Consider the following 54,832-nt stretch of genomic DNA (forward strand, 5'->3'; position numbering starts at 1 on the left):
GCAATTCCCATTGTCTGGTCCTGCATCAAGATCCTCAGTGAGACGGTTTCAGGGTTGCCATTGAAGTTGTTCGAGGATCAGCCTGCCGGGCGGATTCTCGTGAAGGACAACAAGCGAGCGTTACGGATTTTGGCCAAGCCAAACCCGTACATGACGATGTTGAACTTCATCAAAGCAGCCGTAGTGAACATGGCCTTGCGTGGCAACGGGTACGCCCTTATCGAGCGAGCGGACAACGGGGAATTCATCGGCCTGGTGCCGGTCGGTGCCGATGCGGTCGAAATCGATACCGAGGACGATCTCCTGTACTGGGTGACCCTCAACGGGAAGCGCTTCCCCGTCTCGCCCGAGAACATGCTGCATTTCAAGTTGTTCAGCGCTGACGGCATCTGCGGGCTTTCACCGGTTGAATTTCACAAGGAAGCCATGGGCCTGGCCAAGGCGGCGCAGGACTGGTCGGCTCGCTTCATGCGCAAGGGCGGCTTCACCGGCGGCTACGTCATTTACGAAAACTTCCTCACGTCCGAGCAGCGCGACCAGGTGCTGAACAAGTTTCCGAAGATCCGCGACGGAGACGTCGAGGACATCGGGAAGATGGGGCTGCTCGAAGGCGGGCCGACCATCGTCCCTGCTGGTATGACCCAGAAGGACAGTCAGTTCATCGAATCCCAGCAGTTCCAGGAAGAAGCGCTCGCCGGCATCTGGGGCGTTCCGCTGTACCTGGCCAACCGCGCTGGGAAGACCTCAATCATGGGTTCGAATCTCGAGCAACAAACCAGCGGATTCATCACGTTCGGCTTGAGCCCCTACATCAAGGCTATCGAAGACGAGGTCAACGACAAGCTATTTGCAGGAACTGCCTTGTTCGTCGAGTTCGTCGTCGAGGGGCTGCTGCGCGCGGATAGCGCCGGCCGGGCCACTTATTACAAAGGCGCCCTTGGCGGATCCGGCGGCTCTGGTTGGATGACCATCAACGAGGTTCGCCGCAAAGAAAACCTTCCTCCGCTGGCTGGCGAAGAATACGACCGGGTCACCCGGTGGGAGATGCAGACCAATGTCAAAGCTTGAAGTCCCGTTTGAACTCAAGGCGGTTGACGACGCCGGAAACTTCGAAGGCTACGCCGCCGTGTTCAACAACGTCGACCTCGGCGACGACGTCATTCTGCCTGGCGCCTTCACCCGGGTTAAAACCACCCGCGGCGGCAAGCTGAAGCTCGCTCTCTACCACGACCTTACTCGACTTGTCGGTTCCGCTGATTACACGCAGGACGATCACGGGCTGCTGTTAAAGGGGCGCGTGAACTTGGCGGTGAGCTACGCCCGAGACGCTTATGAACTGATGAAGGCCGAGATCCTCGACAGCATGTCGATCGGCTTCAACACCATCAAAGCGGATTTCGAAGAGCGAGCCGGCCGCCGCGTCCGAATCATCAAGGAGGCCGAGCTTTGGGAGGCGTCCTTCGTTCCGTTCGGCATGAATCCGGCGGCTCAGGTCCTGACCGTTAAATCTGACATTCGACTTTTCGAGAACGCCCTGCGCGAACGCATGGGGCTTTCTCAGAAAGAGGCGGCAGCAGTCGCCTCACTCGGCTATCCCGCGCTACGCCGTGACGGCGGCAGCGAGGCCACGGCGATCGTGGAAGAGCTGAAAACACTCTCCAGCACTTTTGACCAATTTTTTAAGGTGTCGCCATGACCGATCCAATCCAAGAAGTAAAAGCCACGCTCGAAACCCAACTGAAGGAAGGTTTCAGTGGCCTGCAAAAGAAGTACGACGCGGTTGCAGACGAAATGCAGAAAGGCAACACCGTCACCACCGAGATGAAGTCTCAGATCGAAAAGCAGAAGGGCGAGATCGAGCGCGTCATCGAACAGGTCCAGAAGCTGGAAGAGAAGGGCATCAAGCTGCGCAGCCAGCCAGGCGAGGCCAAGAGCTTCATCGACCTGGTCAAAAACGACGATGCCTATAAATCGTTGCAGGCGAAGAGCGTTTCCCTGGCCGATATCGAAGTGACCAAGTCCGACATGGCCAGCATGAAGGAAATGAAGGTCACCAGCGCCGGCATCGTTGCGCCGAACTATGACCCGGTCATTCAGCCTGGTATCCGCCAGGAGCTGCGCATCCGCGATCTGTTGACCACCGTTCCGGTGTCCGGCCAGAACTACACCTACTTCAAAGAAAACCTGCACACCCGCGGCGCCGCACCAGTGGCGGAAGGTGGCCTGAAGCCAACCAGCAATGTGACCTTCACGACCCAGACCGACCGGGTCAAAAAGATCGCCGTCTGGATGCCCGTGACCGATGAGGCGCTGGACGATGTTCCCCAGCTGATGGCCTACCTGCAGGAGCTTCTGCGCTACGACCTCAAGCTCGAGGAAGAGCGTCAGATCCTGAAGGGCGACGGCACCGGTGAGAACCTGAACGGCCTGATGACCCAGGCCACCGTGTACAACGCGGAGCTGACCAAAGCTGGCGATACCGCCATCGATCTGGTACGCCGCGCGATCTACCAGGTTCGCAAGCAATCGATGCTGTCCGCAGACGGCATTGTGATGACCGAGCTCGATTGGATGAACATTGAGCTGCAGAAGGATGGCGAGAACCGCTACCTGTTCGCAAACCTGCAGGGTCTGGTCACACCGGTTCTCTGGGGGCGCCCGGTAGTTACCTCTGACAGTGTCGATGAGGGTGATGCCGACACTGGTGGCGAGTTCCTGGTGGCGAACTTCGCTCGCTCGTCGGTGCTGTTCGATCGCATGTCGTTCCTGTTCAAGATGGGCCTGATCAACGATCAGTTCATCAAGAACGAACGCGCGCTTCTGGTTGAAGAACGCCTCGGCCTGGGCGTGCGCCGTCGTGAAGGTTTGGTCAAAGGCCGCTTCACCGTCGCGGCCTAAACCCCGCAGCGTTCGATGGCCGGCCTTTGCCGGCCTTTTCGTTTCAAGAGGCAACATGAAAATCAAAGCATTGTGGGGATTCGCCGGTAACGCGACGTTGCTGGGTGCCGACTCGAGTTCGGTGAGGGCTGGCCAGGTGTTCGACGAAGTCGATGATGAATACGGCCATACCCTGATTGGCAAAGGGCTGGCGGAGGAAGTCGACGGTGATGGTAAAACCAAGACTTCCGCGCCCAAGAAATCGAAGGCAACGGCTCCGAAAGAGAACAAGTAAATGATCGATCTGGCACGCTTGAAGCTCCACTTGCGAATAGACGGCGACGACGAGGATTCGCTCATCACCGGTTACCTCGAGGCCGCAAAGGCGCACGTGGCGATTCACTGTGATCGCGAGCTCGTCGAATCGGCGCCGACCGGGCCTGAGCAAATGGCTTTCACCCCGGACGTCGAGCAGGCGGTACTGCTGCTCGTTGGTCACTGGTACGCCAACCGCGAGGCGGTGGTGATCGGCACTATCTCATCGGCTGTTCCGCTGGCCGTTGACCGACTTCTCTGGCCAAGGAAGCGTTTTTGATGAGAGCAGGCCCAATGCGTCACCGGTGCACCATGCTCAAGCCAGTGCTGACCAAAAACAAATCCGGCGGATTCGATACCAGTTGGGTTGAGGTCGGCAAGCTCTGGTGTGAGATCACCATGCCGACTGGGCGCATTGCGCCGGTGGCTGAGCAGCTGAAGGTCGTTGTTACCGCCGAGATCCGCGTCCGGCCAAGGGCCGATGCCGTCGCAGGAAATCGCATCGTGCACACGGCGAAAGGAATCACCACCACCTACCTGATCGGCGCCGCGCTGATCGACAACGATCACAGCATGCTCAGGCTGCTCTGCTCAAACGTCCCCAACCCTTGAGGGTGAATTTATGAAAGTCATTGCACTGGGTGCCTTGTCGGGCGCCACTGGCGATCGGGAAAAAGGCGAAGAGTTCGTGGTCGACGCCAAGCTTGGCGCCGACCTCGTTCAGCGCGGGCTGGTGAAGCCAGTGGCCGAAGCTGCTCCGGCAGATAAACCGGCCAAGGCCAAGGAGTAAACCATGGCCGCCCGACGGTCGCGCATGTCCGGCGATTTCAAGTTGCGCAAAACTTTGCGCAACATCCACGCCACGATGGATAACGAGTTGGTCGGCGTGATGCGTGGAGGTGCCGACCAGATCCTGGCTACGATGAGGCAACTCATCCCGAAGGACACCGGCGCCGCTGCCTCTGCGTTGAGGGTGTTCGTCTCCAAGAGCGGCCTGAACGCCGAGATCGGCATCCGGGGCAAGCGTGACACGCAGCGCTTCTTCTACCTGCGCTTCTTGGAGTACGGGACGAAGGGGTACAGCGGCACGCTATACCGTCGAGCAGACAGTAACGCCGTGGGCGGTGAGCACACCAACAACCGCGACAAGTCCAAGCTGTCCGGCCGACGCAACGCATTGCGCGCCCGCGACACGAAGAACAAGTCCGACGGCTCCACTTTCTACGGCAAGTATCCGGACATTCCAGCCCGGCCGGCACACCCATGGTTGCGACCCGCCAAGGACGTGAACCGCGAATTCGTGTTGGCCAACATACGCGCCGCGGTATCCAGGACGCTGCGCAAAGCCAGCATGGGAGCGGGCAATGAGTGATCCGTCTGTTGCTCTGCAGGAAGCGGTATTCGCCAGGCTTGAAGCTGAAGTTTCGTGCCCGGTCTACGACGGTGCGCCGATGGACACCGACATGCCGTATGTCTCGATCGACCGCGAGATCTCGACCAACACCTCTCCGATCGCCGGCCGCAAGCGCGAGCAACGTCTGATCTACCTCTCGGTCTGGTCGGACGCGCACGGCCAAGCCGAAGTCAAACGGATCATCGGCGAGGTCGTTTCAGCACTGGACGAGCGCCGCCTGCCTCTGGCGGTTGGCCGGGCAGTATCGGTCAGGGTTGAGCAAGCAGATGCGCAGCGTGACGCCGACGGCGTTACGTACCAGGGGTCGATCACGGTCCGCGTCATCACCACCCATTAAACCCAACACCGGCCGCACCGCGGCTTTATCCAATGTGCCTTTGGAGGATTACCCATGGCCGATGACAACCTCAACACAGCCGCCGGCTGCCGATTCTCGCTGGGCACCAAGTCCGGCGCCACGACCGAAACGGATTACAAAGCTGACACCTACGTCGAAGTGGGCGAGATCGAAGACCTCGGCGAGTTCGGCGACACCTTCAGTTCGGTGACCTTCACCTCGCTGCGCGACGGCCGGGTGCGCAAATACAAGGGCACCGCGGACGCCGGCGACATGACCCTGACCGTAGGTCTCGACAATGGCGACGCCGGCCAGGCTGCGCTGAAGGTGGCACACAAGGACCGCAGCAAGGGCGATTACAACATCAAGATCACCCTGAACGATGGCGACCCCGATGCAACGCCAGCGGTGTTGCCGACCACCTTCTACATGCGCGGCAAAGTCATGAATAACACCGTCGCCGCTGGCGCCGCTGACAACGTGGTTCGCCGCAACGTCACGATCGGCATCAACTCCGACATCCTCGAAATCCTTCCGGCCGCCGTTGCGCCGTAATCTGAGGGGCTTCGGCCCCGCTTCCCAAGGATCTGACGCATGAGCAAAACCCTCTACGGTACCGTTGAAGTCGAGCTGGATGGTGAGACCTACACACTGAAACCCACGCTCGAGGCCGTTCGCGCGATCGAGGCGCACTTCGGCGGACTGCGCGGCGCGTCCCAAGCAATCAACGCGCTGAGTGTTGACGGCTGCGCGGTGATCATCGCCGGCGGCGCTGGCTTGAAGGGCAAGGACGCTGAGGCTGTCGCCGAACAGGTCTGGCAGGCCGGCGTTCTGGAAGTATCTGTGCAGCTCAACGCTTACCTGGTGGCGCTGTACAACCCGCGCGGTACCGCTCCGGGAAAGACGAAGCCGGCGGCGGCGTAAGTGCTGTCGAGGATGGCAGCTACGTCGACCGGCTGTATGCAGTAGCCACTGGCTGGCTCGGCTGGTCGCCGGATCTGGCCTGGCGCACGCCCATGCCGGAGCTGTTCCTGGCCATGGACGCCAAACTCGAGTGGACGCAAATGACCAACCCCTTCGGCGGCAAGCCCGGTGGAAAGAAAGAGAAGCCGAAGCCATCGACCGTTGCGGCGAAGTTGCGACAGGCTCTGACGGGGCGGCTGGATAGATAATGTTCAAAGTCTGCACCCGAGCATTCAGTAATGATAAATTCCCCTTTTCTACAGGGAGTATCGTTTATGCGTGGCTGTCTTTATCTCGCTGTCTTCGCGCTGATTGCCGGATGTTCTGTCCCGCAGTCGAGTCAAACTCAACGTGTGCCGACGTCTTCTGGGAAAGTTGGATCACAGGAAGTTAGTTTGAATTTAGATCCTGCAGGTAAAGAGGTGAAGGCGCAACTCTTCAGTTCTGGCGAAGAGCTTTTGCGCGAGGTAGAAAAATTGGGCGGCGCAAGGGGAGAATACGAAACAGACTCAGCGTTTTATGGGCGGATGTCTAAGCTTGGCGATTTCTCAATAGCTTCGAAGGTGTCACCTGCCCAGATAAAGTTCAATGCGGCTTCTGGTGAATTCACGTTAGACGCCTCGATGCACAATGCTCAGGGCTTCGGTTTTAAAAGCAACCTCGATGCAGTGACAGCCTTAAAAACCGTCTACCCAGCGTTCATTGCTGGTGAGGATATTTACAACGGAGGTCAGTATTCGGGGCAAAATTCTTACGGTGCATCGGCACTTATAACGAAGAGGACGATTAACAGGTACTATCTTGTGTTTAGTCCTGTACCAAAGCCTCCGCTAAATACGCTGTTTTTCCACGTTAGATCTAGGCTGAATATTACCGGTGCGGAGATGGAGTCCGAACGCGAAAACATCCGTATAGTATTTACAGTCAAAGCAACACCAAGTTATTTGCAGGTTACAAAAAATTATCAGCAGCCAAAAATATCGGATCCGTTTGAGTCTGTGATAAATAACTATTTCTTTTCTGCGAAAGTGTATTGGGTGAAAGTAGTGAATATCAAAACTGGCCGAGTTTATAGCGACGAGGCTAAGTTGGGTATTGAAGTGATTTAAACAACATTTTTCTAAGCCCACTTCGGTGGGTTTTTTTATGCCTGGAGAAAAGCATGGCCGATAGCGACGTACACGGGATGCTCGTCCGCATCGAGGCGACTACAGCCCAGCTGCGTCAGGAAATGGCGCGCGCAGACTCCAGCGTTGCTCAGGCTTCGGGCAAGATCGACAAAAGTCTGGGTCGCATCGACGGGGCTTTCGATCGTGCTGGCGACCGCGCCCAAGATGCTGCTGGGCTAATCAAGAGCGCGCTTGCTGGCGCCATTGGCGCAGCATCTATCGGTAAGATAATCGAGGCTGCTGACTCCTACGGTCAGATGTCCGATCGCATCGGAATGGCTACTTCTAGCGTTAGCGAATACGACCTAGTGCAAGGCCGGCTTTTGGAGACGGCGAAGCGTACGTATCGCCCCCTTGCTGAAGCGCAGGAGTTGTACATCCGAACCTCTGACAGCCTGCGCTCGATGGGGATGAACACCAGCCAGGCGCTGGATGTGATGGACAGTTTCAGCTTCTTGCTGGTGACCAACTCCGCCACGGCAGACAAAGCCAGCTCAGCAATCGATGCGTATTCCAAGGCACTTCAGACTGGCAAAGTTGAAGCTGATGGCTGGCAGGCGATACTTGCGGCCATGCCGAGCGTGGTTGATACCATTGCCAAGTCCACCGGAAAGACAGCAGAAGAAATCCGCAGTCTCGGCGCGCAGGGCAAGTTGAGCCTCGATATCCTGACCGAGGGATTGCAAAAGTCTTCCGTGGCCAACGGGATTCTTGCTGACAGCATGAGCGTGGCGGTTCGCGATGCTGTGCAAAATCTTTCGAACGCTTTCACCGTGTACATCGGCCGCCTCAATGAAACGACTGATTTTGCCGGAACTCTCGCCAGCGGGATAAGCGCGCTCGGTGACAACTTCGAAACCCTCGCAGACGTCGCTATCATCTCGGCGATTGCGGCCCTCACTCGCTACGGGGTGAGTGCTGCAGATTCTGCAGCCGTTGCTGTTTACTCCGCTTTCAAAGACGCAGCTGCGAGAAAAGCCCAAGCCGCATCCGTGTTACTTGCTGCGCAGGCCGAGCAACAAAAAGCACAGACATCCGTATTTTTGGCTCAGAAAGAGGCAGTTGCTGCGCGCGGCACGGCAGTGCAAACGCAAATGTCGATACAGCTCGCGGAAGCGCGATTGGTTGAAGCTCGCGCTACATCCGCTGTCGCGGCCGCGCAAGCGGGCTTGAGCCGTACCACGGGTGTAATTATGGGTGTCCTCGGCGGACCCCTCGGTATTGCATCGCTGGCGATTGGTGCTGCCGCCGCGTTTCTCACGTTGCGCGACAACACCAGCTTTCTCGAAAAGAAGCTCGGAGATCTATCTAGCCCGATTGACAAGCTCATAGAGAAATTCAACGAGCTGGACCGTGCCTCACAATCGACCGCCCTTCGAGGGCTTAAGTCTGAGTTAGAGGATGCCAAGAAGGAACTGGCCGACGCGTCTGGTTCGATCGCATTTGAGTTTCAGAGCAATCTGACAAACGCAGGTCTTGCTGGCGCGTCCGGCTTCATGGCTGGCATCGCGCCTTTGCCGGCTGAGTTTCAGTCGGCCATGGAGATAATCAAAAAGGCTTCAGCTGACCAGGCGGCAGGCCAGATTGTTGACTGGAAGGCTGTCGCGGATCAGTTGCGCGTGATTCCTGGCATTACTGTTGAGATGGCCGACGCTCTGACAGATAGCGGCGGCGCGGCAACGGAAAAGGCGAAGACAGTTCAGCGCCTGAGTGAGGTAATTGCGCAGCTCACCGGCGAGACGGACGCCAATACCCGGGCGGAGCGTGAAAATGCTGCGGCCCGGGCTGGCGCAAACGAAGCCGGGCAAAAGTATCTGGACCAGTTGCTTAAGCAACTTGCATCGGCTCAGGACAAGACCAGCTTGGAAGCGGCAAATCGGTATATCGCCGAGAACAATCTGCTCACAAAGGAAATGGTCGTTGCCATCCGCTCAGCGGCAGCGGCGAAGGACGCCCAGAAAGCATCCGATGATGCCGCCGCCAAAGCCGCGCGGAAGAACGCTACCGAGGGTACCTCTGCCGCCAAGCAACAGCTCAAATCGTTCGAGTCTGCCGAAGAAGGCTACAAGCGCCAGATCGACCTGATCAACACCACCGGTGATAAGCAGAAGGACGCCACCGAGGCTCAGAAGCTTGCGTTCGAACTCCAGGAAGGAAAGCTGGGGAAGCTCAGCGAGGCGCAAAAAAAACGGCTGATGGGAATGGCCGCCGAGCTCGACGCGCTGAACAAGCTGAAGAAGGCCAACGAAGACGACCTGAAGCTGACGGCGTTCAAGAACGCGCAAGCGCTGACCACTCAAACGACAGGGGACGGTTTCGACCAGGAACTGGCCGGCGTCGGCATGGGCGACAAGGCGCGCGATCGGATGCGCGCGGACCTGGCCATGCGCCAGAAATACGCAGCCGACGTGGCTGCGCTCAATGAGCAACGCAACACCGGGCAGCTATTGCCGGAACTGTACGCCAAAGAAACGCAGGTGCTGCAGGATGAGCTGGACAAACGGCTGCTCGCTCAGGAAGCCTTCTATGCGGCTACCGATGAGCAGCAAGCCAATTGGATGAATGGCGTCAACGAGGCTTGGGCGAACTACGCGGACGCCGCCAGGGACTATTCGCAGATAGCTGCTGATGTGACCTCGACCGCGCTGAACACTGGCACCAGTGAGCTTGGCACCTTCTTCGCCGATGTGGCGAGCGGCGCCGAGGATGCCGGCGATGCGCTGGGGGATATGGTCGGCAACTTCGCGAAGTCGATGCTGAAGGCGCTGGGTGACATGGCGGCGCAGTGGCTGATCTACCAGGGCGTGCAAATGCTGGTCGGTAAAACCACGCAAGCAAGTGCCGCTGGCACGCTTGGCGCGAACGCTGCGGCCATGTCGTTGCAGGCAGGTCTGAATGCTTACGCCGCGACAGCCGCAATCCCGATCATCGGCCCGGCCGCTGCTCCGGCAGCGATGGCCACAGCCCTGAGCGTTACTGGACCGCTCGCGTCCGCCGTTGGCATGACCGCCATGGCTGGCGCTGGCTTCATGGAGGGCGGCTACACCGGCGACGGTCGGCGAGATGAGATCGCCGGTCCGGTGCACCGCGGCGAATACGTGTTCAATGCCGACGCGACGGCACGTATTGGCGTAGGGACGCTTGAAGCGCTGAGCAACGGGAAAGCTGCTTTGGTCGGGCAATCCGGTTCGAGCGCGGGTAGTGGTTCGCCCGCGTCGGCGCCGGCGCCGATCATCTTCAATGCGAACGTGACTGTTCAGGGCCAGCCAGGGATGAGCAACCAGGACGCGCAAATGCAGGGCGACTCAGTCGCTGCTGCGCTGGAATCACAAATGGGGCAATTCCTTGATCGGGAGATGCGCCAAGGCGGGCGCCTCTGGAGGCGGAGCTGATGGCCGAGGAATTTATCTACGATGTTGAAGTGGGCGCCGATGGCGACGTCTCCCAGCGAACCTGGGAAAACGAGTTTGGTGACGGTTACGTGCAGGCCGGCGGCATCGGCATCAACACGAAAAGTCAGGTTTGGAATCTCACGCACACCGGCTCGATGGAGCAGGGGGAGGAGCTGCCGCTGATCTGGGCTTTCCTCGATCGGCATGAAGGCTACAAGTCGTTCCTTTGGACGCCACCTGGTGGCGTCCGTGGGCGGTACCGGTGCAACGGATACAAGCCCCGCGCTGTTAGCCCCGGCCTATTTACCCTCACTTTTGCCTTCAAGCAGGTCTACACCCCCTGACTGAGAGCAATGACTGACCCCGCCCCGTGCGGGGTTTGTTGTTTCTGGAGTCCCATGAATTACAACGCCGATATTCAAAAGCTCGAGCCGGGCAACCAGATCCGGCTGTTCGAACTCGACGCTACACGCTTGGGCGCGAACCTCTGGCGGTTCCACGGCCATGCACAGGAAGGCGACATTGTCTGGCAGGGGCAGCTCTACTCGCCGCTGCAGATCACAGCGAAAGGATTCGACATCCGTGGGGACGGGCGGCCCGCGGCGCCGACGTTGCAAATTGCCAACGAGCTTGGCGGCGTGCGCGGCGCGATCACTGCGCTGTGCTTGCAGTTCCGCGACCTTGCCGGCGCGAAGTTCACGGTTATCGAGACCTTCCGCCATTACCTGGACGCGGCCAACTTCCCCGACGGAAACCCCACGGCAAGCAATCAGAGCCGGAAAAACATCTGGTACATCGAGCAGAAGACCGAGGAGACGCTCGACTCGCTGACGTTCTCGATGTCCAGTCCTACCGACATGGAAGGGCAGATGTTGCCGTCCCAGCAGATCACCAAGCTTTGCCGGTGGGCGTGCCGTGGTGGTTACCGTGGCGAGGCCTGCGCCTACACCGGTGCCGCGATGTTCACGAAGAAAAACGAACCCACCGACAACCCCGCGCTCGACCAGTGCGGTGGTTGGTGGAGTAGCTGCAAGCTGCGTGGCAACACGCGTCGCTTCGGCGGCTCCATGGGGGCAAGCCTTATCGCAAGTTCGAGGTAACCAATGCGCATCAATCAAAAGCTGCAGGACGAAATCCGCGCCCATGCGGAGCGCGCTTACCCGGGCGAGGCTTGCGGGCTGCTGGTGAAAACCTCGACCGGTCGCCAGTACGTGCCGTGCACGAATCGCGCGAAGTCGGAGCGCGAGAACTTTCAGATCGACGAGCGGGACCAAGCCGCCGCCGAGGACTTGGGCGAAGTGCTGGCGATCATCCATAGCCACCCGGACAAAGCGCCCGCGCCGAGCATGGCCGACCGGGTCAGCTGTGAGCTGCACGAACTGCCGTGGGGCATCGTCGGCTGGCCAGGCGGTGAGTTCGAATGGTTCAAGCCGTCAGGCTTCGAAGCGCCGCTGCTGGGCCGCGATTTCTCCCACGGCCTTCTGGACTGCTGGGGCGCCTGTCGCGATTGGTATGCGCGCGAGGGCGGATTGCAGCTTCCGAATTTCGAACGCCACGACCTTTGGTGGGAAGACGAGAACGGGCCGAGCCTGTACGAGGACAACTTCAAGGCCGCAGGCTTTTACGAAGTTGAAGAGGCGCGGCGCGGCGACATGCTGGTGCTCCAGGTGCCGACGATCGGGCGACCGTGTTTCCACCCAAACCATGCCGCCATCTATCTCGGTGACAACCCGCACTTTGCCAGCGAGCAAGCGCCGGCGCTCGGCGGGTCAGGCCCATTCATTTATCACCACATGCCTGGCCGGCTCTCCAGCCGAGAGGTTTACGGGTGGTCCATGGCCAACCGCGTAAAACTGATCCTGCGACACAGAGACTACCGACCATGACCATGACGACCATCAAGCTCGGCGGCGTTCTAGGCAAGCGCTTCGGCCGCGAGTACCGGCTGGACCTCTTTGGGTTCCGGGACGCGATGAGCGCGCTTTGCCAGATGAAGCCTGGCTTCGAGACGTTTCTGCGCACCGCCGAGGAGCGAGGGCTGGTGTTTGCCGTGTTCCTCGACGAACGAAACATTGGCGAAGAGGAGCTCGACTTGCGCGGTGCTGGCGCCAAAGTGATCCGCATCATGCCGATCATTCAGGGCAGCAAGTCGGCCGGAGTGTTCCAGACGATCTTGGGTGTGGCGCTGATCGTGGCCGGCCTGTTCACTGGCGGCACCACTTCGGCACTTGGCATGGGGCTGCTCGCCACCGGTGCTGCGGTTGGCTTGGGCGGCGTGGTGCAGATGCTGTCCCCGACCACCAAAGCCAACACCGCCGACAAGAACGAAGACGGCAACAATCCAAGCTATGGCTTCGGCTCAGCAGTGACCACGATCGCCCAGGGGAATCCTTATCCTCTGTTGTACGGCGAGCGTGAGATCGGCGGCGCCGTTGAGTCCGGGGGCATTTACACCCAGGACATTCTTTGAACTGTCATTCAGTTTTGTTCAGGGCGGTGTTGGCTTGGAAGATTGTGTCGAAGTCGAATTAGCCATCGCATCAGCCGGGCTTTCGGGTGTCTGTGCGGGTTTTGATATTGGCGTAGTGGATTTGACTACCCCTTTCCAGGGCTTTACGACTTTCTCGGCAAGTGATGATCTCGTTGTTACGGTCTCATTATTCTTGGAGTAAACAACCTCTTTTTCTCTTTCCTTGCGCAAACCTTCCTTTACAGAATGTGCCTGTTTTATTCCGGCCAACATTACTTTTGCTGTTTCTGGATTTGTGCAAATGCAGTGTACGTAGTCCAGTTCTTGCACCACCCAAACATCACTGCCGGCCAGTGGCTCCCCGTCTTTATCAGTGGGGTGGATAAAAAATTCTACCGTCATGGTGGCGACGCTCCTGTTCTTGGTCTGCCTGTATATCAAAGGGGCCGCTGAATCAAAAGCTGATTCGGACTTCACTTAATTCAAGCATCAAGTACCACTCAACCCGCTTCGGCGGGTTTTTGCATTATGGAGGGCGCATGAGCGCAGCAGCAAAGAAGTCTTCGCGCACGGCGCCGAGAAAGCGACGCTCTGTCACTGGCAGCAAAGGCGGGCAGTCCAAGCCAAATCAGCCAAGCATTGCGTCCAACAGCGTTCCGTCGCTGGCCACCGCCCGGCTGGTGTACATCTGGAGCTGGGGCCCGATTGTTGGGCCGGTCGACGGCCTGCGCTCTGTGCGGCTGGACGGCACGCCCATTCAGGCACAAGACGGCACGATCAATTATCCCGGTGTGAAATGGCAGTTCCGCTCCGGCGAGCTTCACCAGGAGCGCCTGTCCGGTGTCACCGAGTCCAGCAATGAAATAGCCGTCGGCCAAGAGCTACGCACTTCGACGCCCTGGCTGTACAGCATCAACAATTACATGATCGACGCCGCGCGCGTGCGCGTGAGCTGGCCGACGCTTCAATCTCAGGACGCCAGCGGCAACATCAACGGTGTGCGGATCGACTACGCCATCGATGTTTCAACCGACAATGGTCCGTATGTGACGGTGCTGACCTCGTTCGTCGATCGCAAGAACGTCACCAAATACGAGCGCTCCCACCGGATCGAGCTGCCCGCGGGCAGCGGCTGGACACTCCGCGCCCGCCGCCTGACGCCGGAGGCCAACAGTTCGCTGGTGCAGGACAGCATGTTCATCGAGGCCGTCGCCGAACTGGTCGACAGTGATCAGGAATACCCGCTCACGTCCGTCGGCTGTATTGAGTACGACGCCCAGCAGTTCGGCGGCGATATCGCGAAGATCGCCGTGCTGATGCGCGGCCGCATCGTGCGCGTGCCTTCTAACTATGACCCGGTCACGCGTACCTATGCCACCGGCGGCACCGGTACCAGCGGCGGTATCTGGGACGGGACCTTCAAAGAGGCCTACACCAACAACCCGGCCTGGGTTTTCTACGACCTGGTGCTGCATCCGTATTACGGGCTCGGCGAGCGCATCGACGCCACGATGGTTGATCGCTGGTCGCTGTATCGAATCGCGCAGTACTGCGACCAGATGGTGCCGGACGGGAAGGGCGGACAGGAGCCGCGTTTCACCTGCAACCTGTATTTTCAAAAGCAGGCCGAAGCCTACGCAGTGCTGCAAGACTTGGCTTCGATCTTCCACGGCATGGCCTACTGGGACGGCAGCCAGATCGTCGTCAATGCGGATATGCCGGGCGACCCCGTTTTCAGCTACAGCCCGTCGCAGATCCTCAACAACGGCGCCATCAAATACGACGGCACCCGCTGGCGCGATCGCCACACCACCGCGATGGTGTCCTGGGACAACCCGGCGCAGGGCTTCGAAACCGACAAGGAGCCGGTATTCGATAATGAAGCGATGAGTGAGCTCGGCTCAGTTCGCGAACTCAGCGTGGACGCGTTTGGGTGCACGTCTCTTGGCCAGGCGCAACGCGCGGGCCAGTGGGCGCTGGTGACCGAGCAGCTGCAGACTCGCGGCGCGACGTTCCGGGTTGGTCTTGATGGCGGCATCCCCAAACCCGGCCAAATCATTTCCGTTGGCGATCCGATGCTGGCGGGGCGGGCGAATGGTGGGCGGGTATCTTCTGCGGCCGGACGCGTTATCACCCTCGATCGCGATCTGACGATCCCGACGGGCGCCAGGCTCTACGTCAACCTGCCCAGCGGCAAGTCCGAAGCGCGGGTAATCAGTTCGGTCAACGGTCGTGCTGTCACCGTGGCCGCGAGTTACAGCGAACTGCCAGAGCCGGAGTGCGGCTGGGTGATCGACTTCGACGACCTGAAGGTCATGCAGTTCTACGTCCGCAACGTTACGCGCCCTGAGTGGCATCAGTACCAGCTCGAGGTCATCCAGCATGAACCGAGCAAGTTCGGATTCATCGACAACGGAGCTGTCGTTGATACCCGTCCAATCAGTGGCATTCCTATCGGTACGCAAGCGGCGCCGGCGCGGGTGCTGATCAGCCAGAACGTAGTGGTCGAGCAGGGCATCGCCGTTACCAGCATGAGCATCGCTTGGGATGCCGCGCCAGGCGCAGTGGCTTACGACGTTGAATGGCGGTGGGGCGCTCGAGAGTGGATCAAGGTTACGCGTACCGGTGAGCTGATGGTCGATGTTCGCGGGATCTATTCAGGGCAGTATCTGGCGCGGGTTCGCGCGGTCAGCGCCATGAATGTCTCGTCGGTGCCGACCAACTCGGTGCTGACGGACCTGCTGGGCAAAACCGGCTTGCCGCCGGCGGTCACACACCTGACTGCGACATCTCTGCTCTTTGGGATTGAACTCAAGTGGGGTTTCCCCGCTGGCGCAGAAGACACACAGCGCACCGAGATCTGGTATGGCCCCTCGCCGTCTCGAGAGGCTGCGACGAAGCTTGCTGATTTGGCCTACCCGCAGAGCGACTACAGCATGCAAAGCCTGCTGGCGGGCGCCACGTTCTTCTTCTGGGCGCGGCTGGTGGATCGTACCGGCAACGTCGGTCCGTGGTACCCAGAAGGGATTGGCGTGATGGGGCAGGCCAGCTCCAACGCCGGGCCTATCCTTGAATTGATCAAAGGGCAGATCGGAGAGACCGAGCTCGGGCAGGACATCGTCGACAAAATAGATCTGATCCCAGGGCTGCAGGACCAGATCGACGCGCTCGATGGGCTGAAAGGCTATGACCCGGACGCCACCTTTGAAGAGTACGACCTGGTGGTGCAGGGCAAGCGGATCTACCAGGCCACCGGCCCGGTACCGCTCAACATGCCGCCGCCGAACCCGCTCTACTGGCTCGACGTTGGTCAGACGGTGGAAACGGCCAATGGCCTTGCTCAGCAGGTGGCGACAAACACCGCCGAGATCATCGAGATCGATGGCGTTGTTACTGCCCAGGCCACAGCGTTCGAAGCCCTTCGCGCCTCCTATCGAGACGATGACGGCGCTGGCGATCTCGCGGACGCGATCAAAAGCCACACAAGCACCGCCGCGATCGCTTCCGAATCGAAGGTTCGCGCCTCCGAGAACGAAGCAATGGCCGGGCGCCTAACGACCTTCGACGCCAAAATCGGAGAGAACGCGGCGAACATCACCGAGCTTGAGGAAGTGGTGGTCACCAACCAGCAGGCCTCTGTACAGCAGATCACTCAGCTGAGCACGACCGTCGGCAGTCAGCAAACAGCAATCGAGCAAAATACGTCGATAGTCAACGACGTGAACGGGAAGATATCGGCCAGTTGGTCGGTGAAGATGCAATACAACTCCGGCACGGGCCAGTACATCGCTGCCGGTATCGGGCTTGGTATTGAAAACGGGCCAGCTGGATTGCAAAGCCAGTTCCTGGTCAGCGCTGACCGGTTCGCCATCGTAAACACCATCGCGGGTGGCGCGATCGCTGTTCCGTTTGCAGTGCAGGGCGGGCAGGTTTTCATGAACTCGGCGTTCATCATGGATGGCTCGATCACCAACGCGAAGATCGGCAATTACATCAGCTCTTCCAACTACATCGCCGGCCAGCAAGGCTGGATCCTGAACAAAGACGGCACGCTTGAAATAAACGGCATCGTTCCTGGGCAGGGGCGTCTGGTGATCAACTCACTGAACGTCTCGGTCTACGACGCCAACAACGTGTTGCGTGTTCGTCTCGGCTATCTGGGGTAATCAATGGCGCTATTTGGACTGCGTGTCTTTAACGAGAGCGGTCAGCTCGCTATGGACACCAACAGCTTCACCTACCAAGTGATATGGCAGGGCGTGATTGACTTCAGCGGGACGGTACCCAGCTACACGCTGAATATCCCCGGCTTCAATCCAGCCAGCTGCGTGTTCATGATCATCCCGACGAGGGCGCAGGACGTGCAATCGTCAGAAGCAGACGGCTCTGGAAACCAGAAGTCCTACCCCTATGTGACCACGTCGGCAGGGCAGGTTGTTGTTCTGCCTAAAAACCCGTCCGCCGGCGCGGCCACGATTCAATCAAGGATCGTGGCCAAAGCCTACGCAATCAGGTATTCGACATGAGCTACGGCTTTCAGAGCATCAACGACAATTCGTTTGTCCAGATCGACTCGGAGGCCCCAAGGCTGTGCGTCCTCACCAGAGGCACCTATTCAGGGGTGGCAAGCGCGTCCGGCGTATTTGCTAGGGCAGTCACCAGCGTGGACCCGCCCATGGTCTTCATTCGACCTGATCAGGGAGGAGCGATTCAGGTTCCGATTTCCGTTTGGTTCACCGGCGGACCGGGTAACTGGACCGGGTTCTCCATGAACGCGTCCAGGGTCAACGAAACGCTGAGCGGTCAATATTTCGTTGCGGCTTGGTCTTCCATGGGTACCGCAGCGTATGGGATGCGGCTGTGGGACGGCGCCGGAACGCTTGTTTACGACAGCGGAGCGCCGGCTGTGGTCGTGACGTTCGCCGCGGGCAACTGGACCTACCTCGGTACCGAGCAGTTGAGCGTTGGGCGCAGATACCTGTGGGGGATCAGCAAGAGCCTTGGTGCAGGGGAATTCGTATCGCTCAACCCGTTCACGATGAACTGCCACAACGACGGCTCCGGCGGCGGCTGCGCTCTTGGGGTCGATTACGCAAACAACCGCATCATGATGTACAGCCTCGCGTTCACCGCTTGGACTGATCAGGGCCATCGCCCATTCCTCTGCGCCAAGTTGCTGGCCTGACCCTTTCATTTTTGGAGATACACAATGCCCTGGTACAAGACGGGAACGGTCTCTGTCACCCAAAATTCCAATGCGGTGATCGGCACAGGCACCGCGTTCATTGCCAACAGCCGGGTCGGTGATGGTTTTCGCGGCCCGGACGGTCGCTGGTACGAGGTGACCAACATTGCCAGCAATACCGCGCTGTCGATCTCTCCGAACTACGAAGGCCCGACAGCGACCGGCGGCTTTTACGCCATCATGCCGGTGCAGGGATACCAGAAGGATCTGTCCGATCAGGTCCGCGCAATCCTCAATGACTACGGCGATAAACTTGCGGCACTCGGGACTACCGGCAATTACGAAATTCTTCCGCTTACCAAGGGCGGTACCGGAGCTACTGATCTTGCAAGCGCGCGCGCGTCGCTTCAGATTGATGACGTGCAACCCATCAGCAAAGGCGGCACTGAGTCGAATACCGTCGCTGGCGCTAGGGCCAAGCTTCAGGTTGGGCCACGCCGCAACCTAATCATGAACCCGCTCTTCAACGTCAATCAGCGTATTTACGCCGCCGAGGCAACCACGGCGGCTGGTCAATACACGTTCGACCGCTGGCGCATTGTCACCTCTGGACAGAGCCTTTCCTCCCAAGTCAACAAGAATGGTCGAACTGTAAATCCGCCATCAGGTGGGCTGGAACAGGTAATAGAAGGGAGCTTCATTAGCGGGGGGATTTACACCTTGTCCTGGGAAGGGACTGCTACAGCAACAGTCAACACCGTAGTGGTCGCAAGCGGCGCTCAGGTAACACTGACCGCCGGATCAAACTGCACGATCAGGTTCATCGGCGGAACGCTGTTCTATCCGAAGCTTGAGCTGGGCAGTTTGCCAACGGGGTACGAGGACCGGAGTTATGGGGAAGAGTTGATTCTCTGTCAGCGCTATTACGAGAAGTCCTATCCGACGGACATCAAGCCCGGAACAATTTCTGGATTTGCCCCCCCAAACATTTCCAACGGTATGACCCTTTCTTGCTCAGGATCAGGGACTCGGGCAATGGGGCGAACCAAGTTCTCGGTTGAGAAGAGAACAACCCCAACTCTGCGATATTGGGATCAGCAGGGGATCGTAAATGCTTTTACTGTAGGTAATTCCGATGGCGGAGTTCAGACCAATGGATTCACGGGAGATACATTTCGCACTGTACAGGCAAGCACGGCGTACATCTGGGCGCACTGTGCTCGTAATGCTGGTGAAACATTTCTTTGCCACTGGGAGGCGTCTGCCGAGCTATGAATTACAAGCAATCAGAAGGCGAAAGTGTTACCACTGACACCGGGTTCTGGATTCCAGCGGACCCGGAAAATACGGAATGGCAGGCCTACCAGCTATGGCTGGCTGCAGGTAATGCGCCGGAGCCAAGGTTCAGCGAGGAAGAGTTGAAAGCTCAGAAACTTATTGAGGCTTCGCTTGAAATTTCGCGGCTGCGCGCAATCGCAGATTACAACATCAAGCCTTTGCAGGATGCTGTCGATATTGATGAGGCTGATGCAGAAGTCTTGGCTAGCCTGAAGCTCTGGAAGAAATACCGAGTCGATCTCAGTAAGGTCGAAGCGCAGATGGGATATCCACTCACGATTGCGTGGCCTGTCTCCCCAGCGGAAGCCAAGCCAAACTCAGATCCATATTGAGCGGCACTGCAATTTCACAAAAGGGATATTGGGGATTCTGGTTGGAATGCCCAATACAGTTTTTGGTTATTTAAGGAAAAATAATTTCTTTATGGATTCACCCAGGCTGCGGCCTTCGTGAATGTAAAACGTGTTTGTGGTGGGTCCATTCATTGGTAATAACTTATTCTCAGCGTGGTCATAGCGACGCGCAACATATCCTAAGGACTTCATAATTGTAGATACATTGTGCCAGTCTGAGTTTTCTACCATTATCACTGGCTTAGAGCGCTCAATTGTTCTTCTCAGTCCGCGAAGAACCAATGACTCGGCGCCTTCGACGTCAACCTTGATCAAGTCAGGAGATAATTTTAAATCGTCACCAACCCTCAAGTCGCATTTGACTTTTTCAAGTCTTGTAAGTCCGCCTCGCTCCAAGAATTTTTGCTTGACCCAAGGCAGTTCGTAATATGAGTCAGTGATAGAGGCCTCTTCTATGAAGGCCTCATCATTTGAATATGGTATGTTTAGATAAAAGCTACCGCCTGTATCGGCTAAGCCGTAGGCGTTTATTTGTATGTTTCCGGGTACTTCGCTCGCTAGGCTATTTAATTCCCCTATGAGTATGGGGTTTGCTTCATACGAGTGAATTGTCGCGTCTGGAAAAAGGATACGGAAAGATATGATGCTTTGACCAAGATTTGCACCTATGTCGAGTATTGTGTTGATGCGTCTTGAGCCTATTGTGAAACCATAAAAATCAGTGTCATGAACTTCTTTGGTTTTCCATCGATGCATCACTGCTTCTGATAAGTGCTTTAGTTCCATGAGCGACTCAATCCTATTTTATTTAACAGAATAAACCTCAGAGTGCCACTGTACGTCTAATTCTTGCTGGTGAAAAGAATGTCTATCACAACGCAGCAGCTGCTGCAGATCTTTTTCTATGCTCGCCAAGCCGCGGGCTTTTTTTCGTCTGGAGAAAAGTGATGCCTGTTACCGAAAAAGACCGCGACATCCTCGCCCGCACACTTTGGGGTGAGGCGCGCGGCGAAGGCACGGCGGGGCAGATTGCCGTCGCCTGGACGATCCGCAACCGCGTGTTCGATGGAAAGGAGAAGTCGTGGTGGGGTGAAGGCTACGCTGGCGTATGCCAAAAGCCATGGCAGTTCAGCTGCTGGAACAAGACCGACCCGAACTATCAGTTCCTGATCGGCGTGAAGCAGATCCCGTTCCGCGAGCTGGCGCAGTGCCGGATCGCTGCTGACCAGGTGATCGACGGCAAGGTTCCGGATCCCACCGGCGGCGCCACGCATTACTACGCCGCAAGCATCAAAGCGCCTGCATGGACGGTGAAGGCGAAACAGACCCTCAAGCTGGGCGGTCACGTCTTCTTCAAGGATGTGCCGTGATGGTCGTTCCGTGGAAAGCGGTCGGTGTGCTGGCGATTGTGCTCGTCGGCTTCGGCAGCGCCTGGCAGTTTCAGGATTGGCGTTACGAAAAGCAGCTCGCCGAACAGGCAAAGCTGCATGCCGAAACCCTCAATCAACTGACCCAGGCCGCCGCGGCCGCGCAGCAGGCGGAGCAGGACAAGCGGCAGGCGCTCGAGCAGCGTTTGTCGGCCAGCGAGCAAACCCACTTCAGGAAAATGACTGATGCCCAACGTGACCAAGATCGCCTGCGCGATCGCCTTGCTACTGCTGATGTGCGGCTGTCAGTCCTCCTCGACGCAGCCGATGTTGCCAAAGGCTGCGACGTGCCAACCACCTCCAGCGCCGGCGGCGTGGATCATGCAGCCGTACGAGCCCGACTTGACCCAGCGCATGCTCAACGAATTATCGCCATCACCGATAAAGGAGACCGAGGACTGATCGCGCTTCAGGCGTGTCAGGCGTATGTTCAGGAAATGTCCCGCTGATGAGGGAAGGACGGGGCGAAGGGATTCTCGCCTTGCAGGGTCTTAATCTCTGTGGCCAAGTGTGAGATGTGCCTGTCCTTCGCCATCCGCTCCCAGTTGGTTTTGATTGTGATGTCGTTCGCTCGCCGGTCAGCCTCAGCGGCGGCAGTCTTGGCAGCGTTCAACTCAGCCCTGAGGGAATTCCTCTCGAGCGTGAGCGCATCGTTGTCACGGACCAAACCCTGAACATTTTCCAGCGCACGCACGAGCTGGAGAGTGAGCGCTTCGAATTCGTTCTCGTACATCCTGAGCTGATGTCGGCAGGTTTCGAGCGGGGTCGGGGTGCCGAGCCAATCGTCGGTGTCTTCTATGAGGTGATCCACGGGAATGCCTTACTGAATACTGTTTGGATGTACAGTAATCGAGCCGGACAGCATCGGCGAGCGTGCAGCGACGAGCAGCAGATTTATGCGATTAAAAGATTGGATTTGCTTCAATCAAGCTTAAGCATCTGCGCGAGTAAGGGATCATTCGACCCTAGGACTGCCGCCTGTATATCCACGAAGTACATGCCTCCCGTAATTTCCCCTACGACCTCGCCCTCTTCAATCCATTTTTTCAGCTGCTGAAGGCTAGGTTTATTGCCCGCGTAGCGCAGCTTTCGATACTCGCTGGCCTCCATAAGCCTGGGCAGTCTTACGGTGACCTGAGAAAGAATTTTCATAATCCTTGCCCTCTTCGAGCCGCCTCTACTCGATCAACCAGACTGCTTCCAGTCGTCCTATCAAGCCGCGCCGGTTCACGGTAGTGAGCATTTGGCTCCACATAGTAATTGCGTCCATGCTTGATCGGGGCAGGAGAGATTCGCCCTTCGCGTGCCCACTTTCTCAGCGTGTTTGAGCTGGGAGGCGTTCTGAAGTGATCTCTAGCCCATTCAGTGAGAGTCAGTTTGCTCATAATGCACCCGACGATAAAGTTGAGATCAAACATTATTTCAATCGGAGCTCGGGGTTTCTCTTGGGCTCGCACTGCCCACCGAGACGGCTGATGACAACTTGGCGCAACACCTTTGGATGCCCGTCCCCGCCGCGAATGAAAGGGATCGAGTTGCCATGCAACCAGCGTGACTGAGCGGCCGGTCGCTCATAGCCTGTAAATTCGGCCATTTCGTCTTTCGTTAGAAACATAGTCATAGGCTCACGCAGTGCTTCATCCTTTGTTGCATTCGCTGCAACTCGTGCATGAAGAATTACCGCCCTCACCGACACCGGCGACGATGGACTGATTGCGCTGCAAGCGTGCCAGGCATACGTCAAAGAGTTCGCTTACGCGCGCACCGAATGACTTATCGCGGCGTTGATGTGAGGATTTGTCAATCCGGCGCCATCATTACCGCCAAAGTCATCTTGATGAACTCCTCATTCCTGTCGATGGCCCAAAGTGCGCCACGCACGTTCTCAGCGACTTCGGCCGAGCCTCGCTGCTCAACCCAGTTTGTCAGCTCCATGATGGCTGCTTCGAGGGCGAGCTGGTTCTCGTTGATTTTGTAGAGCAGAGAAGGGAGCAAGTCTGAATTTGGCATGTGATGTCCTCCTTGATGAGGACAGCGTAGCAGTCGGAAGCGTCGAGACTTGTTTGGTAGAGAGAAGCCAGCAGTCACTCGTCGCGTTGCGTCACTGTGAAACATTCCAAAGAGGGGAGTTTGAAGGGAGGGTGCTTAGCCCAATGGACGATTGTAGTTTTCGTCCCGCAAGGATGCCTCTGAAGATGAAGAACATATTCAGAGGTTCTGTCTCCGAACGGCTTTCCTGGGTCATAGGAAGGATAGCCAATATGATAGTGCCAGAGATTGTGTTCGCGAACGAATAGAACTTTTTTTAACCATTCCCCGTCATCGGTAGGGATGTCGTCCGACTTCTTCAAGCGACCTTCTAGCAGTATCAGGCCGTTTTCCTCAACGTGCGTGATGAAATTATCAACCGGGAACAGCTCATTCGCAGCCATGTCGAGATAGGTAATCTCGAAATGATCGCTCATGTTCACGATGTGGGCTGGCTGTTTTTCCTTCGGTTGCGTATCCATTCTCTTCGCTCTTCACCGGTTAGGCCGGCTGGAAAATTCACCACACCACTTCCTAGGGCCTTCTTCAGAATTTCGAGATCGAAATTGAAGACCCGTTCCTCGGAATCATTCCTTGGCACGTTTGGTTTCTTCTGCATGTTTTTTGGCCCTTTTGGGTCCATAACCTCAGCTCGTATGAGATGAGTCCCGATAAAGCAACTACGCGTTAGAGTGCGCCGGGAGCCAAGCGTTCATGTTCTACTCTCGTAGCGCTGTGGCGTAACGCAATCATAGCCTAGTGATGGCACGCTAGAGAATAGATCTAATACTGTTCATTTGAACAGGTAAATTCGGGTATATGACGTGCAAAAGCTGTCATAAAGCTGGCATTACCGAGCCAAAACCACCCATTCAGGCACAAAAAAGACACTTGCGATGATCGCTAAGTGTCTGATTTGTATCGCTTATTTGGTGGAGCCGGGGGGATTTGAACCCCCGTCCGCCAGTACTCCGCTGTCGGTACTACATGCGTAGCCGTGTCTATTAAGTTAACCCTCAGCGACCCGACGGGCAGGGTGCTTTGGGCGAGTTGTGTAAGTTTTAGCCGCTTCGTCCACAACGTACTGCACGGCGATTCTGTTCTATATGACAATCATTTCGGGTTTACAGACATCCCCTGATGATTGCTGGACCCGAAGGTACCAGGAGCATTGTCAGCTGCAATTAAGCAGCGAGAGCAACACCGTATTGGTCGTCATTGGCAACTATAAGTAGTTGCAACAGTGGATTTACGACTTCTGTTACCAAGTCGGCATGCACCTAGAGTTTCGCAACCGGCGTCGAATCCTAAACGGCCCCGAACTCATTGCCCGGTGAATCTGTTCGGGCAACAAGCGTGCACAGTGTACGTCAAAACGCTTGGCAGGCCAACCCGAAGGTTGGCCTGCGCGACATCAGTTACGCGTCGGGTTACGGATCTGCATCTTGCTGATGATGCCGTTGGTAACCTCGATGCATTCCTTGTCGTTGCCGGACGCCTGGGCCGCAGTGGCTTTTTCCTGTGCTTCCTTGATGTTATTCATGGAGCTTTCAGGAAGGGACGGCTGGCTGGTGACGAAGTCTTTGATGCTTTGAAGATTCCCGGCACAAAGGTCTTTGTCGGCCGCGAACACCGGCGAGGCCAGAAGTGCACCAGTGATAAACAATCCAGCAATTGCAGAATGCTTCATGGGTATCTCCTTGAACGATGGGGGCTCGGTGCTGCCGGACGGTCTGGCCGCGATGCCGAGGTCAAGACAAGCGAGGTCAGTATAGGACCTGTCTGGTTGACCGCTTCGCTGCGCAGGAATTCGGTTTTATTTGCAACGAATGTCAAATGGCCAGATCGGTCGACCAAGTGCCGATGCAGCCGACCTGTAAAAGGTCGGCGCATGAATCATTTTTTGGTGTCACCGGTAGCGTTTTGAATGTCCAGCAGGGTTTGCTGGGTTTCAGCGAGGCAGTCGTCAATCTTGCCTTGTGCTTTCAGGGCGCGGGCTTTGCTGACACTGGCCGAGACGCGGGCATTCAGATCCGGTGACGTCTGGTATTGAGTCTTGGCGCTATCGATTCTCTGCAGATTGGCATCGCACAAATCGGCAGGTTTTTCAGCGGCGAACGAAGTGGACGCCATCATCGAGGCAGTGACAAACAGACCTAACATTACAGAGCGGTTCATGTGTATCTCCTTGAACTGAGGGTTCAGACTTCGCTGACCGTTGAACAGGCCCCGAATGGTCCGGGGCATGTGCAGTGGACTACCGCCTCGCTCAAGGGTTCTGATTTTTGTTCAGCAGACTTTGGCCTGTGTCACCCGATCCACCAGATAAACCAGCCCGTGGTAGTCGATGCCACCGTGCTGGGTCAGGCCGATTTCGCACGTGCGGCTGGTGGAAATGCCCTCGCTGCAGTGCTGCACGGCGTCCTTGAGCGTACGCAGCGAATGGCTGTTCAGCTCCGGTGTGGTGAAGCCTTTGTCGCCGGCAAATCCGCAGCAATGTATGCCTTCGGGAATCACCACGGTGGTGCTGCATTTGCGCGCCAGATCGATCAGCGCCTGGCCCTCGCCCAAGTGCTGAGTGCTGCAGGTGACGTGCACGGCAATCGGTGCTTCTTGGGGTGTGAAGTCCAAACGATCCAGCAGATGCGTACGGATGAAGCGCACCGGATCGTACAGATCCAGTCGCGTTTCGCCGATGTCCTGCACCAGTCGCAACGTACACGGGCTGGTGTCGCAATAGATCGGATCGAGGCCGCCGCGACTGGCGTGGAGCAGGGCGCTGATCAGCTCTTGGCGTTTGTGCTCGGCCTGCTCGGCGTAGCCTTTGGAGGCGAACGGCTGACCGCAGCAGAGGTTGTCCTGGTTGTCTGGAAAGACTACCTGGTAACCGGCCTTTTCCAGCAGGCCACGGGTTTTGTCGTACAGCGACATCTGTTCTTTGTCGCCCGCCGCCGGGCCCATGACCCGCGAGACGCACGCCGCCAGATAAACCACGCGCGGGCGCTCGTCGGCCACGCTCGGGCTGAAGCGAATGGCTTTTTCCGGTTGGGGCATGGCGTTGGTCCACAACGGTACCTGGCCTTTGGACAAGCGCGTCAGCGTTGCCGACAACTTCGCCAGACGCGGTGCGCCGAGCATCATCCGCGCGCCGTTGGCGACGTGCAGGGTGAAGCGTGCGCCTTGCAGGGTTTTGGCGAAATTTCCTTCGATCCAGTCAGCGGTTTTCTGATGCGTGGCGTGTCGGCCACGGAGCTTTTTCACCAGTTCGCCGGTGTTGATGCCTACAGGGCAGCGTTGCGCGCACAGGCCGGTCGCGGCGCAGGTGTCGATGCCTTGGTAGTCGTAGGCTTTTTCCAGTTCGGTGGTGTCGACGCCGGCGCGCTTTTTCGCCTGGATATCGCGCCAGATCACGATGCGCTGGCGCGGGCTCAGGGTCAGGCCCTTCGATGGGCAGACCGGTTCGCAGAAACCGCACTCGATGCATTTATCCACAATCTCGTCCGCCGCCGGCAGCGGTTTCAGGTGCTTGAGGTGGATCTGCGGATCTTCGCTGAGCACCACGTCCGGATTGAGAATGCCGTTGGGGTCGAGCAGGCGTTTGAGCTGCCACATCAGTTGATAGGCGTCGCTGCCCCATTCCAGTTCCACGAACGGCGCCATGTTGCGGCCGGTGCCGTGTTCGGCTTTCAGCGAGCCGCCGAATTCCACCGCGACCAGTTGCGCGACGTCGTCCATGAACGCTTGGTAGCGTGCGATTTCTTCCGGGCTGTTGAAGCCTTGGGTGAAGACGAAGTGCAGATTGCCTTCCAGTGCGTGTCCGAAAAGGATCGCTTCGTCGTAGGCATGTTTGTCGAACAGCTCGATCAGGCGATTGACGCCGATGGCCAGTTGTTCGACCGGGAAGGTCACGTCTTCGATGATTACTGTGGTGCCGGTTTTGCGCACGGCGCCGACGGCGGGGAAGGTGTCTTTGCGGATGGCCCAGAGGCGGGCGTTTTCCACCGGGTCTTCGGTGAAGTCGACCTGCTTCTCGACGGGGAAATCGCACAGGGACGCCATGATTTGCGCCAGTTGTTCCTGCAGCAATGTCGACGAAGCGGCGCGGGATTCGATGAGCAGTGCGCAGGCATTTTCCGACAGAAGCTGTACGAAAGCGGGCATGCCTTTTTTGTCCTGCACCGAGCGCAGACTGCGTCGGTCGAGCAGTTCCACGGCGGATACCGGTTGGCTTTTCAGCACGGTCACCGCGTTGCAGCAGGTTTCGACATCGGGGAACACGATCAGCGCCGAGGCCTTGTTCGGGTGATCGATGACGGTGTCGTAAGTCACCGCGCTGATGAAGCCGAGCGTGCCTTCGGAGCCGACCAGCAGGTGGCTCAGGATATCCACAGGCTCGTCGAAATCCACCAGGGCGTTGAGCGACAGGCCGGTGGTATTTTTCAGACGGTATTTGTGGCGGATTCTTGCGGCCAGTACGGCGTTGGCGCGGGTCTCGCGGCCTAACGTCGCCAAGCGTTCGAGCAGGTCGCCGTGGCTGGAGCGAAATGCCGCGACGCTGGCAGGGTCTTCGCTGTCGAGGCGCGTGCCGTCGGCCAGCACCAGACGAATCCCGGCCAGGGTGTGATAGGTATTCTGCGCGGTGCCGCAGCACATGCCGCTAGCGTTGTTGGCGACGATGCCGCCGATCTTGCAGGCATTGATCGACGCCGGATCCGGCCCGATCTTGCGTCCGAACGGTGCCAGCCAGGCGTTGGCCTGCGCGCCGATCACGCCCGGTTGCAGGCGGATCTGCGTGCCCTGGCCGCGAATCTCGCGGGCATTCCAGTTATCCCCGAGCACGATCAGCACCGAGTCGCTGATCGCCTGCCCGGACAGGCTGGTGCCGGCGGCGCGGAAGGTGACCGGCACCTTGTCGCGCTGGGCCAGTTGCAGCAGCGCCACCACTTCGTCTTCAGATTCGACGCGGATCACCAGTTTCGGGATCAGTCGATAGAAACTGGCGTCGGTGCCAAAGGCCAGGGTCGACAGCGGATCGTCGAAGCGCCGCTCTGGCGGAATCAATTGCTCGGCATCACGCAGGAAAGCAGCAGGAAGACTCATTGATCCTCCAGAATCAGCACGACCAGATCTTTCGGGCCATGCGCGCCATACGCCAGCACCTGTTCAATATCGGCGGTTTTCGACGGGCCGGAGACCAGCAGCGCGTTGGTCGGCATGCCTTGCGCCCATTCGAATTCCTCTTGCACCTGATAGAAGTTGTCGCGGATTTCGCTGGCCTTGAGCAGGGCGAAATGCACCGGCGGCACCAGGCTCATCAAGCGCGGTTCCTCACGGGTAGGCCAGATAATCAGGCTGCCGGTCGCGGCGATGGCACCGAGGGTGCCGGTGAGGCTGGCCGGGGTGTCGTTGAACAGTTCGGCTTTCCACTCTTCCATCGGCCGGTCGTAGGACTTCAGTGCTGGCAGCTCGGGATTGTTCGCCCAGTGCTGTGCGATGCGTTGCCCGTGGGTTGTTGTCGGTGCGATCAGCAGGCTCGGCAATTGGCGGTCACGCAGCAGTTGCGCCAGTAATGCCGGCCACTCGGCGCCCGAGGTCAGATGGATTTCGGTGTGCACCGCCTCCATCAGTTTGCGCAGTTGCGGGATGCGTTGCTCGGCGCTGTAGGTGTAAGGCTGGGTGACCAGATCGACGTCGAAGTTGTCGGCGATTGGCGTGGTGCCGGTCAGACTTTTCCGCAGTTTGCCGAGGATATTTTGCTTGGCGCTCATCGACGCTCTCCCTGTTTGGCCAGATGCTCGCGGGCCATGTCATGCAACGAACGCGCGGCGGGTTTTGGCGCGCTGTGGTTTTGCGTCCATGGACCGACATTGCTCGGCGTAAGGGCGCGCAGGCGCGTGGCGAAAAAAGCGAACAAGCGGTACAGCGTCGGCGAGCTGTTGAGTCTGGCCCAGGCGTTCCAGATAAACCGCTCCTTGCGTGAATACTTGCTGCCTTGGCCGCGCATCACCTGATTCGGTGCGTCCGGGGCTTTGACGTTTTCCTCGCGCAGACGGCGCAGGATGGCGGGGATCGGTATCTTCACCGGGCAGACTTCACCGCAGGCGCCGCACAGTGAGGACGCGCTCGGGTGGTCCGGAACCTTGGCCAGGCCGACCATATGCGGGGTGATGATTTTTCCGATCGGCCCCGGATAGACCTCGCCATAAGTGTGGCCGCCCACTCGCGTGTAAACCGGGCAATGATTCATGCAGGCGCCGCAGCGGATGCAGTTCAGGGTCTGGCGCAATTCACTGTCGGCGAAGGCCTGGCTGCGACCGTTGTCGAGCAGGACCAGATGCACTTCCTGCGGGCCGTCGAGTTCATGTTCCTTGCGCGGGCCGGAGATCATGTTGACGTAGGTGGTGATCGGAATGCCCAGCGCCGAGCGCGTCAGCAGTGACAGCAGCGGCACCACGTCGCGCAGGTTTTCCACGACTTTTTCGATGCCGGTGACGGCGATGTGCACCGGGGGAACGGTGGTGGTCATGCGCCCGTTGCCTTCGTTTTCCACCAGCAGCAGGGTGCCGGTTTCGGCGACGGCGAAGTTGACGCCGGAGACGCCGATGTCGGCTTCGAAGAATTTCTGCCGCAGGACGCTGCGACCGATCTGAATGAGTTGGTCAACGTCCTTGGTGTATTCCACGCCAAGTTTGTCGTGGAACAAGGACGCGACCTGACCGGCATTCTTGTGGATCGCCGGCATAATGATGTGTGAAGGCTTCTCGTGGTCGAGCTGGACGATGTACTCCCCCATGTCGGACTCCAGACATTCAATGTCCCGAGCCTCGAGGAAATGGTTCATCTCCATCTCTTCGCTGACCATCGATTTGCCCTTGATCACTTGCCGCGCCTCGTGAGCGCGGATGATCGACAGGACGATGCCATTGGCCTCGTCCACCGTTTCCGCCCAGTGCACTGTCACACCGTTGCGGGTCAGGTTCTGTTCCAGTTGATCGAGCAGGTCGGGCAACTTGGACAGCGCGCGGGCCTTGATCGAATTGCCCAGTGCGCGCAAGTGTTCTCTTTCGTGGGCATCGCTGAAAGCCGCTGCCCGCTTGGTCATCAGTGAATCCATGGCAGTGCGGAAGTTGTTCCGCAGCTGCTGATCACCCAGGGCATTGTGTGCCCGGGTGCGGAAATCTTCTTCTACGGCGACCGTAGGAATAATCGTCGAGGTGCTCATTGCGCACCTCCGGTTCGCTGCCAGAGGAAGCTCGCCAGATGTTGCCCGCGCAACGCTTGCTGCTGTTTCTCCAAAGCGCCGTTGATGTTCATCAAACAGCCGCAGTCGGCACTCAGTACCTTGTGCGCGCTGGACTCCTTCAGCGCGCGGGTCTTGTCAGCCACCATCGCGCCGGAAATGTCTGGCATACGGACGCTGAATGTCCCACCGAAGCCACAGCATTCGCTTTCGTGGTCGTGATTAACCCGCTCCACGTTGCTCAACTGCGCCAACAACTCGCGGCCGTGCAGGTGCGTGTTCATTTCGCGGCGTGCCGAACACGAGGTGTGCAGCGCGACTTTCACCGGTTCGCCGCTGTCCTTGAGCTGCACCTTGCAGACGAACAGCAGAAACTCGGCCAATTCATAGGTGCGCGCTGCGAGCGCCTGCACCTGTTTCAACGTCTCCGGCTCGTCCTTGAACAAGTCGGCGTAATGCTCGCGCAGCATGCCGGCGCAGGAACCCGACGGCACCACCACCGGATAATCGCCGGCAAACAACGCCAGTTGCGAGCGCGCTACCGTCCGCGCCTGCTCGGTGTAGCCTGAGGTGTAGGCCGGTTGGCCGCAGCAGCTCTGCCCTTGCGGATACTCGACCCGAATCCCTTCGCGCTCCAGCAGATGGATCGCGTCCATCCCGGCTTCGGGGTAGAACAGGTCGACCACACACGTGCCGAACAGGTAGACCCGCGACGGTTTCTCGCTGGGGTATTGCCGAGGTTCGGGCAGTGGCGGTGCCACGCGGGTCGCGTTCGGCACAGCGTTGTAAAAAAGCTCGCTCATCAGGCGTGTCTCCGGGTGGGCCCGGTTATCCGTCTGCTGCGGCTGCCGAATATAAAGCGCATTGCTTTCAGCAGCCTTACAGACCCGGTGGTGAATTGCTGACGCCGGATCACGGGCCGGCGTCGGTTATTTCCGTCTTTCTTGTAGGCGTCTTGTAGGTTTAGTGCACCAGCATGCCGGTGAACCAGTAGGCCTGAGCCAGGGTGATCAAACCGACAATCGTTGCAAAGAATAGGCTGTGCTTGAGGGTGAAGCGGAACAGATCCGATTCCTTGCCGACCAGACCGGTCGCGGCGCAGGCCACGGCGATCGATTGCGGCGAGATCATCTTGCCGGTCACGCCGCCACTGGTATTGGCCGCCACCAGCAAGGTGTCATTGACGCCGATCTGGTGGGCGGTGGTCGCTTGCAACGAACTGAACAGCGCGTTCGACGACGTATCTGAACCGGTGAGGAACACGCCCAGCCAACCGAGGAACGGCGAGAAGAACGGGAACGCGGCGCCAGTACCCGCCAGCACCAGGGCCATGGTCGACGACATGCCGGAGTAGTTGGTGACAAAGGCGAACGCCAGCACCATGCCGATCGACAGGATTGGCCAGCGCAGTTCGTAGAAGGTCTCTTTCAAAGTGGTCAGACCAGTTTTGAAATTGATCTTCAGTACCAGCATCGAAATCAGCGCGGAGAAGAAAATCGCCGTTCCGGTGGCGGAAATCGGGTCAAGTTTGAACGCCGCTGGAATGGCAGTCGGATTGGCCACGATCGGCGCAGTCTTGATCACCAGTTGATCAAGGTGCGGAATCGCGAAGTTGAACACCCAGCTGTACATCGAGCCGCCGGCAGCGAACATCGCTTTGAAAGGCTTCAGCGTCCAGATCGTCACCAGCACAGTGAGGATCAGGAACGGCGACCACGCCTTGAAAATTTCCCCGAGGCTGTAGGGCGAAGCCACGGTGGTGCGCTTCTGGCCGAAACCGCCGACGCTGGCGCTGACCACCGAAGCGGACACGGCGCCAACGATGTGCTGGCCGGCGGCGCGACGTGGTTGCCAGACCTTGAGGAACAGGGTCAGGGAAATCAGGCTGGCCAGTGCCGAGGTGATGTCCGGCAGTTCCGGGCCGATGAAGTTGGAAGTGAAGTATTGGGTGATGGCGAAACTCAAACCCGCCACCAGCGCGGCTGGCCAGGTTTCGCGCACACCGCGCAGGCCGTCCATCATGAACACCAGCCAGAACGGCACGAACAGCGACAGCAGTGGCAACTGGCGACCGGTCATGGCGCCGATCTTGAAGGCGTCGATGCCAGTGACCTGGCCCGCCACGATGATCGGAATCCCCAGCGCGCCGAACGCTACCGGCGCAGTGTTGGCAATCAGGCACAAGCCGGCGGCGTACAGCGGGTTGAAGCCCAGTCCTACAAGGAGTGCGGCAGTAATCGCGACCGGCGCGCCGAAACCGGCGGCACCTTCCAGAAATGCGCCGAAGCAGAAACCGATCAGCAACACCTGCAAGCGCTGGTCATCGGTGATTGACAGGACCGAGCTGCGGATGACCTCGAACTGACCGCTTTTCACCGTCAGTTTGTAGAGGAACACCGCTGCGACAATGATCCAGGCAATCGGCCACAGGCCATAAGCGAAACCGTAACCAGCGGCGGCGAAGGCCATGTCCACTGGCATCTGGAAGGCGAAAATCGCCACGGCAATCGAAAGCGCGAGGGTGATGCTGCCGGCCACATGGCCTTTGAGGCGGAACACCGCCAGGGCGAGAAAGAAGAACACGATGGGAATGACGGCCGCGAGAGCGGAGACGCCAAGACTGCCGAGCGGGCTGTAGAGCTGTTGCCAGGTTTGCATAGTGGGGTGGCCCCTAATTGTTGTTGGTCAGGCACTGTGAGCGATCTTGGATAATTGGTAAGACCAATTTACAAGCGCTGTTGGCTAGGGTAAAAGCCTTGGTGGCGGTGTGTCAATTTGCCGCTCTGAAACTTTCGTCGAAGATGCGGTGCAGAGCGCAACTGATCCGCTTTGGCGAAGTGGTGTCTGGCAGGTGTCGGCGGCGCGCGGATAGGCCAGAATAGACACCCCGGCGAGCGGTCGGGATCGTGGAGAAATGAGTTATGGGCTTTGATCAGATACGTCAGCGCCGTTTGTCTGACGATATTGTCGAGCGCCTCGAGGGGATGATCCTTGAGGGCACGCTGAAGTCGGGCGAGCGGCTGCCGGCCGAGCGCACGCTGGCCGAACAATTTGGCGTATCACGCCCGTCATTGCGCGAGGCGATTCAGAAACTGGCGGCCAAAGGCTTGCTGGTCAGTCGCCAGGGCGGCGGCAATTATGTGGTGGAAGGCCTGGGCTCGACGTTCAGCGATCCGCTGCTGCAATTGCTTGAAAGCAATCCCGAAGCGCAACGTGATTTGCTTGAGTTTAGGCACACTCTGGAGGCATCGTGCGCCTACTACGCCGCATTGCGCGCCACCGATGTTGATCGCGAGCGCCTGACCGCTGCGTTCGAAGAGCTGCAGGATTGCTACTCGCGTCACGAAGAAGTCAGCCGGGCGGAAGAGGGCGCGGCGGATGCGAAGTTTCACCTGGCGATTGCCGAAGCCAGCCATAACGCGGTGTTGCTGCATACGATTCGCGGCTTGTTCGATCTGCTCAAGCGCAACGTCGTGACCAACATCGGCGGCATGTACAAACAGCGCACGGAAACCCGCGACATGCTGATCTCGCAGCATCGGGAATTGTATCTGGCGATTATCGAAGGGCGTGCCGAGCAGGCGCGGGAAGTGTCCAGCCGCCATATTCTGTATGTGCAGGAAGTGCTGGAAGAGGTACGTCAGGAGGTGCAGCGCATGGCTCGGGCGGAGCGGCGCAAGGGGATGTAGTCAGTTAGTTCTGCAAACGATCGTTCCCACGCTCTGCGTGGGAATACAGCAACGGACGCTCTGCGTCCGCATTGTGACGCGGAGCATCACGGGATGCATTCCCACGCAGAGCGTGGGAACGATCAGGGTGGAAAACTAATCTTCCTTGCCCTTGTTGCGCACCGCACGCTGCAATTCACGCCCGGCATCGCGCTCGCGCTCGGTGTCGCGCTTGTCGTATTCCTTCTTGCCCTTGCCCAGAGCGATTTCGCACTTGACCATGTGCTTGCTCCAGTACCAGGACAGGCAGACGCAGGCGTAACCCTTTTGCTGCACGGCGGCGGCAAGCTTGTCCAGCTCGCGGCGGTTGAGCAGCAGTTTGCGTGTGCGCACCGGGTCGGCGATGACGTGGGTGCTTGCGGTCATCAACGGCGTGATGTGGCTGCCGAGCAACCATGCTTCGCCGTCCTTGAGCAGCACGTAGCTGTCGACCAGCTGCAGCTTGCTCGCCCGCAGACTTTTTACTTCCCAGCCGGCCAGGACCAGACCAGCCTCGAACTTGTGCTCGATGAAGTAATCGTGTCGCGCCTTTTTGTTCTGCGCGATGGTCCCTGTTGGGTGTTTCTTCTGTTTAGCCATAGGGGCGGCATTATATGGAGTTGTTCGGCTGTCGGCTACGGTGTTGCTGCGTGCTTGAGCAGGTTGAGTGAATCCCGGACAATGCGGCCTCTTTTTCTAACGCTTGGGCGTGATAAACGATGTCGACAGACAAGGTTTCTGTCCACGGCAGTTGGGCTAGCCGCTGGGTATTCATACTCGCCGCGACCGGTTCGGCCGTGGGACTGGGTAGTATCTGGAAGTTCCCCTACATGGTCGGGGTCTACGGCGGCGGTGCCTTTGTGCTGATGTTCCTGGCGTGCATCGCGCTTATCGGTGTCCCGGTCATGCTCGCGGAAACCCTGATCGGCCGGCGCGCCCGGCAAAGTCCGGCGAATGCCCTGAAGGTGTTGGCACTGGAAGCCGGGCACTCGGCGAAATGGTCGTGGGGCGCGTTTGCCGGGATGATCACGGCCCTGCTGATTCTTTCTTTCTACAGTGTGGTCGGCGGCTGGTCGCTGGATTACATCGTCGACATGGGCCGTGGCGATTTCCAGGGCGCGACGGCCGATCAGGTCGGCGCCTATTTCGGCAATGTCATCTCCAATCCATGGCGCCTGACACTTTGGCACACGATTTTCATGCTGCTGTCGGCCTTCGTGATCGCCAAAGGCGTGGTCGCCGGGCTTGAACGCAGCCTGCGAATCATGATGCCGCTGCTGTTCGTGATGATTCTGGTGCTGCTGGGCTACAGCATGACCACCGGGCATTTCATGGAAGGCGTGCATTTCATGTTCGACTTCCACCCGGAAAAAGTCCTCGACGGCCTGCTGCCGGCGATGGGGCACGCGTTCTTCTCGCTGAGCGTCGGCGTCGGCTCCATCATGATCTACGGCGCCTACATGCCGAAGAACACCTCGCTGTCGGGCACGGTGGTCGGTGTTGCGCTGTTGGATACTTTCGTATCGCTGGTGGCCGGTCTGGCATTGTTTCCAATTGTATTTGCTGCTGGTCTGAATCCAAGCGAAGGCCCGGGGCTGATGTTCGTCAGCCTGCCGTTTGCTTTTGGTAACGTTTTTTTCGGCCAGTTGATGGGCGTGGTGTTCTTTGTGCTGGTCGCGGTGGCTGCCTGGAGTTCAGCTATTTCGCTACTCGAACCGATGGTGGCTTACCTGGTTGAACGCACTAAAATCAGCCGCATCTGGGTGACGTTCTGGCTTGCGTTCACCTGCTGGTTCGTTGGTCTGGGCACGGTGTTTTCTTTCAATATCTGGAAGGAAGCCAAGTTTTTCGTGAACGAAGGCGGGGCGTTCAGCCTCTATCAATGGGGTGCGCAGAGCGGTCTCGACTTCTTCGGCGTGATCGATTTCTTCACCTCGCGGATCATGTTGCCCCTTGGTGGCTTGTGTTTCGTGCTGTTCGCGGGATGGGTAATGGGGCGTGAAGCGGTGCGGGATGAATTGTCCATCCGTAACCCGGTTCTATTTGCCCTGTCCCTGTTCTTGATGCGCTACGTGGCGCCTATCGGCATTCTTGTAGTCTTTGCCGCTCAGCTCTGGAAGTAACGCTTACATGACGACACATATCCAACGATCCGCGCTCCTGCCGTACCCGGCGCAGTTTCTCTACGACCTGGTCAACGACGTCGCGCGTTACCCGGAGTTTCTGCCGTGGTGCTCGGAGGCTGAAGTGCTGGAAAGCTCCCCAGAACACATGCGTGCCAGTGTCGGCGTAGCGAAGGGCGGCCTCAGTCAGCATTTCGTCACGCGCAATACGCTGGTGCCGGGGCAGTCGATCGAGATGAATCTCGAAGAAGGCCCGTTCACTCAGTTGCACGGCATCTGGGTATTCAAGGCGCTGAACGAAAAGGCCTGCAAGATCAGTCTGGATCTGTCGTTCGATTATGCCGGGCCGTTGGTGCGCGCTACGTTGGGCCCGCTGTTCAATCAGGCGGCTAACCAGCTGGTGGATGCTTTCTGCCAGCGCGCCAAGCAGATGCATGGTTAAGCCGGTGATCGAGATAGAAGTCGTGTACGCGGCGGTTGATCGCCAGGTTCTGCGTGCGATCAGCGTCGCTGAAGGCGTCAGCGTTCGGGCGGCGGTGCACGAATCGGGCATCGCGGCAGAGTTTCCTGAGTTGAATCTGGCGCAGTGCCCGCTGGGGATTTTTGGCAAGGTCGTGGCTGACGCGGATTCTCGCCCTGTTCAGGCGGGCGACCGGATCGAAATATATCGACCGCTGCTGGCTGATCCCAAAGAAGTTCGACGTTTGCGCGCGGCCAAGGCTGCTGAGGCCAAAGCACGCAATTCTTGAGCAGACCAAACGGCAGGCAATAAAAAACCCGGAATGTCCGGGTTTTTTATTGCCTCGCCTATTACTGCGGCGAGGTGTCCAGCGGCTCTGGTGTCGGAACCGGTACGGTTTCCACACCATCGACGTCCTTCTGGATCTGATCCAGCAAGGAGCCTGGTTTGGCTGGTTTTTCAGCTTCTGGCTTGTCGGCGTTTTCAGCAGGCGCGGTCACGGTAGTACCGCTGTCCTTGCCGAGAATGGCTTCATCACGGCTCACGCCGGGCATGAAGTCACCGGATAGGCTGACGAGCTGGTCGTTGGAGTTGAAGATAACGCTGATTCGTTCCTGCTGGCGTTCACCGCCACCCGGTTGCAGGCTGTACAGATAATCCCAGCGATCGGCATGGAACGTGTCGGCAAGCAGAGGGTTGCCCATGATAAACCGTACTTGCGGCCGGGTCATTCCCGGGCGTAACTGGTCTATCATGTCCTGCGTGACGACATTGCCCTGCTGGATGTCGATTTTGTAAACCCCGGGGAATGAACAACCGGCGAGTGCGAGCAGTCCCACAAAGGTGAAACTGGTTAGCAAGAGCTTGGTGTTTTGCATCGGTGGGCGACTTCCACTATCTTGGCTGGGACAACGTAAACGCCGATCATACCCGCATTAAGAGAAGCTGCGAAGCAGCATCGCGAGAAAGCTGACCATGGTTGAAAATAGCGAACTACGCAAAGCCGGCCTCAAAGTGACCCTGCCACGGGTCAAGATCCTGCAAATGCTCGACTCTACCGAGCAGCGTCACATGAGTGCCGAGGACGTCTACAAGGCGTTGATGGAAGCTGGTGAGGACGTCGGTCTGGCCACGGTTTACCGTGTACTGACTCAGTTCGAAGCGGCCGGCCTCGTGGTCCGCCACAACTTCGACGGCGGCCACGCGGTCTTCGAACTGGCTGACGGTGGCCACCACGACCATATGGTCAACGTGGAATCGGGTGAAGTGATCGAATTCTTCGACGAAGAAATCGAAAAACTTCAGAAATCGATCGTCGAGAAGCATGGCTTCGAAATGGTTGATCACAACCTGGTGCTGTACGTGCGCAAGAAAAAGTAAGCATGTCGCGCGAATTTCACATTCGCGAAACGAACGAAGGCGACCCAAGGGTCGCCTTCGTGCTTTCTACTATTTGTTACGCCTTGGCGGTCACCACCATTTTTTTCGCGTGAGCCAGGGATTCCTTGGTCAGATCGATGCCGCCGAGCATGCGCGCGACTTCTTCGATGCGCTCGTTCTTTGTGAGCTTGGCGACGGCGGTGTGAGTCGCCTTCTCGTCGCGGACCTTGTGCACGAACAGATGCTGATGACCTTGCGCTGCCACTTGCGGCAAGTGCGTCACGGTCAAGACCTGGCCGCGATCACCGAGACGGCGCAGTAACTGGCCGACAATCTCGGCAGTCGGGCCGCCGATACCCACATCCACTTCGTCGAACACCAGCGTCGGCACGCGGGAGGTCTGGGCGGTAATGACCTGAATCGCCAGACTGATCCGCGACAGCTCACCGCCGGAGGCGACTTTTGCCAGCGCTTTGAGCGGTTGGCCCGGGTTGGCGCTGACCAGCAGTTCGACCTGTTCCAGACCATTCGGCAGCAACTCGTCGCTGCTGTTGGCTTTCAGTTCGATGGTGAATCGGCCGCCAGGCATGCCCAGGCGCTGGATTTCCTGCTCCACCGCACTGGCGAGGCTGCCGGCCGCCTGATGACGAAGGTCGCTCAGCTCGCACGCTTTCTCTTGATAGTGGCGGGCGTAGGCCGCCAATTCTTCACCCAGGCGCTCGATGGATTCATCGTTGGCGTTGAGGGTTTCGATTTCATCGAGCAGCTTCTGCTGCATCTCGCCGACTTCGGTCGGTTGAATCCGGTGTTTGCGCGCCAGTGTGTAGATCGCATCGAGACGTTCTTCGAGGTATTGCAGGCGAGCCGGGTCGGCATCGAAGTTGTCGAGGAAGCGGTTGAGCTCGCCGACTGCTTCTTCTACCTGAATCTGTGCACTGGTCAGCAAACTGCTGGCTTCACCCAGCGCACCCACCGAGCTGTTCACACTGGACAGACGATTGAGGCTGGCGGTCAGCGCATTCAGGACATTGCCGGAATCGCTTTCGCTGCACTGCTCGACCACTTGCCGACAAATGCCCAGCAGGGTTTCGGCGTTGGTCAGGTTCTTGTGTTCCTGCTCCAGCTGTTCCAGTTCGTTTTCGCCGAGACCGAGGTTTTCCAGTTCTTCGAGCTGATAGCTGAGCAGTTGATGACGTGCGCGCTGTTCGTCGCCGGAGTTGGAAAGGCGCTCCAGTTCCTGGCGAGTCTGGCGCCAGCGCTGTGCGGCCAGTTGCACCTGACGCGCCAGATCGGTCGCGCCGGCGTATTCGTCGAGCAGGCGGCGATGGGTGTCGGTTTTCAGCAGCGATTGATGTTCGTGTTGGCTGTGGATATCGATCAGCAGCTCGCCGAGGGCTTTGAGGTCGCCAAGCGGGCAGGGCGTGCCGTTGATATAACCGCGCGAACGACCTTCCGAGGTGATGACCCGGCGCAGGATGCACGGCCCGTCGTTTTCCAGATCGCGCTCGGCAAGCCAGGCGCTGGCTTCGGGGATATCAGCAAGATCGAAGGTGGCAAGAATGTCGGCTTTATCAGCGCCCGGGCGAACCACGCCGCTGTCGGCGCGATCACCCAGGGTGAGGCCCAGGGCATCGAGCATGATCGACTTGCCGGCGCCGGTTTCCCCTGTGATCACGCTCATCCCGCGATCAAGTTCGAGATCGAGATGTTCAACGATGGCGTAGTTATGTACGGACAGGTGCACCAGCATAAAGGCAGCTCCCAGGCTTGAGGTCTGGTTATTTATACAGTGTTTTGTTCAGGCCTGACAATGCCCGCCCTTAGCTCGATTTGCTTGATCGAAAAGTTTTCTTAGCGCATTCAAGAATGAGTATTCAGCACTTTTTTGTAGGGACAATGGTTTTCAGCCCTTGAAGCCTGATTTTGCGGCCCCATATATCGGGGCAGAAGCGCGAGTCAGGCTCGCGGACGAAATTGAAAGGAGAATTCTATGGCTGACGAACAGACAGTAGATACGCAAAACCCAGAAGCCAATCAGGCGCCCGAAGGTTCGGGTGACGACCTGGCGACCCGTGTGCAAGTGCTCGAAGAGCAATTGGCCGCCGCGCAGGATCAGTCTCTGCGTGTTGCTGCCGATCTGCAGAACGTTCGCCGCCGTGCCGAGCAGGACGTCGAGAAGGCGCACAAGTTTGCCCTTGAGAAATTTGCCAGCGACCTGTTGCCGATCGTCGACAGCCTGGAGCGCGGCCTTGAGCTGTCGAGCCCGGACGACGAAAGCATCCGCCCGATGCGCGAAGGTATCGAGCTGACCCTGAAAATGTTCCACGACACCCTCAAGCGCTACCAGCTTGAAGCGATCGATCCGCATGGCGAACCGTTCAACGCCGTTCACCATCAGGCGATGGCCATGCAGGAAAGTGCCGACGTCGAGCCGAACAGCGTGTTGAAGGTTTTCCAGAAGGGCTACCAGCTCAATGGTCGCCTGTTGCGCCCGGCGATGGTCGTGGTCAGCAAGGCGCCGGCACCGGTTTCGCCTTCGATTGACGAGCAGGCTTGAAATTAGCCGCAAGGCCCCCATTTAGAAGTCAAGCGTTTAAGTGCTACCGCAGTCAGCCACCACTGCTGCGGCAACAAAATCCAAAGTTTCGGGAGAGTGAACATGGGCAAAATTATCGGTATCGACCTGGGGACTACCAACTCCTGCGTCTCCGTGCTGGAAAACGGCAAAGCCAAAGTTATTGAAAACGCTGAAGGCGCGCGTACCACGCCGTCGATCATCGCTTACGCCAACGATGGCGAAATTCTGGTAGGTCAGTCGGCCAAGCGTCAGGCTGTAACCAACCCGCACAACACCCTGTACGCGGTAAAGCGTCTGATCGGTCGTCGTTTCGACGAAGAAGTTGTGCAGAAAGACATCCAGATGGTCCCTTACAAGATCGTCAAGGCTGACAACAACGACGCCTGGGTAGAAGTGAACGGCCAGAAAATGGCACCGCCACAAATCTCGGCTGAAATTCTGAAGAAGATGAAGAAGACCGCCGAAGACTACCTCGGCGAGGCAGTGACCGAAGCGGTGATCACCGTTCCAGCCTACTTCAACGACAGCCAGCGTCAGGCCACCAAAGACGCCGGCCGCATCGCTGGTCTGGACGTAAAACGTATCATCAACGAGCCAACCGCAGCTGCTCTGGCTTACGGTATGGACAAGGCCAAGGGCGATCACACCGTGATCGTTTATGACCTGGGTGGCGGTACCTTCGACGTATCCGTTATCGAAATCGCTGAAGTTGACGGCGAGCACCAGTTCGAAGTGTTGGCCACCAACGGTGACACCTTCCTCGGCGGTGAAGACTTCGACATTCGTCTGATCGACTACCTCGTTGACGAATTCAAGAAAGAAAGCGGCATGAACCTCAAAGGTGACCCGCTGGCGATGCAGCGCCTGAAAGAAGCCGCTGAGAAAGCCAAGATCGAGCTGTCGTCCGCTCAGTCGACCGACGTCAACCTGCCGTACATCACTGCAGACGCGACCGGTCCTAAGCACCTGAACGTGAAGATCTCGCGTGCCAAGCTCGAAGCACTGGTTGAAGACCTGGTTCAGCGCACCATCGAACCTTGCCGCATTGCCATGAAAGACGCCGGTATCGACGTCAGCGCGATCAACGACGTGATTCTGGTCGGTGGTCAGACTCGTATGCCGCTGGTACAGAAGCTGGTTACCGATTTCTTCGGTAAAGAAGCACGTAAAGACGTCAACCCGGACGAAGCTGTTGCCATGGGTGCTGCGATTCAGGGCGCTGTTCTGGCCGGTGACGTGAAAGACGTGCTGCTGCTCGACGTCAGCCCGCTGACCCTGGGTATCGAAACCATGGGTGGCGTGATGACCGCGCTGATCGAGAAAAACACCACGATTCCTACCAAGAAATCGCAAGTGTTCTCGACTGCCGACGACAACCAGGGTGCTGTGACCATTCACGTTCTGCAAGGTGAGCGCAAGCAAGCCGCACAGAACAAATCGCTGGGCAAGTTCGACCTGGCCGACATTCCACCAGCTCCACGTGGCGTGCCGCAGATCGAAGTGACCTTCGACATCGACGCCAACGGCATCCTGCACGTCGGCGCGAAAGACAAGGCTACCGGCAAGACCCAGTCGATCGTGATCAAGGCCAACTCCGGTCTGTCCGACGAAGAAATCGAGCGCATGGTGCGTGACGCCGAGGCGAATGCTGAGGAAGACCGCAAGTTCGAAGAGCTGGCCGCTGCCCGTAACCAGGGTGATGCGCTGGTGCACTCGACTCGCAAGATGGTCGCTGACGCGGGCGACAAGGTCACCGCCGAAGAGAAGACTGCAATCGAAGCTGCTGTGGTTGCGCTGGAAGCCGCCGTAAAAGGCGACGACAAGGCTGCCATCGAAGCCAAGGTTGAAGAGCTGTCGAAAGTCTCCGCTCCGGTTGCTCAGAAGATGTACGCCGAACAGGCTCAGCCAGCTGATGGCGCAGCCCCGCAAGGCGAATCGGCTGAGAAGGCTGACGACGTTGTCGACGCCGAGTTCGAAGAAGTCAAAGACCACAAGTAAGTTGTTGGTCGCCCGGTTGACTGCCTTGCGGCGGTGACTGGTAGGATGTCGCCGCGCGGGAGCTTGCCTCCCGCGTTGGCGTATCTGGAATACGTGAATTTTTACAGCATGCGACACCGTTCGGATGTTGGTGGTATGGCCGGGAATGCTCCTGCTTTTCGCGCCGCAGATACCGCATCAATCAAGACCAGGATCGTTGAATTGACGTGAGTTGGGTCCGGGCCTTAATGGGGGCTCAACGAGTTTGGCGAGGCTCAGGAGGGGTTTGCCGAACGTCCTTAAGAGTGCAAAGAACTTATGGCAAAGCGTGACTATTACGAAGTATTGGGTGTCGAGCGGGGCACGAGCGAAGCGGACCTGAAGAAGGCCTATCGCCGTCTGGCCATGAAGCACCACCCCGACCGTAATCCCGGCGACAAAGCTTCGGAAGAAGCATTCAAAGAGGCCAACGAGGCCTATGAAGTGTTGTCCGACGCCAGCAAGCGCGCGGCATACGATCAATACGGTCATGCCGGCGTCGATCCGAGCATGGGCGGCGGCGGTGCCGGCTTCGGTGGCCAGAACTTCTCGGACATCTTCGGCGATGTCTTCAGTGATTTCTTCGGTGGCGGTCGCGGCGGTGCCCGTGGCGGCGCTCAGCGTGGCAGCGATCTGCGCTACACCCTGGAGCTGAATCTGGAAGAAGCGGTGCGCGGTACGTCGGTGAATATCCGCGTTCCGACACTGGTCAACTGTAAGCCGTGCGATGGTTCCGGCGCCAAGAAAGGCTCGTCGCCGACGACGTGCCCGACCTGCGGCGGCATCGGTCAGGTGCGCATGCAGCAGGGCTTCTTCTCGGTGCAGCAGACCTGCCCGCGCTGCCATGGCCAGGGCAAGATCATTTCCGATCCGTGCGACGCCTGCCACGGCGACGGTCGTGTCGAAGAGTACAAAACCCTGTCGGTCAAAGTGCCTGCCGGTGTTGATACGGGCGACCGCATTCGTCTGTCCGGCGAAGGCGAGGCGGGTACCCAGGGCGGGCCGACTGGCGACCTGTACGTTGTGATCAACGTGCGCGAACACGACATCTTCCAGCGTGACGGCAAGCATCTGTTCTGCGAAGTGCCGATCAGCTTCGTCGACGCTGCACTGGGCGGTGAGTTGGAGATTCCAACCCTCGACGGTCGGGTCAAACTGAAAATTCCTGAAGGCACGCAGACCGGCAAGCAGTTCCGCGTACGCGGCAAAGGCGTTGCGCCAGTGCGTGGCGGCGGTGCCGGCGACCTGATGTGCCGTGTCGCTGTGGAAACGCCGGTCAACCTCAACCGTCGTCAGCGTGAACTGCTGGAAGAATTCCGCAGCTCCCTGGCCGACGACAACAGCCACTCGCCGAAAACCACCGGTTGGTTCGACGGTGTGAAGCGTTTCTTCGGCGATTTGTAAGGAGTCGGCATGCGACGTATTGCAGTGATGGGCGCCGCCGGGCGCATGGGCAAGACCCTGATTGAAGCGGTGCAGCAGACGCCGGGCGCCGGTCTGACGGCGGCGGTCGATCGTCCCGACAGCACGCTGGTTGGCGCGGATGCCGGTGAGCTGGCAGCGCTGGGCCGTATCGGCGTACCGCTGTCAGGTGATCTGGATCGTGTGGTTGAAGAGTTCGATGTGTTGATCGACTTCACTCACCCGACCGTGACTCTGAAGAACCTCGCGTTCTGCCGCAAACACGGCAAAGCGATGATCATCGGCACCACCGGTTTCAGTGTTGAAGAGAAGCAATTGCTGGCCGAGGCGGGCAAGGACATTCCGATCGTCTTCGCCGCCAACTTCAGCGTCGGCGTCAACCTCTGCCTGAAGTTGCTCGACACCGCTGCGCGCGTGCTGGGCGACGATGTCGATATCGAGATCATGGAAGCCCATCACCGCCACAAGGTCGATGCTCCGTCAGGTACGGCTGTGCGCATGGGTGAAGTGATTGCCGATGCCCTGGGGCGTGATCTGAAGAAGGTCGCGGTCTACGGTCGTGAAGGCCAGACCGGTGCGCGTGAGCGTGAAACCATTGGTTTCGCCACCGTGCGTGCTGGCGATATCGTTGGTGATCACACCGTGCTGTTCGCTGCCGATGGCGAGCGCGTCGAGATCACCCACAAGGCATCGAGCCGCATGACCTTCGCCAAGGGCGCGGTGCGTGCGGCGCTGTGGCTGGACGGTCGCGAGCCGGGCCTGTACGACATGCAAGACGTGCTCGACCTGCGTTGAGTCGTTGCTGAACCCGGCGCAAACGTCCCGTTTTGCGCCGGTTTTTACCGCTTGGCGACGACCTGTCGCATTCTCCGGCCTTTAAGGCTCTTTAGCGGTGGACCAAAAACGCCCTTTTCTGTAAGCTACAGCTTTAGTGTGTCCACTAAAAGCGCGCAGAATAATTTCAGTGAAGAAGCGGGGTGACGTGTCCATACGTCACTCCGCTTTTTTACAACCTGCGATTGCCCTTTCATGCGTTATTTACGGGAGGTCTTCTTGACTAAGCCAGCCATACTCGCCCTTGCTGATGGCAGCATTTTTCGCGGCGAAGCCATTGGAGCCGACGGTCAGACCGTTGGTGAGGTGGTGTTCAACACCGCAATGACCGGCTATCAGGAAATCCTTACCGATCCTTCCTACGCCCAACAGATCGTTACCCTGACTTACCCGCACATCGGTAACACCGGCACCACGCCGGAAGACGCCGAGTCCGACCGCGTCTGGTCCGCTGGCCTGGTCATCCGTGACCTGCCGCTGGTAGCGAGCAACTGGCGTAACACGATGTCCCTGTCCGATTACCTGAAAGCCAACAATGTTGTGGCAATCGCCGGTATCGACACCCGTCGCCTGACCCGCATCCTGCGTGAAAAAGGCGCTCAGAACGGCTGCATCATGGCCGGCGACAACATCTCCGAAGAAGCGGCCATCGCCGCTGCGCAAGGCTTCCCTGGCCTGAAGGGCATGGACCTGGCGAAAGTCGTCAGCACCAAGACCCAGTACGAATGGCGCTCGACTGTCTGGGATCTGAAAACCGACAGCCACGCGACCATCGAAGCTTCCGAGCTGCCATATCACGTGGTCGCTTACGACTACGGCGTCAAGGTCAACATCCTGCGCATGCTGGTCGAGCGCGGCTGCCGCGTCACCGTAGTGCCTGCGCAGACTCCAGCCGCCGATGTGCTGGCGCTGAAGCCGGACGGCGTGTTCCTGTCCAACGGTCCTGGTGACCCGGAGCCATGCGACTACGCGATCCAGGCGATCAAGGAAGTCCTGGAAACCGAGACGCCGGTATTCGGCATCTGCCTCGGCCACCAGTTGCTGGCTCTGGCCTCCGGCGCCAAGACCCTGAAAATGGGCCACGGCCACCACGGTGCCAACCACCCGGTGCAGGATCTGGACACCGGCGTGGTGATGATTACCAGCCAGAACCACGGTTTTGCGGTAGACGAAGCCACCCTGCCAGCCAACGTGCGCGCGATCCACAAATCGCTGTTCGACGGCACCCTGCAAGGCATCGAGCGCACCGACAAGAGCGCGTTCAGCTTCCAGGGTCACCCTGAAGCGAGCCCGGGCCCGAACGATGTTGCGCCACTGTTCGACCGCTTCATCAACGAGATGGCCAAGCGACGCTAAGCGTTCGCCTTGAGACTGTAGAGAGAAGCCCTCGAGGGCGGCCCCGGTTCCGGCGGCCCCTTCGGGACTTCAGAAATCGATCAAGACGGCTTGCCGACTGACCTGCGGATTTGAGTGACAAACCATGCCAAAACGTACAGACATTAAAAGCATCCTGATTCTCGGCGCTGGCCCGATCGTGATCGGCCAGGCCTGCGAATTCGACTACTCCGGCGCCCAGGCCTGCAAGGCCCTGCGCGAAGAGGGTTACCGCGTCATCCTGGTGAACTCCAACCCGGCCACCATCATGACCGACCCGGACATGGCCGACGCCACCTACATCGAACCGATCAAGTGGCAGACCGTGGCCAAGATCATCGAAAAAGAGCGTCCGGACGCCGTGCTGCCAACCATGGGTGGCCAGACCGCTCTGAACTGCGCTTTGGACCTGGAGCGCGAAGGCGTTCTGGAGAAGTTCGGCGTAGAGATGATCGGTGCCAATGCCGACACCATCGACAAGGCTGAAGACCGTTCGCGTTTCGACAAGGCGATGAAATCCATCGGCCTGGCCTGCCCGCGTTCCGGCATCGCCCACAGCATGGAAGAAGCCAACGCGGTCCTCGAAACTCTCGGTTTCCCGTGCATCATCCGTCCGTCCTTCACCATGGGCGGCACCGGTGGCGGTATCGCTTACAACCGTGAAGAGTTCGAAGAAATCTGCGCCCGTGGTCTGGACCTGTCGCCGACCAAAGAGCTGCTGATCGACGAATCGCTGATCGGCTGGAAAGAATATGAAATGGAAGTTGTCCGCGACAAAAAGGACAACTGCATCATCGTCTGCTCGATCGAAAACTTCGACCCGATGGGCGTGCACACCGGTGACTCGATCACCGTAGCTCCTGCGCAAACCCTGACCGACAAGGAATACCAGATCCTGCGTAACGCCTCGCTGGCGGTACTGCGCGAGATCGGCGTCGAGACCGGCGGTTCGAACGTGCAGTTCGGTATCTGCCCGAACACTGGCCGCATGGTCGTGATCGAAATGAACCCGCGTGTATCGCGTTCCTCGGCACTGGCTTCGAAAGCCACCGGTTTCCCGATCGCCAAGGTCGCGGCCAAACTGGCTGTGGGTTACACCCTCGACGAGCTGTCGAACGACATCACCGGCGGCAAGACCCCGGCGTCCTTCGAACCGTCGATCGACTACGTCGTCACCAAGCTGCCACGCTTCGCCTTCGAGAAATTCGCCAAGGCTGACGCACGCCTGACCACGCAAATGAAGTCGGTCGGCGAAGTCATGGCCATCGGCCGGACCTTCCAGGAATCCCTGCAGAAAGCCCTGCGCGGTCTGGAAGTGGGCGTTTGCGGTCTGGACGAGAAGCTCGATCTGAGCAACCCGGACAGCATGAGCGTGCTCAAGCGCGAACTGACCGTGCCGGGCGCCGAGCGTATCTGGTACGTGGCTGACGCCTTCCGCGCCGGCCTGTCGGTCGAAGACATCTTCGGCATGAACATGATCGACCCGTGGTTCCTGGTGCAGATCGAAGACCTGATCAAGGACGAAGAGAAGGTCAAGACCCTCGGTCTGTCCTCGATCGACCGCGACCTGATGTTCAAGCTCAAGCGCAAAGGCTTCTCCGATCAGCGTCTGGCCAAGCTGCTGGGCGTCACCGAGAAAAACCTGCGTACGCACCGTCAGAAGCTGGAAGTGTTCCCGGTCTACAAGCGCGTTGACACCTGCGCCGCCGAGTTCGCTACCGACACCGCTTACCTGTACTCGACCTACGAGGAAGAGTGCGAAGCAGCGCCGTCGGGTCGCGACAAGATCATGATCCTGGGTGGCGGTCCGAACCGTATTGGCCAGGGCATCGAGTTCGACTACTGCTGCGTTCACGCTGCGCTCGCCCTGCGCGAAGACGGCTACGAAACCATCATGGTCAACTGCAACCCGGAAACCGTTTCCACCGACTACGACACTTCCGACCGTCTGTACTTCGAGCCGGTAACCCTGGAAGACGTGCTGGAAATCTGCCGCGTCGAGAAGCCGAAAGGCGTGATCGTCCAGTACGGCGGCCAGACTCCGCTGAAACTGGCTCGTGCTCTGGAAGCCGCTGGCGTGCCGATCATCGGCACCAGCCCTGACGCCATCGACCGCGCCGAAGACCGCGAGCGCTTCCAGCAAATGGTCGAGCGCTTGAACCTGCGTCAGCCGCCAAACGCCACTGTGCGTAGCGAAGATGAAGCTGTTCGCGCTGCGGCGAAGATCGGTTATCCGCTGGTGGTGCGCCCGTCCTACGTGTTGGGCGGCCGTGCCATGGAAATCGTATACAAAGAAGACGAACTCAAGCGCTATCTGCGTGACGCGGTGCAAGTGTCCAACGACAGCCCGGTGCTGCTCGACCACTTCCTCAACTGCGCCATCGAAATGGACGTGGATGCGGTCTGCGACGGCAAAGACGTGGTGATCGGCGCGATCATGCAGCACATCGAACAGGCGGGCGTTCACTCCGGTGACTCTGCGTGCTCGCTGCCGCCGTACTCGCTGCCGGCGCACATCCAGGACGAGATGCGCGAACAGGTCAAGAAAATGGCTCTGGAATTGGGCGTTGTCGGCCTGATGAACGTGCAGCTGGCTTTGCAGGGCGAAGACATCTACGTCATCGAAGTCAACCCCCGCGCCTCGCGTACCGTGCCGTTCGTTTCCAAGTGCATCGGTGTTTCCCTGGCCATGATCGCTGCGCGCGTGATGGCCGGTAAGACCCTGAAGGAAATCGGCTTCACCAAAGAAATCATCCCGAACTTCTACAGCGTTAAAGAAGCGGTGTTCCCGTTCGCCAAGTTCCCTGGCGTTGACCCGATCCTCGGCCCAGAGATGAAGTCGACCGGTGAAGTGATGGGTGTCGGCGATACCTTCGGCGAAGCATTCGCCAAGGCGCAGATGGGTGCCAGCGAAGTGCTGCCGACCGGCGGTACCGCGTTCATCAGCGTGCGCGATGACGACAAGCCACTGGTTGCAGGCGTGGCCCGTGATCTGATCAACTTGGGCTTCGAAGTGGTCGCCACTGCCGGCACTGCCAAGCTGATCGAAGCCGCAGGCCTGAAAGTGCGCCGCGTGAACAAGGTGACCGAGGGTCGTCCGCACGTGGTCGACATGATCAAGAATGACGAAGTCACGCTGATCATCAACACCACCGAAGGTCGTCAATCGATCGCCGATTCGTACTCCATTCGTCGCAATGCCCTGCAGCACAAGATCTACTGCACCACCACTATCGCTGCGGGCGAAGCGATCTGCGAAGCGCTGAAGTTCGGTCCGGAAAAGACCGTGCGCCGCTTGCAGGATCTACACGCAGGATTGAAGGCATGAGCATAACCAAGTACCCAATGACTGTTCAGGGCGCTCGCGCCCTGGAAGAGGAGCATGCTCACCTGACCAAGGTCGTCCGTCCGAAGCTCAGCCAGGACATCGGTACGGCCCGCGAGTTGGGTGACTTGAAGGAAAACGCTGAATACCATGCTGCCCGCGAACAGCAAGGCATGGTCGAAGCGCGTATTCGTGACATCGAAGGCCGGATTCAGAATCAGGTCATCATCGATGTCACGACCATTCCTCACACCGGTAAAGTGATTTTCGGTACTACCGTCGAGATCGCCAACGTCGAGACTGATGAAAGCGTCACTTACCACATCGTGGGTGAGGATGAGGCTGACTTCAAACTCGGCAAGATCTCCGTCGGTTCGCCGCTGGCCCGCGCCTTGATTGGCAAGGAAGAGGGTGACGTCGTCGCCGTCAAAACGCCAAGCGGCGTGATCGAGTACGAGATTGTCGAAGTTCGTCACATCTGAAAGAAGGCGCCCGCTGCATGCGGGCGCCATGCTTTGGCAACTGACCCAGATGCTTTGGGTCGGTGGCCTATGGTTGATTCATATCGGTTTGCAGCCGGCGTTGGGCCAGATCGGCCTGGCGCCGCTGTTGATCGACGAAGTGGCCAGTGCATTCGAAGTGCTGGTGGTGGGGTTCGCCGCTCTGTGCGTGATCTTTCAGGCTTTGGTGCTGGTACAGGCCGAGGGCCTTGGCAGTCTATGGCGGGATTTTCGCGGGCAGGTGCTGTTGATGGCGTTGTACGCGTGCGCGATGTATGTCGCTGTGCGTGTCGGCTGGCCGGATGCGCAGCGCTGGCAGGTATTCAGTTATCTGGTGCTGGGATTTTCCGGGCTGGTGCTGGTCATGCAGCCGGTGCCGGGATGGAGTGGCAGGGTGCGCGAAGCACACCCTTGACCCTGCACATCACTTGAAGCGATGAACGTTCGACAGCTGCTTGTTGGCGCTGAAGTTCTTGCGGTAGACCAGAGCCATCTTGCCGATCACCTGAACCAGGTCCGCTTTGCCGACCTTGCACAGTTCGGCGATGTGCGCCAGGCGCGACTCGCGATCGAGGATATTGAGCTTGATCTTGATCAGCTCGTGATCGGCCAAGGCGCGTTCAAGTTCGGCTAAAACACCTTCAGTCAAACCGTTGTCCGCTACCGTCAACACTGGTTTGAGGTGGTGGCCGATGGATTTGTACTGTTTCTTCTGCTCTGGAGTGAGCGGCATAATCTGACCCTTTCGTCTGGATTCTGTAAAATGGCGGCCATTTTACCCGAGGGTTCGTGGATCCGCCCAACTAATCACGACCCTAATCATCGAGGTGCCCAATGGCGCGTTCCAAGACAAGCCTTGGTTGGCTGAAAAGACATGTCAACGATCCTTATGTGAAGCAGGCGCAGAAGGATGGCTACCGCTCGCGTGCAAGTTACAAACTTCTGGAGATCCAGGAAAAATACAAACTCATCCGTCCGGGCATGAGCGTGGTCGACCTCGGCGCGGCGCCGGGTGGCTGGTCCCAGGTGACCAGTCGGTTGATCGGCGGTCAGGGTCGTCTGATCGCTTCGGACATCCTGGAAATGGACAGCATTCCGGACGTGCATTTTATCCAGGGCGACTTCACGGAGGACTCGGTGCTCGCTGAAATCCTGGAGGCCGTGGGTAATTCGCAGGTGGACCTTGTGATTTCCGATATGGCCCCCAATATGAGTGGTACGCCCGAAGTGGACATGCCCAAGGCCATGTTCCTCTGTGAGCTGGCGCTGGACCTGGCGGAACGGATCCTCAAGCCCGGTGGCAATTTCGTCATCAAGATTTTTCAGGGCGAAGGGTTTGACGTTTATCTGAAGGATGCTCGGAAGAAATTCGACAAGATCCAGATGATCAAGCCAGACTCTTCCCGTGGCAGCTCCCGTGAGCAGTACATGCTGGCCTGGGGTTATCGCGGCGGTGATGCGTAAAACAAGGTTTTTCGGCGGGGCGATAGGTTTTTCATATTTCGCTCTGCGGGCATAAGCGAATATTGTGTAGAAAGTGTTTCACAAAGGGTTACAGACGGCGCCTGCCAGAGTTGTAGGTAATGTAGTAAGTTAGGCCGGTGAATATCATGCGAAGCGCGCGCCAGTAGCGGAGCTTGCTTCAGAGGGTAGTTAATTGAACGATATGGCAAAGAATCTGATCCTGTGGTTGATCATCGCGGCAGTCCTGGTGACGGTGATGAACAACTTCTCCAGCCCTAACGAGCCGCAGACCCTCAACTATTCCGACTTCATCCAGCAGGTCAAGGATGGCAAGGTCGAGCGCGTAGCCGTTGACGGCTATGTGATTACCGGCAAGCGCACCGATGGCGACAGCTTCAAGACCATTCGTCCGGCAATTCAGGATAATGGCCTGATCGGCGATCTGGTCGACAATCATGTTGTGGTTGAAGGCAAGCAGCCTGAACAGCAAAGCATCTGGACTCAGCTCCTGGTGGCCAGCTTCCCGATCCTGGTGATCATCGCGGTGTTCATGTTCTTCATGCGCCAGATGCAGGGCGGCGCCGGTGGCAAGGGCGGGCCGATGAGCTTCGGCAAGAGCAAGGCACGCCTGCTCTCCGAAGATCAGGTGAAAACCACTTTGGCTGACGTTGCCGGTTGCGACGAAGCCAAGGAAGAAGTCGGCGAGCTGGTCGAGTTCCTGCGTGATCCGGGCAAATTCCAGCGTCTGGGCGGGCGTATCCCGCGCGGCGTGCTGATGGTCGGCCCGCCGGGTACCGGTAAAACCTTGCTGGCCAAGGCGATTGCCGGCGAAGCGAAAGTGCCGTTCTTCACCATTTCCGGTTCCGACTTTGTCGAAATGTTCGTCGGTGTCGGCGCGAGCCGCGTCCGCGACATGTTCGAGCAGGCCAAGAAGCACGCCCCTTGCATCATCTTCATCGACGAAATCGATGCCGTAGGTCGCCATCGTGGCGCCGGCATGGGTGGCGGTCATGACGAGCGTGAGCAGACTCTCAACCAGTTGCTGGTAGAGATGGACGGCTTTGAAATGAATGACGGCATCATTGTTATTGCTGCGACCAACCGTCCGGACGTACTCGACCCTGCGCTGCTGCGTCCGGGCCGTTTCGACCGTCAGGTGGTCGTCGGCTTGCCGGATATTCGTGGTCGCGAGCAGATTCTGAAAGTGCACATGCGTAAAGTGCCAATGGGCGACGACGTTGCTCCGGCAGTGATCGCACGTGGTACTCCTGGCTTCTCGGGTGCTGACCTGGCCAACCTGGTCAACGAAGCGTCGTTGTTCGCTGCTCGTAGCGGCAAACGCATCGTCGAGATGAAAGAGTTCGAACTGGCGAAAGACAAGATCATGATGGGCGCCGAGCGCAAATCCATGGTCATGTCCGAGAAAGAAAAGCAGAATACTGCTTACCACGAAGCCGGCCACGCCATCGTTGGTCGCGTCGTGCCTGAGCATGATCCGGTCTACAAGGTGTCGATCATCCCGCGCGGTCGTGCGCTGGGTGTGACCATGTTCCTCCCGGAAGAAGATCGTTACAGCCTGTCCAAACGTGCGCTGATCAGCCAGATCTGCTCGTTGTACGGTGGCCGTATCGCAGAAGAAATGACCCTGGGCTTTGACGGTGTAACCACCGGTGCGTCCAACGACATCATGCGTGCAAGTCAGATTGCCCGGAACATGGTGACGAAATGGGGCCTGTCGGAAAAACTCGGTCCGCTGATGTATGCCGAAGAAGAGGGCGAAGTGTTCCTCGGTCGCGGCGGTGGCGGCCAGGCTGCCAGCTTCTCCGGTGAGACCGCCAAGCTGATCGACTCCGAAGTGCGCAGCATCATCGATCAGTGCTACGGCACGGCCAAGCAGATCCTCACGGATAACCGTGACAAACTGGATGCCATGGCTGATGCGCTGATGAAGTACGAAACCATCGATGCCGAGCAGATTGACGACATCATGGCCGGCCGCACACCTCGCGAACCTCGCGACTGGTCGGGTGGCACCGGTACGCCTCCGCCGCCTGTCGTGCAGGACGAGCGTCCGGAAAAACCGATTGGCGGTCCGGCTGCTGACGTTTAAGGCTTGAAATGACTTCTGTACAGTCCCTAACCCGGTTGCCTTGCGGCAACCGGGTTCTTGATTTGGCCCAGACGCATGTCATGGGCATTCTCAATGTCACTCCTGATTCTTTCTCCGATGGTGGTCGCTATAGCCAGCTCGATGCGGCTTTGCGCCACGCCGAAGCGATGGTGTTGGCTGGCGCGACGCTGATCGATGTCGGCGGCGAATCGACCCGGCCGGGTGCGCGAGCGGTCTCTCCTCTGGAGGAACTTGAGCGCGTCGCGCCGATTGTCGAGCTGATCAATCGCGAGCTGGATGTGATCATCTCGGTCGATACTTCCACCCCGGCAGTCATGCGCGAAACCGCACGGCTCGGTGCCGGCCTGATCAATGATGTGCGTTCGTTGCGTCGCGATGGTGCGCTGGATGCGGCGGCGGCGACAGGGTTGCCGGTCTGTCTCATGCATATGCTCGGCGAACCGGGGGATATGCAGGACAATCCGCGGTATCAGGATGTCACTCGCGAGGTCGGTGAGTTTCTCGCCGAACGCATGGACCAGTGCGCGCAGGCGGGCATTCCTGCCGAGCGGATCATTCTCGATCCCGGCTTCGGCTTCGCCAAAACCCTGCAGCACAATCTAAGCTTGTTCAAGCACATGGAGGCCCTGCATGCGCTGGGTCGACCTTTGCTGGTAGGTGTTTCGCGCAAGAGTATGATTGGCCACGCTTTGAATCGTCCCGTGGGCGAACGTCTGCATGGCGGCCTGGCGCTGGCAGCGCTGGCGTCGGTCAAGGGCGCGCGGATATTGCGTGTCCACGATGTGCCGGAAACTGTCGATGTAGTGCGAATGATCGCGGCCGTAGAATCAGCCGAATAAGAATGATGGAGCACTTATGAGCAAGAAATATTTTGGTACCGACGGCATTCGCGGTCGCGTAGGTGAATACCCGATCACACCTGACTTCATGCTCAAGCTCGGCTGGGCGGCTGGCATGGCTTTCCGCAAGATGGGTGCCTGCAAGGTGCTGGTCGGCAAGGACACGCGGAT

General features: G+C 58.5%; 61 protein-coding genes and 1 other RNA gene (2 of these 62 cut by a window edge). 42 read left to right on the forward strand and 20 right to left on the reverse strand.

Features of this window, described 5'->3' with window-relative positions:
- The 18 genes from V8J63_RS12435 to V8J63_RS12520 all read left to right on the forward strand — a co-directional run.
- Positions 1 to 1,068: the 3' portion of a phage portal protein gene (locus V8J63_RS12435; RefSeq protein ID WP_336464136.1), read on the forward strand. Its footprint begins 141 nt before the window's first position; the window shows 1,068 of its 1,209 coding nt (coding positions 142–1,209); its start codon lies off the left edge, out of view; it ends in the stop codon at positions 1,066 to 1,068.
- Complete coding sequence (locus V8J63_RS12440) at positions 1,055 to 1,696, forward strand: HK97 family phage prohead protease (RefSeq protein WP_336464137.1); 642 nt, start codon at positions 1,055 to 1,057, stop codon at positions 1,694 to 1,696. The genes V8J63_RS12435 and V8J63_RS12440 overlap by 14 nt, the downstream gene beginning before the upstream one ends.
- A complete protein-coding gene (locus V8J63_RS12445) occupies positions 1,693 to 2,898 on the forward strand; it encodes a phage major capsid protein (RefSeq protein ID WP_336464138.1) in 1,206 nt (401 codons plus the stop codon). Before V8J63_RS12440 ends, V8J63_RS12445 begins: the two co-directional genes overlap by 4 nt.
- A gap of 55 nt (positions 2,899 to 2,953) precedes the next feature.
- Positions 2,954 to 3,172 (forward strand): DUF7302 family protein, encoded by a 219-nt coding sequence (locus V8J63_RS12450; RefSeq protein ID WP_336464139.1) that lies wholly within the window; start codon positions 2,954 to 2,956, stop codon positions 3,170 to 3,172.
- Positions 3,173 to 3,472, forward strand: coding sequence for a head-tail connector protein (locus V8J63_RS12455; protein ID WP_336464140.1), 300 nt, complete (start codon positions 3,173 to 3,175; stop codon positions 3,470 to 3,472).
- Positions 3,472 to 3,804 carry a phage head closure protein gene (locus tag V8J63_RS12460; RefSeq protein WP_336464178.1) on the forward strand — a complete coding sequence of 111 codons (333 nt, stop codon included), beginning with the start codon at positions 3,472 to 3,474 and terminating at the stop codon, positions 3,802 to 3,804. The genes V8J63_RS12455 and V8J63_RS12460 overlap by 1 nt, the downstream gene beginning before the upstream one ends.
- A gap of 10 nt (positions 3,805 to 3,814) precedes the next feature.
- The gene (locus V8J63_RS12465) at positions 3,815 to 3,982 is read left to right on the forward strand and encodes a hypothetical protein (RefSeq protein ID WP_336464141.1); all 168 of its coding nucleotides are present in this window, start codon (positions 3,815 to 3,817) and stop codon (positions 3,980 to 3,982) included.
- 3 nt (positions 3,983 to 3,985) lie between these two features.
- Positions 3,986 to 4,564: an HK97-gp10 family putative phage morphogenesis protein gene (locus V8J63_RS12470; RefSeq protein WP_336464142.1), complete on the forward strand. Its 579-nt coding sequence runs from the start codon at positions 3,986 to 3,988 to the stop codon at positions 4,562 to 4,564.
- Positions 4,557 to 4,943, forward strand: coding sequence for a DUF3168 domain-containing protein (locus V8J63_RS12475; RefSeq protein WP_252885332.1), 387 nt, complete (start codon positions 4,557 to 4,559; stop codon positions 4,941 to 4,943). The genes V8J63_RS12470 and V8J63_RS12475 overlap by 8 nt, the downstream gene beginning before the upstream one ends.
- A gap of 54 nt (positions 4,944 to 4,997) precedes the next feature.
- Positions 4,998 to 5,498 carry a phage tail protein gene (locus V8J63_RS12480; RefSeq protein WP_258450320.1) on the forward strand — a complete coding sequence of 167 codons (501 nt, stop codon included), beginning with the start codon at positions 4,998 to 5,000 and terminating at the stop codon, positions 5,496 to 5,498.
- Positions 5,499 to 5,537: 39 nt separating this feature from the next.
- Positions 5,538 to 5,867 (forward strand): hypothetical protein, encoded by a 330-nt coding sequence (locus V8J63_RS12485; RefSeq protein ID WP_258450319.1) that lies wholly within the window; start codon positions 5,538 to 5,540, stop codon positions 5,865 to 5,867.
- 92 nt (positions 5,868 to 5,959) lie between these two features.
- On the forward strand, positions 5,960 to 6,115 hold the full coding sequence (locus V8J63_RS12490) for a hypothetical protein (protein WP_336464143.1): 156 nt from the start codon (positions 5,960 to 5,962) through the stop codon (positions 6,113 to 6,115).
- A 66-nt stretch (positions 6,116 to 6,181) separates the two neighbouring features.
- Entirely contained in the window at positions 6,182 to 7,015 is an 834-nt protein-coding gene (locus tag V8J63_RS12495) for a hypothetical protein (protein ID WP_336464144.1), read from the forward strand.
- A 53-nt stretch (positions 7,016 to 7,068) separates the two neighbouring features.
- On the forward strand, positions 7,069 to 10,467 hold the full coding sequence (locus V8J63_RS12500) for a tape measure protein (protein ID WP_336464145.1): 3,399 nt from the start codon (positions 7,069 to 7,071) through the stop codon (positions 10,465 to 10,467).
- A complete protein-coding gene (locus V8J63_RS12505; protein ID WP_336464146.1) occupies positions 10,467 to 10,811 on the forward strand; it encodes a phage tail protein in 345 nt (114 codons plus the stop codon). The genes V8J63_RS12500 and V8J63_RS12505 overlap by 1 nt, the downstream gene beginning before the upstream one ends.
- A gap of 54 nt (positions 10,812 to 10,865) precedes the next feature.
- The gene (locus tag V8J63_RS12510; protein ID WP_336464147.1) at positions 10,866 to 11,567 is read left to right on the forward strand and encodes a phage minor tail protein L; all 702 of its coding nucleotides are present in this window, start codon (positions 10,866 to 10,868) and stop codon (positions 11,565 to 11,567) included.
- Between the two features lie 3 nt (positions 11,568 to 11,570).
- On the forward strand, positions 11,571 to 12,353 hold the full coding sequence (locus tag V8J63_RS12515) for a C40 family peptidase (protein WP_336464148.1): 783 nt from the start codon (positions 11,571 to 11,573) through the stop codon (positions 12,351 to 12,353).
- Positions 12,350 to 12,937, forward strand: a complete 588-nt coding sequence (locus V8J63_RS12520; protein WP_336464149.1) for a tail assembly protein — start codon at positions 12,350 to 12,352, stop codon at positions 12,935 to 12,937. The genes V8J63_RS12515 and V8J63_RS12520 overlap by 4 nt, the downstream gene beginning before the upstream one ends.
- Positions 12,938 to 12,955: 18 nt before the next feature.
- Here V8J63_RS12520 and V8J63_RS12525 read toward each other — a convergent pair whose 3' ends face one another.
- Positions 12,956 to 13,339: a hypothetical protein gene (locus V8J63_RS12525; RefSeq protein ID WP_336464150.1), complete on the reverse strand. Its 384-nt coding sequence runs from the start codon at positions 13,337 to 13,339 to the stop codon at positions 12,956 to 12,958.
- A 137-nt stretch (positions 13,340 to 13,476) separates the two neighbouring features.
- Between V8J63_RS12525 and V8J63_RS12530 the strand changes: the two genes are divergently transcribed.
- From V8J63_RS12530 to V8J63_RS12550, 5 genes are read left to right on the forward strand one after another with little or no spacing between them, the layout of a single operon-like run.
- Positions 13,477 to 17,103 (forward strand): phage tail protein, encoded by a 3,627-nt coding sequence (locus V8J63_RS12530; protein WP_336464151.1) that lies wholly within the window; start codon positions 13,477 to 13,479, stop codon positions 17,101 to 17,103.
- A gap of 51 nt (positions 17,104 to 17,154) precedes the next feature.
- Positions 17,155 to 17,463 carry a hypothetical protein gene (locus V8J63_RS12535; protein ID WP_241089706.1) on the forward strand — a complete coding sequence of 103 codons (309 nt, stop codon included), beginning with the start codon at positions 17,155 to 17,157 and terminating at the stop codon, positions 17,461 to 17,463.
- A complete protein-coding gene (locus V8J63_RS12540) occupies positions 17,460 to 18,122 on the forward strand; it encodes a hypothetical protein (RefSeq protein ID WP_122707021.1) in 663 nt (220 codons plus the stop codon). Before V8J63_RS12535 ends, V8J63_RS12540 begins: the two co-directional genes overlap by 4 nt.
- A gap of 24 nt (positions 18,123 to 18,146) precedes the next feature.
- A complete protein-coding gene (locus V8J63_RS12545; protein ID WP_336464152.1) occupies positions 18,147 to 19,397 on the forward strand; it encodes a hypothetical protein in 1,251 nt (416 codons plus the stop codon).
- On the forward strand, positions 19,394 to 19,792 hold the full coding sequence (locus V8J63_RS12550) for a tail fiber assembly protein (protein ID WP_336464153.1): 399 nt from the start codon (positions 19,394 to 19,396) through the stop codon (positions 19,790 to 19,792). The genes V8J63_RS12545 and V8J63_RS12550 overlap by 4 nt, the downstream gene beginning before the upstream one ends.
- Before the next feature lie 66 nt (positions 19,793 to 19,858).
- Here the strand turns inward: V8J63_RS12550 and V8J63_RS12555 are convergent, their stop codons facing one another.
- Positions 19,859 to 20,599, reverse strand: coding sequence for an FkbM family methyltransferase (locus V8J63_RS12555; protein ID WP_122707025.1), 741 nt, complete (start codon positions 20,597 to 20,599; stop codon positions 19,859 to 19,861).
- A gap of 161 nt (positions 20,600 to 20,760) precedes the next feature.
- Between V8J63_RS12555 and V8J63_RS12560 the strand changes: the two genes are divergently transcribed.
- The gene (locus tag V8J63_RS12560) at positions 20,761 to 21,183 is read left to right on the forward strand and encodes a cell wall hydrolase (protein WP_122707027.1); all 423 of its coding nucleotides are present in this window, start codon (positions 20,761 to 20,763) and stop codon (positions 21,181 to 21,183) included.
- Complete coding sequence (locus V8J63_RS12565) at positions 21,183 to 21,689, forward strand: lysis system i-spanin subunit Rz (protein WP_336464154.1); 507 nt, start codon at positions 21,183 to 21,185, stop codon at positions 21,687 to 21,689. Before V8J63_RS12560 ends, V8J63_RS12565 begins: the two co-directional genes overlap by 1 nt.
- Here the strand turns inward: V8J63_RS12565 and V8J63_RS12570 are convergent.
- The 14 genes from V8J63_RS12570 to V8J63_RS12635 all read right to left on the reverse strand — a co-directional run bounded on the left by V8J63_RS12570 (position 21,671) and on the right by V8J63_RS12635 (position 33,166).
- Positions 21,671 to 22,051 carry a hypothetical protein gene (locus V8J63_RS12570; protein ID WP_336464155.1) on the reverse strand — a complete coding sequence of 127 codons (381 nt, stop codon included), beginning with the start codon at positions 22,049 to 22,051 and terminating at the stop codon, positions 21,671 to 21,673. The genes V8J63_RS12565 and V8J63_RS12570 overlap by 19 nt on opposite strands.
- A gap of 110 nt (positions 22,052 to 22,161) precedes the next feature.
- The gene (locus V8J63_RS12575; RefSeq protein WP_336464156.1) at positions 22,162 to 22,392 is read right to left on the reverse strand and encodes a hypothetical protein; all 231 of its coding nucleotides are present in this window, start codon (positions 22,390 to 22,392) and stop codon (positions 22,162 to 22,164) included.
- Positions 22,389 to 22,658 (reverse strand): excisionase, encoded by a 270-nt coding sequence (locus V8J63_RS12580; RefSeq protein ID WP_442963525.1) that lies wholly within the window; start codon positions 22,656 to 22,658, stop codon positions 22,389 to 22,391. The genes V8J63_RS12575 and V8J63_RS12580 overlap by 4 nt, the downstream gene beginning before the upstream one ends.
- Complete coding sequence (locus V8J63_RS12585; protein ID WP_336464157.1) at positions 22,658 to 22,861, reverse strand: DUF4224 domain-containing protein; 204 nt, start codon at positions 22,859 to 22,861, stop codon at positions 22,658 to 22,660. The genes V8J63_RS12580 and V8J63_RS12585 overlap by 1 nt, the downstream gene beginning before the upstream one ends.
- Before the next feature lie 179 nt (positions 22,862 to 23,040).
- Positions 23,041 to 23,250: a hypothetical protein gene (locus tag V8J63_RS12590; protein WP_336464158.1), complete on the reverse strand. Its 210-nt coding sequence runs from the start codon at positions 23,248 to 23,250 to the stop codon at positions 23,041 to 23,043.
- A gap of 74 nt (positions 23,251 to 23,324) precedes the next feature.
- Positions 23,325 to 23,750 (reverse strand): hypothetical protein, encoded by a 426-nt coding sequence (locus tag V8J63_RS12595; protein ID WP_336464159.1) that lies wholly within the window; start codon positions 23,748 to 23,750, stop codon positions 23,325 to 23,327.
- 448 nt (positions 23,751 to 24,198) lie between these two features.
- Positions 24,199 to 24,587: a transfer-messenger RNA gene (gene ssrA / locus V8J63_RS12600) on the reverse strand.
- A gap of 95 nt (positions 24,588 to 24,682) precedes the next feature.
- Entirely contained in the window at positions 24,683 to 24,958 is a 276-nt protein-coding gene (locus V8J63_RS12605) for a hypothetical protein (protein WP_016771781.1), read from the reverse strand.
- Between the two features lie 206 nt (positions 24,959 to 25,164).
- A complete protein-coding gene (locus V8J63_RS12610) occupies positions 25,165 to 25,446 on the reverse strand; it encodes a hypothetical protein (RefSeq protein WP_016771780.1) in 282 nt (93 codons plus the stop codon).
- Positions 25,447 to 25,557: 111 nt separating this feature from the next.
- Positions 25,558 to 28,368: an FAD-binding and (Fe-S)-binding domain-containing protein gene (locus V8J63_RS12615; RefSeq protein ID WP_336464160.1), complete on the reverse strand. Its 2,811-nt coding sequence runs from the start codon at positions 28,366 to 28,368 to the stop codon at positions 25,558 to 25,560.
- Positions 28,365 to 29,036, reverse strand: coding sequence for a LutC/YkgG family protein (locus V8J63_RS12620; protein ID WP_197890241.1), 672 nt, complete (start codon positions 29,034 to 29,036; stop codon positions 28,365 to 28,367). The genes V8J63_RS12615 and V8J63_RS12620 overlap by 4 nt, the downstream gene beginning before the upstream one ends.
- Positions 29,033 to 30,490, reverse strand: coding sequence for a LutB/LldF family L-lactate oxidation iron-sulfur protein (locus tag V8J63_RS12625; protein ID WP_130901648.1), 1,458 nt, complete (start codon positions 30,488 to 30,490; stop codon positions 29,033 to 29,035). Before V8J63_RS12625 ends, V8J63_RS12620 begins: the two co-directional genes overlap by 4 nt.
- Positions 30,487 to 31,311 (reverse strand): (Fe-S)-binding protein, encoded by an 825-nt coding sequence (locus V8J63_RS12630; protein WP_336464161.1) that lies wholly within the window; start codon positions 31,309 to 31,311, stop codon positions 30,487 to 30,489. Before V8J63_RS12630 ends, V8J63_RS12625 begins: the two co-directional genes overlap by 4 nt.
- A 160-nt stretch (positions 31,312 to 31,471) precedes the next feature.
- A complete protein-coding gene (locus tag V8J63_RS12635) occupies positions 31,472 to 33,166 on the reverse strand; it encodes a lactate permease LctP family transporter (RefSeq protein WP_336464162.1) in 1,695 nt (564 codons plus the stop codon).
- Positions 33,167 to 33,429: 263 nt separating this feature from the next.
- On the opposite strand from V8J63_RS12635, the gene V8J63_RS12640 reads away from it, so the two are divergent.
- Positions 33,430 to 34,197: an FCD domain-containing protein gene (locus V8J63_RS12640; RefSeq protein WP_016771775.1), complete on the forward strand. Its 768-nt coding sequence runs from the start codon at positions 33,430 to 33,432 to the stop codon at positions 34,195 to 34,197.
- A gap of 135 nt (positions 34,198 to 34,332) precedes the next feature.
- Here V8J63_RS12640 and smpB read toward each other — a convergent pair whose 3' ends face one another.
- Positions 34,333 to 34,815, reverse strand: a complete 483-nt coding sequence (gene smpB / locus V8J63_RS12645; RefSeq protein WP_007953781.1) for an SsrA-binding protein SmpB — start codon at positions 34,813 to 34,815, stop codon at positions 34,333 to 34,335.
- A gap of 119 nt (positions 34,816 to 34,934) precedes the next feature.
- On the opposite strand from smpB, the gene V8J63_RS12650 reads away from it, so the two are divergent.
- The 3 genes from V8J63_RS12650 to V8J63_RS12660 are packed head-to-tail and all read left to right on the forward strand — an operon-like array spanning position 34,935 to position 37,087.
- A complete protein-coding gene (locus V8J63_RS12650) occupies positions 34,935 to 36,338 on the forward strand; it encodes a sodium-dependent transporter (RefSeq protein ID WP_016771774.1) in 1,404 nt (467 codons plus the stop codon).
- A 7-nt stretch (positions 36,339 to 36,345) separates the two neighbouring features.
- Complete coding sequence (locus V8J63_RS12655; RefSeq protein ID WP_016771773.1) at positions 36,346 to 36,780, forward strand: type II toxin-antitoxin system RatA family toxin; 435 nt, start codon at positions 36,346 to 36,348, stop codon at positions 36,778 to 36,780.
- Complete coding sequence (locus V8J63_RS12660) at positions 36,773 to 37,087, forward strand: RnfH family protein (RefSeq protein WP_122880538.1); 315 nt, start codon at positions 36,773 to 36,775, stop codon at positions 37,085 to 37,087. Before V8J63_RS12655 ends, V8J63_RS12660 begins: the two co-directional genes overlap by 8 nt.
- A 61-nt stretch (positions 37,088 to 37,148) precedes the next feature.
- On the opposite strand, the gene V8J63_RS12665 is transcribed toward V8J63_RS12660, so the two are convergent.
- The gene (locus V8J63_RS12665) at positions 37,149 to 37,676 is read right to left on the reverse strand and encodes an outer membrane protein assembly factor BamE (RefSeq protein WP_016771771.1); all 528 of its coding nucleotides are present in this window, start codon (positions 37,674 to 37,676) and stop codon (positions 37,149 to 37,151) included.
- A gap of 97 nt (positions 37,677 to 37,773) precedes the next feature.
- Here V8J63_RS12665 and fur point away from each other — a divergent pair, with 97 nt between their 5' ends.
- Positions 37,774 to 38,178 (forward strand): ferric iron uptake transcriptional regulator, encoded by a 405-nt coding sequence (fur, locus tag V8J63_RS12670; RefSeq protein WP_016771770.1) that lies wholly within the window; start codon positions 37,774 to 37,776, stop codon positions 38,176 to 38,178.
- Between the two features lie 76 nt (positions 38,179 to 38,254).
- Here the strand turns inward: fur and recN are convergent, their stop codons facing one another.
- Entirely contained in the window at positions 38,255 to 39,928 is a 1,674-nt protein-coding gene (gene recN, locus V8J63_RS12675) for a DNA repair protein RecN (RefSeq protein ID WP_130927363.1), read from the reverse strand.
- 240 nt (positions 39,929 to 40,168) lie between these two features.
- Here recN and grpE point away from each other — a divergent pair, with 240 nt between their 5' ends.
- From grpE to V8J63_RS12715, 8 genes are all read left to right on the forward strand, one after another.
- Entirely contained in the window at positions 40,169 to 40,735 is a 567-nt protein-coding gene (grpE, locus tag V8J63_RS12680) for a nucleotide exchange factor GrpE (RefSeq protein ID WP_016771768.1), read from the forward strand.
- Between the two features lie 102 nt (positions 40,736 to 40,837).
- Positions 40,838 to 42,754 (forward strand): molecular chaperone DnaK, encoded by a 1,917-nt coding sequence (gene dnaK, locus V8J63_RS12685; RefSeq protein ID WP_024011565.1) that lies wholly within the window; start codon positions 40,838 to 40,840, stop codon positions 42,752 to 42,754.
- A gap of 297 nt (positions 42,755 to 43,051) precedes the next feature.
- Positions 43,052 to 44,176, forward strand: a complete 1,125-nt coding sequence (gene dnaJ / locus V8J63_RS12690; protein ID WP_130927364.1) for a molecular chaperone DnaJ — start codon at positions 43,052 to 43,054, stop codon at positions 44,174 to 44,176.
- A 9-nt stretch (positions 44,177 to 44,185) separates the two neighbouring features.
- A complete protein-coding gene (dapB, locus tag V8J63_RS12695; protein WP_016771766.1) occupies positions 44,186 to 44,989 on the forward strand; it encodes a 4-hydroxy-tetrahydrodipicolinate reductase in 804 nt (267 codons plus the stop codon).
- A 258-nt stretch (positions 44,990 to 45,247) separates the two neighbouring features.
- Entirely contained in the window at positions 45,248 to 46,384 is a 1,137-nt protein-coding gene (gene carA / locus V8J63_RS12700; RefSeq protein WP_016771765.1) for a glutamine-hydrolyzing carbamoyl-phosphate synthase small subunit, read from the forward strand.
- Positions 46,385 to 46,508: 124 nt separating this feature from the next.
- Entirely contained in the window at positions 46,509 to 49,730 is a 3,222-nt protein-coding gene (gene carB / locus V8J63_RS12705; RefSeq protein WP_016771764.1) for a carbamoyl-phosphate synthase large subunit, read from the forward strand.
- A 2-nt stretch (positions 49,731 to 49,732) separates the two neighbouring features.
- Entirely contained in the window at positions 49,733 to 50,209 is a 477-nt protein-coding gene (gene greA / locus V8J63_RS12710) for a transcription elongation factor GreA (RefSeq protein WP_038861135.1), read from the forward strand.
- A gap of 28 nt (positions 50,210 to 50,237) precedes the next feature.
- Positions 50,238 to 50,642 (forward strand): hypothetical protein, encoded by a 405-nt coding sequence (locus V8J63_RS12715; RefSeq protein WP_016771762.1) that lies wholly within the window; start codon positions 50,238 to 50,240, stop codon positions 50,640 to 50,642.
- 9 nt (positions 50,643 to 50,651) lie between these two features.
- On the opposite strand, the gene V8J63_RS12720 is transcribed toward V8J63_RS12715, so the two are convergent.
- Positions 50,652 to 50,960: a YhbY family RNA-binding protein gene (locus tag V8J63_RS12720; RefSeq protein ID WP_016771761.1), complete on the reverse strand. Its 309-nt coding sequence runs from the start codon at positions 50,958 to 50,960 to the stop codon at positions 50,652 to 50,654.
- 101 nt (positions 50,961 to 51,061) lie between these two features.
- On the opposite strand from V8J63_RS12720, the gene rlmE reads away from it, so the two are divergent.
- The 4 genes from rlmE to glmM form a co-directional block, all read left to right on the forward strand.
- Positions 51,062 to 51,691, forward strand: a complete 630-nt coding sequence (gene rlmE, locus V8J63_RS12725; RefSeq protein WP_016771760.1) for a 23S rRNA (uridine(2552)-2'-O)-methyltransferase RlmE — start codon at positions 51,062 to 51,064, stop codon at positions 51,689 to 51,691.
- A 202-nt stretch (positions 51,692 to 51,893) separates the two neighbouring features.
- Complete coding sequence (ftsH, locus tag V8J63_RS12730) at positions 51,894 to 53,801, forward strand: ATP-dependent zinc metalloprotease FtsH (RefSeq protein WP_016771759.1); 1,908 nt, start codon at positions 51,894 to 51,896, stop codon at positions 53,799 to 53,801.
- Positions 53,802 to 53,809: 8 nt separating this feature from the next.
- Entirely contained in the window at positions 53,810 to 54,661 is an 852-nt protein-coding gene (folP, locus tag V8J63_RS12735) for a dihydropteroate synthase (RefSeq protein WP_206421067.1), read from the forward strand.
- A gap of 16 nt (positions 54,662 to 54,677) precedes the next feature.
- Positions 54,678 to 54,832 carry the start of a phosphoglucosamine mutase gene (glmM, locus tag V8J63_RS12740; protein WP_130887754.1) on the forward strand. 1,183 nt of this gene lie beyond the right edge of the window, so 155 of the gene's 1,338 nt are visible here — the first part of the coding sequence; its start codon is at positions 54,678 to 54,680; its stop codon lies beyond the right edge, outside the window.

Origin of the sequence: Pseudomonas sp. CCNWLW23 (assembly GCF_037095675.1) — a bacterium.
Lineage (GTDB): Bacteria > Pseudomonadota > Gammaproteobacteria > Pseudomonadales > Pseudomonadaceae > Aquipseudomonas > Aquipseudomonas atacamensis.

Bases quoted from the DNA above. Each gene is read 5' to 3' on its own strand.
- V8J63_RS12590 (WP_336464158.1), bottom strand. From the start codon at position 23,250: ATGCCAAATTCAGACTTGCTCCCTTCTCTGCTCTACAAAATCAACGAG.
- dnaK (WP_024011565.1), top strand. From the start codon at position 40,838: ATGGGCAAAATTATCGGTATCGACCTGGGGACTACCAACTCCTGCGTC.
- V8J63_RS12565 (WP_336464154.1), top strand. From the start codon at position 21,183: ATGGTCGTTCCGTGGAAAGCGGTCGGTGTGCTGGCGATTGTGCTCGTC.
- V8J63_RS12605 (WP_016771781.1), bottom strand. From the start codon at position 24,958: ATGAAGCATTCTGCAATTGCTGGATTGTTTATCACTGGTGCACTTCTG.
- V8J63_RS12720 (WP_016771761.1), bottom strand. From the start codon at position 50,960: ATGCCGCTCACTCCAGAGCAGAAGAAACAGTACAAATCCATCGGCCAC.
- V8J63_RS12485 (WP_258450319.1), top strand. From the start codon at position 5,538: ATGAGCAAAACCCTCTACGGTACCGTTGAAGTCGAGCTGGATGGTGAG.
- V8J63_RS12450 (WP_336464139.1), top strand. From the start codon at position 2,954: ATGAAAATCAAAGCATTGTGGGGATTCGCCGGTAACGCGACGTTGCTG.
- V8J63_RS12580 (WP_442963525.1), bottom strand. From the start codon at position 22,658: ATGTTTGATCTCAACTTTATCGTCGGGTGCATTATGAGCAAACTGACT.
- V8J63_RS12665 (WP_016771771.1), bottom strand. From the start codon at position 37,676: ATGCAAAACACCAAGCTCTTGCTAACCAGTTTCACCTTTGTGGGACTG.
- V8J63_RS12715 (WP_016771762.1), top strand. From the start codon at position 50,238: ATGCTTTGGCAACTGACCCAGATGCTTTGGGTCGGTGGCCTATGGTTG.
- rlmE (WP_016771760.1), top strand. From the start codon at position 51,062: ATGGCGCGTTCCAAGACAAGCCTTGGTTGGCTGAAAAGACATGTCAAC.
- grpE (WP_016771768.1), top strand. From the start codon at position 40,169: ATGGCTGACGAACAGACAGTAGATACGCAAAACCCAGAAGCCAATCAG.
- V8J63_RS12555 (WP_122707025.1), bottom strand. From the start codon at position 20,599: ATGGAACTAAAGCACTTATCAGAAGCAGTGATGCATCGATGGAAAACC.
- V8J63_RS12655 (WP_016771773.1), top strand. From the start codon at position 36,346: ATGACGACACATATCCAACGATCCGCGCTCCTGCCGTACCCGGCGCAG.
- V8J63_RS12650 (WP_016771774.1), top strand. From the start codon at position 34,935: ATGTCGACAGACAAGGTTTCTGTCCACGGCAGTTGGGCTAGCCGCTGG.
- V8J63_RS12525 (WP_336464150.1), bottom strand. From the start codon at position 13,339: ATGACGGTAGAATTTTTTATCCACCCCACTGATAAAGACGGGGAGCCA.
- V8J63_RS12500 (WP_336464145.1), top strand. From the start codon at position 7,069: ATGGCCGATAGCGACGTACACGGGATGCTCGTCCGCATCGAGGCGACT.
- V8J63_RS12465 (WP_336464141.1), top strand. From the start codon at position 3,815: ATGAAAGTCATTGCACTGGGTGCCTTGTCGGGCGCCACTGGCGATCGG.
- V8J63_RS12615 (WP_336464160.1), bottom strand. From the start codon at position 28,368: ATGAGTCTTCCTGCTGCTTTCCTGCGTGATGCCGAGCAATTGATTCCG.
- dnaJ (WP_130927364.1), top strand. From the start codon at position 43,052: ATGGCAAAGCGTGACTATTACGAAGTATTGGGTGTCGAGCGGGGCACG.
- fur (WP_016771770.1), top strand. From the start codon at position 37,774: ATGGTTGAAAATAGCGAACTACGCAAAGCCGGCCTCAAAGTGACCCTG.
- V8J63_RS12495 (WP_336464144.1), top strand. From the start codon at position 6,182: ATGCGTGGCTGTCTTTATCTCGCTGTCTTCGCGCTGATTGCCGGATGT.
- V8J63_RS12560 (WP_122707027.1), top strand. From the start codon at position 20,761: ATGCCTGTTACCGAAAAAGACCGCGACATCCTCGCCCGCACACTTTGG.
- dapB (WP_016771766.1), top strand. From the start codon at position 44,186: ATGCGACGTATTGCAGTGATGGGCGCCGCCGGGCGCATGGGCAAGACC.
- V8J63_RS12530 (WP_336464151.1), top strand. From the start codon at position 13,477: ATGAGCGCAGCAGCAAAGAAGTCTTCGCGCACGGCGCCGAGAAAGCGA.
- V8J63_RS12595 (WP_336464159.1), bottom strand. From the start codon at position 23,750: ATGGATACGCAACCGAAGGAAAAACAGCCAGCCCACATCGTGAACATG.
- V8J63_RS12550 (WP_336464153.1), top strand. From the start codon at position 19,394: ATGAATTACAAGCAATCAGAAGGCGAAAGTGTTACCACTGACACCGGG.
- V8J63_RS12585 (WP_336464157.1), bottom strand. From the start codon at position 22,861: ATGACTATGTTTCTAACGAAAGACGAAATGGCCGAATTTACAGGCTAT.
- V8J63_RS12520 (WP_336464149.1), top strand. From the start codon at position 12,350: ATGACCATGACGACCATCAAGCTCGGCGGCGTTCTAGGCAAGCGCTTC.
- V8J63_RS12640 (WP_016771775.1), top strand. From the start codon at position 33,430: ATGGGCTTTGATCAGATACGTCAGCGCCGTTTGTCTGACGATATTGTC.
- V8J63_RS12610 (WP_016771780.1), bottom strand. From the start codon at position 25,446: ATGAACCGCTCTGTAATGTTAGGTCTGTTTGTCACTGCCTCGATGATG.
- V8J63_RS12545 (WP_336464152.1), top strand. From the start codon at position 18,147: ATGCCCTGGTACAAGACGGGAACGGTCTCTGTCACCCAAAATTCCAAT.
- smpB (WP_007953781.1), bottom strand. From the start codon at position 34,815: ATGGCTAAACAGAAGAAACACCCAACAGGGACCATCGCGCAGAACAAA.
- V8J63_RS12515 (WP_336464148.1), top strand. From the start codon at position 11,571: ATGCGCATCAATCAAAAGCTGCAGGACGAAATCCGCGCCCATGCGGAG.
- carB (WP_016771764.1), top strand. From the start codon at position 46,509: ATGCCAAAACGTACAGACATTAAAAGCATCCTGATTCTCGGCGCTGGC.
- V8J63_RS12440 (WP_336464137.1), top strand. From the start codon at position 1,055: ATGTCAAAGCTTGAAGTCCCGTTTGAACTCAAGGCGGTTGACGACGCC.
- V8J63_RS12455 (WP_336464140.1), top strand. From the start codon at position 3,173: ATGATCGATCTGGCACGCTTGAAGCTCCACTTGCGAATAGACGGCGAC.
- V8J63_RS12460 (WP_336464178.1), top strand. From the start codon at position 3,472: ATGAGAGCAGGCCCAATGCGTCACCGGTGCACCATGCTCAAGCCAGTG.
- V8J63_RS12535 (WP_241089706.1), top strand. From the start codon at position 17,155: ATGGACACCAACAGCTTCACCTACCAAGTGATATGGCAGGGCGTGATT.
- V8J63_RS12630 (WP_336464161.1), bottom strand. From the start codon at position 31,311: ATGAGCGAGCTTTTTTACAACGCTGTGCCGAACGCGACCCGCGTGGCA.
- ftsH (WP_016771759.1), top strand. From the start codon at position 51,894: ATGGCAAAGAATCTGATCCTGTGGTTGATCATCGCGGCAGTCCTGGTG.
- V8J63_RS12505 (WP_336464146.1), top strand. From the start codon at position 10,467: ATGGCCGAGGAATTTATCTACGATGTTGAAGTGGGCGCCGATGGCGAC.
- V8J63_RS12660 (WP_122880538.1), top strand. From the start codon at position 36,773: ATGGTTAAGCCGGTGATCGAGATAGAAGTCGTGTACGCGGCGGTTGAT.
- folP (WP_206421067.1), top strand. From the start codon at position 53,810: ATGACTTCTGTACAGTCCCTAACCCGGTTGCCTTGCGGCAACCGGGTT.
- V8J63_RS12625 (WP_130901648.1), bottom strand. From the start codon at position 30,490: ATGAGCACCTCGACGATTATTCCTACGGTCGCCGTAGAAGAAGATTTC.
- V8J63_RS12575 (WP_336464156.1), bottom strand. From the start codon at position 22,392: ATGAAAATTCTTTCTCAGGTCACCGTAAGACTGCCCAGGCTTATGGAG.
- V8J63_RS12475 (WP_252885332.1), top strand. From the start codon at position 4,557: ATGAGTGATCCGTCTGTTGCTCTGCAGGAAGCGGTATTCGCCAGGCTT.
- V8J63_RS12445 (WP_336464138.1), top strand. From the start codon at position 1,693: ATGACCGATCCAATCCAAGAAGTAAAAGCCACGCTCGAAACCCAACTG.
- V8J63_RS12540 (WP_122707021.1), top strand. From the start codon at position 17,460: ATGAGCTACGGCTTTCAGAGCATCAACGACAATTCGTTTGTCCAGATC.
- V8J63_RS12510 (WP_336464147.1), top strand. From the start codon at position 10,866: ATGAATTACAACGCCGATATTCAAAAGCTCGAGCCGGGCAACCAGATC.
- V8J63_RS12480 (WP_258450320.1), top strand. From the start codon at position 4,998: ATGGCCGATGACAACCTCAACACAGCCGCCGGCTGCCGATTCTCGCTG.
- V8J63_RS12635 (WP_336464162.1), bottom strand. From the start codon at position 33,166: ATGCAAACCTGGCAACAGCTCTACAGCCCGCTCGGCAGTCTTGGCGTC.
- V8J63_RS12470 (WP_336464142.1), top strand. From the start codon at position 3,986: ATGGCCGCCCGACGGTCGCGCATGTCCGGCGATTTCAAGTTGCGCAAA.
- V8J63_RS12490 (WP_336464143.1), top strand. From the start codon at position 5,960: ATGCCGGAGCTGTTCCTGGCCATGGACGCCAAACTCGAGTGGACGCAA.
- recN (WP_130927363.1), bottom strand. From the start codon at position 39,928: ATGCTGGTGCACCTGTCCGTACATAACTACGCCATCGTTGAACATCTC.
- V8J63_RS12620 (WP_197890241.1), bottom strand. From the start codon at position 29,036: ATGAGCGCCAAGCAAAATATCCTCGGCAAACTGCGGAAAAGTCTGACC.